Origin of the sequence: Bacillus sp. MZGC1 (genome assembly GCF_002998605.1) — a bacterium.
Classification (GTDB): Bacteria; Bacillota; Bacilli; order Bacillales; family Bacillaceae; genus Bacillus.
Genome location: NZ_PVRE01000001.1, coordinates 173015 through 230685, shown reverse-complemented (window position 1 = coordinate 230685; position 57671 = coordinate 173015). Strand labels below are relative to the sequence as shown.

Below are 57671 nucleotides of genomic sequence, written 5' to 3'. Positions count from 1 at the left end.
TGGTGTTGGAAAGGTAAACCCTTAAAACCACAAAACGTTCGGGCAGAGATCTCTGTCCGAACGTTCTTGTTATTTCGTTTATTTATATTGTAGAAAATGGACGATCCATCTCATACAATTTTTGATAGCGCAGATTTTCTCTCAGTAAATCCTGATGCTCCCCCTGCATCTCAATTTGTCCATCTTCAATAAACATAATGCGGTCACATGCCTCACAGCCAGTGAGATGATGGGTAATCCAAATGACCGTTTTTCCTTTTAACACACGAAAGATGGTTTCAAGCAGCTCACGCTCTGTGCGCGGATCAAGTCCGACGGTGGGCTCATCTAATACAACAATCGGGGTGTTTTGCAGCAAAATCCGGGCTAATGCCATCCGTTGTCTTTCTCCACCTGAGAAACGAACCCCTGTCTCCTGCACACCGGTGTGATAACCTTCTGGCAAGGATTCGATGGTATCGTGCAGCTGCACTTGCCTCGCTGCTTCTTTTACTTGCTCTTCTGTCGCATCTGGAGAGCCTAAGCGAATATTGTTTAAAACAGAGGTATCGAATAAATACGGCTGTTGATTGAGCACTGACACATAGGTGGACACGGTTTCTCGAATGCTTTCTACCGGTTTCCCCTGGATACTGACAGCTCCTTGATTTGGCACGACAGCTCCTTCTAACAATTTCAAAATAGTCGATTTTCCTGCACCACTTTTTCCTAAGAGAGCAAGTGATTCACCTTGCTTCAGTGAAAATGAGAGATGCTTTAGCACGTGTTGGTGCGAATCATACCCAAAGGACACTTGATCAAAACAGACAGCTTGATCGTGAGAAATGGTTGACTGATCCACTGTCTTGCGCTCAGATTCTCCTTCATACGAAAGCTTTTCATAATGATTTAATCTGCTGACAGCATGCTGATAGACGGGAATATCACCTGCTGCATCTGAGAGTGGAAGAAAGGCTTCTGTTAACGGAAATAGCACAAGCACAAAGGCTGCAATCAGTGTGTGTGACATCGTGCCTGACTGAACGACCGAACCGCTCCAATACACGACAAGCACGACAGCTCCTCCAATCATAAGCTGGGCAAAAAACTGGCGCAGACGGATAAACCGGTGCTTGGCTGCTTCAAGCGCTAACAGTTTCGCTTCTTTCTGTTCATATTCATCAACAAAATCTTTCTGCCTGCCGCTAAACAGCCAGTCACTAACGCCCATGACTGCATCTGTTAAATGGCTGTACAGTTCATTTCTGCCTTTTTTCATTTGAATTTGTCTCGCCCGGTTCACTAGCACTGTGACGTATGGGAAAACAAATACGAGAAGTGCCATATAAAGCAGCATCAGTCCAGCAAAAGGCCACGAGAATAGACCAAGTGCCCCAATGGATGCGGCATATAAAAGCAGCGCCCCGATGGATGGAAAGATGGTTTTTAAATAGGCGTCCTGCAGTCTCTCGACATCATCTGACAGGAGCCCAAGCATTTCACCTGTACCCAGCTTTGTCTGTTTCGCACTTCGTTCAGCCATGTCATACAGACGGACACGCATTTTTTCAATCATGGTCAAAATGAGCTGGTGGCTCGCCAGTCTTTCTGCATAGCGGGCAGCTGAGCGTGAAATACCAAAGGTCCGTACAGCTACAATTGGGACGTAGACCATGAGTATATTCTCAGGTCTTGTGGCAGCTTTTGAAATGAGAAATCCTGACGTAAACATCAGCATAGAAGCAGAGAATACTGCAATTGCCCCTAGAAACAAAACCAGCGCAAACAGCTTTTGATTCTCCTTGATATAAGGTATAAACCAGCCTTTACTGACCATGTGTGACCGCCCCCATTTGCTCCTGTACCAATTGATAATACACGCCTTTTCTTTGCATCAATGATTCATGTGTACCCATTTCTGCAATTGTTCCATGATCCATGACAATGATCTCATCCATGTCTGGCATCCAATGAAGCCTATGTGTCGCTAAGAACACAAGTTTATCTTCAAACAGCGGAAGCATTGTTTTCTTCAATTCATACTCTGTCTCAATATCGAGATGCGCCGTTGGTTCATCTAACAGCATAATTGACCGCTGGCCCAGCACCGTTCGCGCAAGCGCAATTCTTTGCGCCTGTCCGCCGCTTAGTCCTCTTCCCTGTTCTCCAATGACCTCATCGAGACCATTTGGCAGCTGCGCTACGAGCTGAGATAAGCCAGCTTCACAGACAGCTCTTTCCACTTCTTCATCTGTGGCATGCGATTCATAAAAACGAATGTTTTCTCTCAATGTCATGTGAAATAAATAAGGGTGCTGCGGCATATAGACGACTTCCTTTTGCCATTCCTTCATCTGTAAATGAACAAGCGGCTGGCCGTTTAACGTGATTTGACCTGAGGTCGGTTCAACAAAGCCGCCGAGCACATCGGTTAACGTCGATTTCCCTGAACCACTGGCACCAATGATTCCGATTTTTTTCTTCCCTTTGACAGTGAGGTCTACATCCTGAATCGAATAAGGGGCATGTTCATCATGCTGGACACTAACATCTTGCAGCGTGAGCACAACTTGTTCACCCCACTTGTCTAGCTGCACGGATTGTGTCTCCTGCGCGCGGAAGCCCTTTTCTTCTAAAATGACCTGCATCGCCTCATTCGCTTCTTTTCCATTTAGCGTCGCATGATAATCATTTCCCACTTCACGTACTGGCAGGAAATATTCCGGTGCCAGCATGAGCGCGGTCAGAGCCGGCAATAACAGAAGCTCTCCTTCAATTAATCGCAAGCCAAGAAAGACAGCGACAGTTGCAATCGACAGCATGGAAAAGAAATCAAGCGCAAATGATGAAAGAAATGCAACCTTCAGCGTGCTCATGGTCACCTTTCGATATCGCTTTGACACTTCCCCGATATTGCGGGAATGTTTTTTGCTAATGCCTAAGTAACGAAGCGTTTCAAGGCCGCGGAGAGAATCAGTAAAATGATTGGATAATTTCTCATACGATCTCCATTGTTTGGCCGCTTTACGCTGAGCGACAAGGCCTAGCAAAATCATAAAGATAATTAAAATCGGCAGCGTCACGATTAAAATGACGGCAGATGTTTCGTCTAATGTCCAAACATAGATGAGAACCATAGCCGGTATCACTGCCATGTTCACCATTTTCGGTAAAAATAGCTGTAAATACTGACGATATTGAGCAATCCCCTCCATCGCTAATGTGACAAGCTTTCCTGTACCTTTTTTCTTTGTAAAAGCTGGACCTAAACGAAAGAGTTGGTCTAACAGCTGTTTTCTGACGTCTGCTCCAATTCGGGAAGAGTAGGTAAACATGACCTTCTCCCGAATCAAGGTGAGACCGTGCCGCACCAGAAAGGCAGCAAGAAACAGCAGGACATAAGGCGTTGCCTGCGAAAGGCTTTTCCCGTCAAACAGCGTAGTAATGGCATGTGCCAGCCACTGTGCTTGGAAAATAATACTTGCTCCTTGGATGAGTGACACAATACCCAAGAGGGCAAGAAGCCCCCTCATTCCTTTTAATTGAAGCAAACGTTTATCCATTAGTAGGTCATTGGCTCCTTACCGCTTACACGTTTACGGAAGACGTAATAGCTCCAAATTTGATACCCAAGCACAAAGGGCAGCAAAGAAATGGCAACAATCGTCATCACCGTCAGTGAATATGATCCGGATGCAGCGTTTTGAATGGTAAGATCAAACGCATGGTTGATTGAACTAATCATGACGCGCGGGAACAATGCAGTGAAAAGCATCGTCACTGTCACCATGATGCCTGCACCTGTGAATAAGAATGTCCAGCCATCACGTTCTTTTCTCATAAAGAATAGAGCCGCGACGTAACAAACCACAATCAGGACAGTTAACGGAATGGTGATGATCGGGCGTACCGTATAAATGTCTGTTTCCATGATAGATACACCGACAAATAGGACAAGAACTGGCAGCGCAATAAGCAGGACACGCTTGCCAAGCTTTCTTGCACGATCTCTTAAATCACCCTCTGTACGTAGTGTGACGAAAATCAATCCGTGCAGAAGGCAAAGAACCGTCACAGCTAACCCGCCAATCACTGAATAAAGGTTCACAAAATCCGTAAAACCAGCATACATATTCATGTCTTGATCAATTGGCATCCCGCGTAAAATACTCGTGAATAGCACACCGAGTAAAAACGGCGGCAGCAGACTGCCAAAGAAGATGACCCAGTCCCATGCTTTGATCCAAGAGGCTTTCTCCACCTTCCCTCGGAATTCAAAGGCGACTCCGCGCCCAATGAGCGCTAAGAGGAGAACCGCAAATGGTATATAGTATCCACTGAACATCGTGGCATACCAGTGAGGGAATGCAGCGAAAATAGCGCCCCCAGCTGTAATCAGCCAGACCTCATTCGCATCCCAGAAAGGACCAATCGTATTAATTAAAATGCGGCGTTCGTGCGCATCCTTTCCAAGCAGCTGCATGGACATCCCAACACCAAAATCAAATCCCTCTAAGAAGAAAAATCCAACAAACAATACTGCGACAAGAATAAACCAAATCTCGTTAAGATATGCCATGATATGCGCCTCCATCAAATGGATCTGTAGACAGGTCCGTTTCATCCTTTTGATCTGTATCCTCTTCCGAATGTGCACCTTTTTTAATTTCTCGAATGAATAGGTAGGCAAGCAAGATGGCAAGAATCAGATAAATCGTCGTAAAGCTAATGACTGAGAATAACAGCATGCCATACGATACGTTTGGCGAAATCGATTGAGCCGTCGTCATCATACCAAAGACAGTCCACGGCTGACGCCCAATTTCAGTCATGATCCAGCCAGCTGAGTTCGCAATAAACGGGAACGCAATCATCCCTACCATGAAGCGTAAAAACCATTTGTTCGTTTCGAGTTTCTTTCTAAAGCTCAAGTACAAGCCAATCATACTGGCAAAAATCATCAGCATTCCGGCACCAACCATGATTCTAAAGCTCCAGAAGGTTGTTTTCACTGGCGGAATGTAGTCTCCAGGGCCAAACTTTGCTTCATATTCTTTTTGAAGTGTCAGCATGCCTGGCACATCTCCACTGAACTTCTGATAAGCCAAGTAACTTAAAGCAAACGGAATATTGATCTCCGCAGAGTTTTCTTTTTTATCTGTGTCAATATTGGCAAATAGTGTCCAAGCCGCTGGATCTCCACTATCCTTCCAAAGGGCTTCACTTGCTGCCATCTTCATCGGCTGTGATTTCATTAAGTGCTTCGCTTGATCATGTCCAGAGAACGCCACACCTAAGCCAGAAATTAAAGCGAGGACCATGGCAATCTGAAATGATTTTTTGAAAAAGGCGATTTCTTGTTTTTTGATCATTTTATAGGCACTAACTCCTGCAATAAAGAATGCACCTGTAGCCAGCGCACCAAACAGAACGTGCGGGAATTCAACCCAAAGCTGCGGGTTCGTTACAAGAGCGCCAAAATCATTCATTTCTGCGCGGCCATTTTTAATGACAAATCCAACTGGCTCTTGCATAAATGAGTTGGCGAGTAGAATCCAAAACGCCGAAAAGATCGTACCAAGAGAAACAAGCCAAATACACAATAAATGAATCTTCTTCGGCAGACGATCCCAGCCGAATATCCAAAGTCCAATAAATGTAGATTCAAGGAAAAAGGCGAGCAGTGCTTCAATGGCAAGCGGTGCACCAAACACATCACCGACAAACCTTGAATAATCTGACCAGTTCATCCCAAACTGGAATTCCTGCAAAATCCCTGTCACCACACCTACTGCAAAATTGAGTAAGAATAGATGACCCCAAAACTTCGCCATTTTTTTATAAATCTCTTTTTTCTTGACGACATAAAGGGTCTGCATCAAGGCGACGATAAACACCAAACCTATTGACATAGGAACAAAAATAAAATGAAATAATGTCGTTGAAGCAAATTGAAATCTTGCTAAAAACAGCTCACTCACAGCCTTACATCCTCCCTTACTTTCACATGCCGAATGATTCGAAACAACTATGCTCACCACTTCACAAAATATTCACTATTTGTTCAATGATTCACAAATAATAGCCTGTTTGAAATGGTTTACTCGGTGAAATTTTACTCTTGCTTTTCATTCGGTTAGTTATTTATACCTGTACTTTACACCCATGCGCTTCAAAAATAAAGTAAATTTTACCTAAAAATTGGATGGTATTGTGTCAGTTGTTTGAATACTTTGTCAAAGATATGTGACAGAAAGTAAAAAACGCAAAAAAATAGCGCTGCACATGAACCGCAGCGCTATGTTTCTTTTTTAGGCTTTTTTCTGTAAAGCTGGTCTAGTGACTTGCACTTCGTAGTACGTAATTTTGTTTTTTAATAGTCCTTCAGGTTTCGCTTTCCCATGAGCGTGCGCATCACCAAACGCCTGAGATTTTGTCCAGTTCACAAAGTCTTCTTTTCGATTCCAGCGGGTATGAATGGTCACTTCATCGTAATCGGTTGTCTGCTGCGTGACCCATACTTCCATGCCTAAAAATCCTTCCATGAATTCTACTTGTCCCTGCTTGTTAAAACGCTTGACGAGGTGGTCAGCACTGCCTTTTTCTACTCTTACCTGGTTGTTGACAATGATCATTTTCTGTTCATCTCCCTTTGGTTGTTGGATCGAAGCGATTGGGATAATGAGCGGATGCTCACCGTCTAAGTGAACCTCAGCCTGAATCCCAAAGACTTCTTTGAAAAAGTTTTCTGTTAATACTTCGTTTGGTGTCCCTATTTGATAAACCTGACCATCCTTCATCGCAATGAGGCGGTCACAATATTTTGCTGCCTGCTGCAGGTCGTGAAGAACCATTAAAATGGTGATTCCATGCGTCTTATTCAGCTGTTTGAGCAGCTCTAGTAAATCAAGCTGATGTGCAATATCTAGGTAAGTCGTCGGCTCATCCAGAATCAAAGTCTCTGTCTTCTGAGCGAGCGCCATCGCAATATACGCCTTTTGTCTTTCTCCGCCTGACAATGTATGCAGCATTCTGTTTTCATTGATGCGGCTATTGGTCACATCAAGCGCCCACTCAATCGCTTCTTGATCTGTCTTCGAGCTCTTTTTCCAGATCGAACGATGCGGACTGCGTCCAAGTGCGACCAGCTCCCGTACGGTCATAGATGGAATGGCTGTTCTCGTCTGCATGAGAACGGCGATTTCCTTTGCAATCTCCTGAGCTGTCATCTCTTTTTGCGGTATATCGTGAATGTATATCATGCCGCTTTCGATCGATGTAAGACGTGCGGCTGCTTTAATAAAAGTCGACTTCCCTGATCCATTTGGTCCAATAATTCCTGTCACACTTCCTTTAGGAACAGCTGCTGAAATAGACGACAGCCGAAAGCCTCCTTGACTGAGACTCACGTCATCCATAGCTATCACATTCAACTTAACCCCTCCCTTTCTTTTTTAATAAATAGAGGAAGAAAGGTGCACCGATGCAGGCAAGCAGGATACCGACAGGCAGTTCAACCGGTGTAAACCATACCCGTGCCGCTGTATCTGCAAAAACCACAAGTACGCCTCCGCCCAGCATTGAGATAGGCAGCAGGTACCGGTAGTCATCTCCAATTAAAAGACGGATAAAATGAGGAACGACCAGCCCGACAAATCCAATTAAGCCGCTCACACTTACAGCTGCACCAGCTAAAAGCGCCGCCAGCGCAATTAAGAAAAACCGGGTGCGCTCTACTCTAAGGCCGAGTAACTGCGCCGATTCATCACCAAGCAAAAGAAGGTTTGCCGGCTTGATGGCAAAAAAACAAAGGCACAACCCAGCAAGCGCATATGGCGACACGAAGCTTAGATGATGCCAGCTCCGTCCATTTAATCCTCCGGATAAAAAAGGCAGAACAGCCTGCACACGCTCACTATAAAGCACCATAAACCCATTCATAACCGCCCCAAGGAGGGCATTGACTGCCACTCCCGCCAAAATCAATTTCAGCGGGGAAACCCCTTGATCAAATGACAGCATATACACCACGAGTGCCGCTAATAAAGCGCCAAGGAAAGCAGCAGCTGGCAGCAAATACGTAAATTGCGGAAACACAATCATGCTGAGCACAGCAGCCAATCCGCCGCCAGCAGTCACACCGATGATGCCAGGGTCAGCGAGTGGATTTCGGACGACTCCTTGTAAAATCGCCCCTGATGCTGCGAGACAGGCTCCGACAATAAAACCGATCAAAACACGCGGCAGACGTAAATCCATCACAATTTTCTCATGGACAGGCTGGCCTGATCCCGTCAAAGCGGCGAGTAGGTCTTGCAGCGATAATTGAACGGAACCTAATGCAAGCCCTAAGCATGCGCCTACAACTAACGAGATGAATAGTCCGGGTATCAGCCATTTTCGTCTCGACTGTCTTTTTTGAAAATCTAACTCTGCATTCATTTTCATGATGACAATCGCTTCAATCTTTTCTCTAGCTCATCAATCGCTCTCATCACTTCCGCGCCTGGGTTCGTCCCAAATAGATCACTAGGCAGAATCTCGACGTGTCCATTTTTCACAGCTGACACATCGTGCCAAGCGGCATTCTGTTTCATTTCACTCATAAAGCCCGCTTTCACATCTTCAGGATTGCTGTGAGTCATAAGCAGAATAAGATCAGGATCGGCTTCGATGACCTTTTCTGCATTGATTTGAGCGTATTGAGGGAATTTCTCGAGTGCCGGTTCATTTTCAGCGATGTTCGTCCCTCCTGCGATGTGCAGTAAATCTCCGCTTAAGGATTGAGGAAGTGCCGCCATATATGTGCCAGGTGCCCCGTATACAACGAGTGTCTTCACTTTTTTCTGAGGCTGCTTGACCTGCTTTTTCCTCTGATCGATTTGCTCATTGAGGGCTTTGGCCTTTTGCTGCTTTCCGAGCAAATCCCCGAATAACGTTATTTGACGCTGAATATCCTTCACTGAATTGGCACTTGTCAAAAGAAGCTGTGAACCAATTCCTTCTATTGTAGAGATGTCCTTGCTGTTTAATTGTTCATTCCCAAGCACAACATCGGGCTTTAAGCTTGTGATGAGCTCTACATCAAATTGATGCGTTGTGCCAATTGTTTGGACGGACTTTGCCTGTTGTAAGCTGTCTGGTAATTCGGCGGCCGGACGGCCAACTACCTCACCGCCTAATGCATACAGGATGCTCATGTCTCCAGTCGATAATGCGACGATACGCTGAGGGGATTCTTCAAATGACAGCGTTCTGCCAGTAAAATCCTTTATCTTCAGCGCACCTTGCCCGCTTCCTTTCTCTACAGGTGCTGCCTGACTGCATCCGCCGAGGAGAAGCATCAAGACGAGTCCAGCTAAGATCACATGTGAAAATTTCAACCGTCTGTCTCTCCTTTTCTAGTAAACTTTCTGTAGCTTTGCCTGTACGACGAGACGCCCATTTTTAGGTGCAAGCACATGATCACAGGTCGATAGAGTGAGGATGAGGTCATCTGTGGACACGTCTGTCTTCGTTTGATAGATTGATTTTTTCCGCACAGCTTGCAAGTAGTGCGCATATTCGCCAAGATCTTGAAAATCGGTTTGAATATAATCGAAATCCACCGTTGTTTCATACACGGCAAAAATCTCCGCCTCATAGCTTTGATACAGCGTATCGTACTGAAATGTCCGGTGCTCATGGAAAAAATCCTTTTTTAAATAGTTTGTGAGTCCAGCGAACATGGATCCGTCTCTCATCCGATGCCCGTACACCACAGTATTCGGGCTCTCGTGCAAGACGTCATTGCGATAATCCATAAAGATACTGCCTGCCCGGGTGTCGTTTTTTAAGTAATTACGGGTTAAGTAGAATGCATTATCACGAGATTGAACGATTGGGTACTGAATCATCGTGTCCTTCATATTGATCCAGCCGACAATGTCGTTGTTCACCTTCCGCAGCTCATCAAATGACGTACGGGTGGTTCCCGGTTCCCGGCTTTCAGTCATTCCTTGCTCTTGACCATACATCGTCTGAGCCTTTGCAAGCACCTGACGATTTTGATAATAGCCGAACAGTTCTAAGCCAATGGCTGTACCGCTATAAATGAATACTCCTAAACAGACGATCGTCAGCATACGCTGCCAGACCCGTTTTCCTCTTTTCACACTGTCTCACCTGCTTTTATATGCCAACAGGCACGATGTACATTCCTGTTTCTGCATCCTGTCTAATCGTGACGGACACATCATAAATGTGCCGCACATTCTCTTCTGTTAACACATCGTTTGGCTGTCCTTCACTGATAATTCGTCCATCCTTCATCGCAATGATGACGTCACTGTAGCGGACAGCCTGATTCATGTCGTGCAGCACCATGACAATCGTGAGTCCATGCACGACATTGAGCTCACGGATCAGCTCAAGAATGTCAAATTGATAGTAGATATCCAAATAGGTTGTCGGTTCATCTAAGAAAAGGATCGGTGTTTTTTGCGCAAGTGCCATCGCAATCCATACACGCTGACGCTCACCACCTGACAGTGAGGCGAGCGGCACCTTTCGTTTTTCCGTTAGTTTTGTACTGGACAGTGCCCACTCTATCGCTCTCTCATCCTCTTCCTTGTCACCCCCGCGCATCGTCTGGTACGGCGTTCTACCGAATGCCACGACCCGTTCGATCGTTAAATCAAGCGGCGCTTCATTTTGCTGATGGACGACAGCCAGCTTTTTTGCCAGCTCCTTTGGCTTAAATGCATTCAGCGCTTGTCCGTCTAAGTGAATTTGCCCTTTGTTTGGACAATGATTATTCGCCATCAAGGAAAGCAGTGTGGATTTCCCCGAGCCATTTGGACCGATAATGGTTGTGATTTTCCCCTTTTCAATCTGTGTTGTGACCGATTGAACGATGTCCTTCTGCTGGTCATATGAGAATGACACCTCACGAATGTCCATGGAGACGGTCCCCCCTTCTTAATAAAAAGATCAGAAACGGCCCGCCAATCACGGCCATGATCGTAGAAGCAGGAATCTCATTTGGCGCGACAAGCGTCCTGCCGAGCGTATCAGCCGTCAAAATCAGCAAAGCCCCGCTTAACGCAGAAAATGGAATGAGTACCCGATGATCCGAGCCAACAAGCCTTCTTGAAATGTGCGGAATGAGCAAACCGACAAAGGCAATCACGCCCGCTACCGCAGCTGTCACCGCCGCGAGTAATACCGCTGTGATGGAAATCAAAAGGCGCATTCTGGTCACACGCAACCCTAAATTTTTCGCTGTCTTGTCCTGAAGAGCCAAGAGGTTACACCATCTGCTGAAGAAAAGTGCTACGACAAGACCGGCGACGCCATAGACTCCGATTAAACGGACATCTCCCCACGTTTTCATCGTGAGATTTGACTGTCCTGACTGATTGATCGTGATATTGAAATAGCTGCAAATGGTCACAAATGCTTCAGCCATTCCAGTAAACATGGCATTGATGGCGATCCCAACCAAAATCATACGGATTGGGCTTAAACCGCCCTTCCAAGACAGAACGTACACGAGGAAACATGCAATGGCTCCGCCAAACACCGAAAATAAAGGAGAGTAGAAATAAAATTGAGGAAGCGCTGTAATCGCCATTAAAGAAAAGAAGCTGGCTCCTGATGAAATTCCAATGACGCCGGCATCAGCTAATGGATTTCTCATGACCGACTGCAGCAGTACACCGGAGACAGATAAGGCGGCCCCTGTAAACATTGCGATGAGCATGCGGGGAATTCTCAAATCTTTAATGATGTCTACCTGTGCATGTTGACCGGTGATGAGCCCTTCCAATAATTCAATCGGGGTGACATGAATACTCCCAGTAATGGCGGAATAAATAAACACGCACACCAGTAAGAGACTAACTATCAGAAATAAAATCCCTGTTTTTTTCATCTTGAACGTCCTTTTATCATTAAGATTCGCCGCTTATGACGGGTAGAGCATACGCGTTAGTTCATCTAATGCTTCTGCTGCCTTTAAATTGCCCGTTGTCCCGAATAAGCTTTCTTCGAGGTCATACACCCGGTCTTGCTTGACCGCATGAAAATGCTTCCAGATGTCATTTGTTTTAAATTCTTGATCAAACATGCGGACAACTTCATCTGGCATCCCATGTGCGGCCCGGAGTATGATATCTGGATTGGCTTTTTGTAAATACTCCGTATTAGATGCCAAATACTCCATTTTCTCACCTTTGACAATGTTCTTTCCGCCTGCGATACGTACAAGATCACCAATATATGAATTCTCTGTTGCCACCAAATAACTGCCCGGTACACCAAGCAAAATCAGAACGGACGGCTTGCGCTTTCCCTTCGTCTTCTCTTGTATGTCTTTCTTTTTTTGTTCAAAGTCAGACACGATGCGCTCGGCTTGTTTCTTTCTGTCATACTGAGCTCCGAGCTTCGTGATCGCCTTCTCCATGCTGCCAAGGCTCTCGAGATTTAAGTATGTGGCAGGAACACCTGCTTGCTGAAAGGGTGTCTCTAAATCATATTGAAGGGTTGTGACAGACAGGACATCTGTTGGTTGAAGTGATTGGATGATTTCCATGTCCGGGCTCATTGGATTACCGACTTCCGGCAGTCCTTTATAACGAGCTGGCAAGGATTTTTGACTTGTTGGCACCCCGACAAGATCCACCTCTAAAGCATCCATAATCTCCACAGCAGCTACAGTCGTTGCCACAATGCGCGCACTTGATTCTGCGCTTTTTTTGCCTTTCGCTGAACTTTCGGCTGACTGTGAGCAGCCCGATAAGATCACGCACACACTAAGAGCAGCGATCAGGGTACATAACATTCGATGCTTCAAAAACAGAAGCCTCCTTTCGAAAAAAGAGAGTGGATGCGCCGAGAGAAATTGCGCATCTCACTTAAACTAATCCATCTACCTTGTTCTTGTTTGATACTTTCTTACGAGTACGAATAACGACCCGCCGAATAAAAGAATATACACCCAAAGAAGAGAGGTATCTCCTGTTTTCGGATTCAACTGTCCAGTCTCAGACTTGGTTTGGTCATCTGATGGAGTAAATGTCATCTGCTCTGCGCCTGTTTCCTCTGGCGCTAGATTTTCAAGCTGATTTGTTTGAGAATCGCGATCATTTGGATTTTTGACAAAGCCGATACTCTCATCGTTTCCGATTACCGTAGCAATGCCGCTTCCTTCACCAAGAGTGATTCCTTTTGTGTCATAGACAAGTTTGACATCGTACTGCTCATGATAATTCGCAGCCGGAATATCAATTTTTACGCGTGCTGCTTGAGCTGTGCTTAAACTTTTGGCTTCATATTGAATCACTCGTGTGTCTGCTTTTTGATCTGTTTTTGCGACAAGAGTCTCTTCATATTTCCCGCCTGTCCCTACTTGGAAGGATGTGATGGCTGAGCTGTTCTTCACTGTATATGAAACGAAATGGCGGCCATTTTTCACGACCAATGTCGCAGGGCTCACGACGTAATCGTTCATACGAGAAGGCTCATCCTTGTCTGCTTTCTTCATTGAGAAAGGCAGCTTGTATACACCATCTTTAAGCTTAGCCGTCTCTTGAGCAGCTCCGCCGTTATTTGTTTCTGGTGATGGTGTGTTTGGTTTTGGTGTTTCTGGTGCAGCCGGTGTTTCTTCCTCTACCTGCCCGTTCTTAAGTGGAGCGATACTCTTTGCATCGAATTGAAAACGAATATCGTAGGTTTGGTCATAGTTAGCAGCTGCTACCACGATGTGTACTTTTCCTTTGACCGCTTTTTTCAGATCAGCGACATCAAATGACACCACTCTTGTGTTCTTTGCTTTATCTGTGCTGACAGTCTTCACTTCTTGATAAGATCCGTTTTTCTCTGTTTTCAAGGAAGCGACAGACGTATGATCCTTCACCGTAAAGGAAATGGTTTGTTTTCCATTTTTGATGGTTAAGGATGCAGGATGTGAGAAGTATTGGTTCATCCGAGATGCCTCGTTCTCATCCCCTTTTAGTACACTGTAATTGATGCGGTACTCGCCATCTTTTAAGTGATTTTGCGCAGAATCATCTGGTTTTGATCCATTGTTATTGCCAGGTGTTGCCTGATGATCATCTGGTTTTGTCCCATTTTGATCATCCGGCTTTGTTTCATTATCGTCTGGCTTTGTGCCATTTTGGTCATCCGGTTTTGTTTCGTTATCGTCTGGCTTTGTGCCATTTTGGTCATCCGGTTTTGTTTCGTTATCGTCTGGCTTTGCAGGTGTAACGAGTGTTAGGCTGCTTTGATCGAATGCAAGCTGTACGTCATACGCTTCGTCATAAATAAAGCCGCCTAAATCCCAGTAAATTTTCACCCAGCCGTTTAATTTGGCTGATAAGTCGGCTACATCAAATTTGATCACACGTGTATTGGCTGTTTCATCCTCACTGACGGTTTCAGTGGTGACAAGAGCACCATTTTGTTCAACCTTGAAATCTGTAATCTCTTTGCTTTGCTTCAGCGTGACATAGGCTGTTGTCTTGCCATTTTCCACAATCAGCTTAGCTGGCTTTTCTGTATAGGTATCCATCATGGACGCCTCTGTGCTGCCATTCTTTAAAATGGTGAATCCGGCCGTGTATTCACCATCAACAAATGATGCCGCTTGAGCCGTTCCTTGAGGAATCTGAAACGCAGTCAATAAACTGAATAAAACGAGCAGAATAGCTGCCTTTAGATGAAAAAGACGTTTCAAATGGTGACACTTCCTTCCTTAATGCTTGATGATCCACTTTCTTGCTAAAAACCCGCCTGAGCATAGAGCAAGCACAAGGAGCCACCCTGTCTGGTTTGTATCACCAGTTTGAGGATTCTCTTCTTGTTTTGTCGTGGATGAATCAGATGTTTTCGTTGATTCTTTTGATGGCTGCTGATCTTCTGCTGCACCCGCTGATTTGTTTGTGCTGTTAGACGAAAGCGATTTCATGCTGCTCTCATCGAATTTCAGCTGAATGGTATAATCATGATCATAATCAGCAGATTTAACAGTGACATGAATTTTTGACTTGATTGGCTTAGACAAGCTCTGAGCTTGGAACTGAACAAGCCTTGTGTTGGCTTTTTTATTAGTTGAGAGAACCGTTGTATCGACATAGCCGCCATTTCCCGGCACTTTAAATTCCGTCACCCAGCTGCTATTTTTAATGGTCATTTGTACAGTCAGCTTCCCTTTTTTTGCAATCACTTTTGCTGGCTTCAGCCAGTAATCATTTGCCATGGAAACCGCATTTCCTTCAGCCTTCAGCACAGTATAGTTGACGGAGTATGTACCATCCTTTAACGTGGCAGCCTGTGCGTTTGAAAAAGGCAGCATAAGTGCCAATAATAAAGCGGTCATGAAGACTGATAGCCTCATCATTTTTTTCATCAAGCGAATTTCCTCCCTTTCTATTGAACAGATGCTGCATCAAACTTGAGACGGATGTCGTAATTGCCTGTATATCCGATGACCGGTACAGTCACGCTCACTTTTGCTGGTACGACTTCTGTCAGGCTGTTCATGTTGAATTCAACCGTTCTCTTATTTGCAGCTGTATTTGTACTGATCACCTTCGCATCTTTGTAGACACCTTGATCAAGTGTTTTAAAGCTTGTGATCCAAGAGCTATTCGTTAACGTGACTTGTGCTTTGATTTTTCCATTCTTCACGACAAGCTTGGCTGGTTTTTCAAAATACGTATTCGCTGTTGAAGTCGAATCGCTATCTGCCTTCCATACCACATATTGTGCTGAATATTGACCATCTGCTAAGCCTGCTGCTGAGGCTGAGCTAACCGGAGCTAGAGCAAATAATAGAACAAAACTAAAGAACAATAATACGTGTGATGTTGAACGAATGACTTTCATGTGAACCCTCCTAAATGATATTGATAATTATTCTCAATAGATAATAAAAAAAATAACCTTCATAAGCGCTGGATCACACTTATAGATGATTATGATAATCATTATCAATTGAGTTGAAAAAATAAATCTTTGCTTCCTAAAAGCCAAAGATGTCTGTTTCTAAATGATGGTTTGAAACGTGTTTTAGGTAATCTGTCCCATTCATGATACCATGGCATAACCTCCATTCCATTACAGGGAAAAGACCCCTCTTCTCCTTGATATTATATGATGAATGAATTTATTGTCAACATCATTTTTCATACTATTGACTTAGATTTCTGGAAAATCGCACAAAAAAATTTCGATCAGACAGACTGATCGAAATCGTTTAGGAAGAGACTTGTTCCCCTTTTTTGCTGTTATTACGTTCTAAAGACCAAGCATACATTTCACGAATAATCGGCTCAATTTTCTTCCCTTGCGCTGTTAATTCGTATTCAATCCGTACTGGAATGTCAGGGTATACATTTTTCTCAACGAGTCCTTCAGCCTCTAAATCCTTCAGCCTTTCTGATAATAATCGTCCGCTGATGTCCATTTCATTTTCAAGCTGACAGAAACGCTTAGGGCCTGTCAGAAGCTGATTGATGATGAGAATGACCCACTTCTTGCCTAGAATCTCCATGGCATCTGTGATTGGACAGCCATCTACTTGAGCCATACCTTACTCCCTCCCGCTTTTCTCTCTTTTTTTTCATTATAGCACAATTAATTACTTGAAATAAGTCACTAACTATTATATAGTTTAGTTACTTTAAGTAACAAGGTATTCATTTTTATAGATTTTCAAAAACATTTGAACATGCCGATGCATATATCATGAAGGAGCTGACCGAGCTTGAAGACAATTGAGGAGCTAAGATTGGGTGTAACAGAGTTACATGTGTCCAGCTTTGAGCGTTCTTTACCTTTTTATACAGACATTTTAGGATTTACAATAGTAGAACAGACGGATTCCACCATCACTCTTGGAAGCAATGCAAAGGAACCCATTCTTTTGTTAAAAGAGGATGCACAGCTCATGGAGAAGCCTGATCATGAGCCAGGACTTTATCATTTTGCTGTTTTATTACCTACCAGAAAAAACCTGGGCACATGGCTGGCACATGTGATCAAAAAAGGCTATCCTTTAATTGGAGCAAGCGATCACTTTTTCAGTGAAGCCATTTATTTAAGTGACCCTGACGGCATTGGCGTAGAAATATATGCTGATCGCCCTGAGGACGTTTGGGTAGGTGAGCATGGAGAACTGAAAGGTGGCGGCAATGCACCTCTTGATGGAGATGGTCTCCTGCAAGAAGCCGTTGATACAACTTGGGAAGGACTTCCCGCTGGTACAGTGATGGGACACTTACATTTCCATCTTAACCCAGAAGAAGCTGATTCCTTTTATGTCAATACGCTCGGTTTTCACATCAGAATGGCTCCACCAGCAAGCCTGTTTATCGCCGCTGGTGTGTACCACCATCACCTTGCCTTTAATGCATGGGGACGGGGACGAAAAGGAGCCATTGATCCACGTTTTTCAGGAATTAGAAGCTATACACTGGTATTCCCACAAGAAGCAGACAGACAGTCCGTCGTCGAGCGTATGACAAAAGCAGGCACTCAAGTGAAAACAACAGGGAAAAGTAACGAATTTGTTGATCCATTTGGCGTTCTCGTTCGTTTACAGATTGAAGAAACAGACAAAAAAGAAGGTGCAGAATATGGACAAACACACAGATCTTAAAACAGCCATTTTAAAAGATAAAATCAAACGAGTACAGCAAGAAGACGGGTATATATATATCACTGGACCCATTAAATTGCCAGTGAATTTAGACGGCAGAACCGTGATGTTCAACTGGTATTCATGGTTAAAAGACGATGGAAAAGAGCCATTGTCAGATGAAGCTTTAATTGAAAGCCTCTCGTCCCGCCAGCTTGCCGATCAACAGCAGTCAAGCGTTCTAGTGTATGGGGAGTTCGAGCACGCTGACGAAGCCCTTATCCGCATGCATTCCATTTGCCACACTGGTGATATTTTCGGAAGCAAGCGCTGCGACTGCGGGTTCCAATTGAAGCAGTCCATGCGGATGATTGAAGACAATGGTGCAGGTGCACTGTTCTATTTAGCCAATCATGAAGGCCGCGGTATTGGACTTTTCAGTAAAGCCATGGCTTATATTCTTCAAGAAAACGGCTACGATACAGTAGAAGCGAACGAAGCACTCGGCTTTGAAGATGACACGCGTCAATATGAAGAAGCCATCGCCGTTCTTCAAACACTTCGTACAAAGCCGGTCAGACTCATTACCAATAATCCGAAAAAGACAGATGCCATCAGCCATGCAGGTCTATCTCTTTCTGGACGCATTCCGCTTTGGGGTGATGTCTCGGAGTTTAACGAAAAATACTTGCAGACAAAAATCAACCGCTCAGGTCACATGAAGGCGGAGCAAGAGGTGCGTACGATTGCCACATCATGAGCGATATATGAATCTAGCCCTTGAAAATGCACGGGCAATGAAAGGTCAGACCTCTCCAAACCCGCTCGTCGGGGCGGTGATTGTGCGAGAGAATGAAATTGTTGGTGTCGGTGCTCACATGAAAGCCGGTGAACCGCATGCTGAAATTCATGCACTTAAAATGGCTGGAGACAAGGCAAAAGGAGCCACCATTTATGTGACCCTCGAGCCTTGTTCTCACCATGGCCGTACAGGTCCTTGTGCGGAGGCACTTGTGAAAGCAGGCGTCGAAACCGTTGTTGTGGCGGCTCTTGACCCGAACCCACTTGTCGCTGGCCGCGGCATCGCCATTTTACAAGATGCTGGCATCCAAGTGATTACAGGCGTACTTGAACAGGAATCCATTCTCATGAATGAAGTGTTTAATCATTTTATTACGAAAAAAACACCTTTCGTGACGCTCAAGGCAGGTATTACCTTAGACGGAAAAATTGCGTCTGCTACGTCTGACAGCAAATGGATTACATCTGAGACATCCCGTTATGATGCTCATCATATCCGCAGTATCAATGATGCGATTTTGGTCGGTGCTCAAACGGTTATTCATGACGACCCTTCACTAACTGCACGGATTCCAAATGGGAATCATCCGATTCGAATTGTTTTAGACTCTAAGCTCTCAACACCGCTGACAGCAAAGATCGTCACTGATCAGACGGCACCTACATGGATCTTTACAACAAAGCAAGCCGATGAGGAAAAACGAGCCGCTTTAGAAGCAGCCGGCGTCAGCGTCTTTGTAACAGATAGCGAGACGCGGGTGCCCCTGCAAGAAGTACTTCAAATGCTGGGAGAAAGAAATGTCTCCTCCCTCATGATTGAAGGCGGCGGCCAGATCAATGCCTCATTTTTAGAACAGCAGCTTGTAGATAAATTGGTCATCTATATGGCACCTAAACTCATTGGCGGTCGGCTGTCCCCTTCCTTTTTTGGAGGCGAAGGCATACGCCTCATGAGTGATGCCATCGAATTGGATCAACTCTCAGTAGAACCACTAGGGAAAGATATCAAAATAACGGGCTATCCTGTTTATCAATAAACAAGCTTGTAGACCCCATCTACAGGCTTTTTTTCAAATATGTTTTGAGGTGAATGTGATGTCGATAAAAGGAATCAATCATTTGTTATTTTCTGTTTCTGATTTAGAAACCTCTATTGATTTTTACACAAACGTATTTGACGCCACTTTATTAGTAAAAGGAAAAAAGACAGCTTACTTTGATTTGAACGGGCTATGGCTTGCCCTGAATGTGGAAAAAGACATTCCTCGTCAAGACATTCAGCACTCTTACACGCACATCGCTTTTTCAATTGATGAAGAGGATGTAGATCACATGTACAACAAGCTAAAACATTTGAACGTCAACATCTTGCCAGGCCGTCCGAGAGATGAAAAAGATCATCAGTCGATCTACTTTACGGACCCTGATGGACATAAATTTGAGTTTCATACCGGGACCATGAAAGATCGAATCGATTATTACAAGCAAGAAAAAGCTCATATGGAATTTTTTGATGAATGATAAAAAAACAGAACTTCCATCTTCATGAAAGTTCTGTTTCGCCTTTGAACCACCCAAATGTCGATTCACCAATCATCACCGTGAAACTTGTCGTAAAATGTTTCATGTGAAACATTTATCGTTCATTCCCTTCTACTAGCCTCCCAAAGCTTTCGGGTGAAAGTCCCGGTGACACGCGAACACGGTGCAAGGACATCATGCCCTGTTCCTTCTTCGCATGTCCTGGTTCAGTGGTGACAGCCATTTGATAACCGGCTTGCTTCGCCAGCTTTAGCGTGTCTTCGTTATAGCGCCCAACAGGATAACTGACCATTCTCGTATGCTGAGAAAATCGTTGATCAAAGAATGCCTTTGATCCTTTTAATTCCTCTTTCTGCTGCTCCTTTGATAAACGATTGAGCTCTAAATGATGAATTGTATGACTCTCAATCGAAAGCCCATTTGCTATCATTTCATCCATCTGTTCATCCGTTAAGTGGTTCGGGCGGCCAATGGATTGCGCAATCATGAAAATCGTTGCCTTCATTCTATACTGCTTTAAAATCGGGAATGCCTTTGTATAGTTATCGGTATATCCATCATCGAATGTAATGAGGACACACTTTTCACTTGGCTTCGTATTTGTTGTGAAGACGCGATACGCTTCTTCTGGCGACAGCGTGACATAGTCGTTGTCCTTCAGCCATTTCATATGAGCCGCAAACTCGCTCTTTGGTACACGCAGCGAGTTACCGCTGGAGATGCTGTGATACATCAAAATCGGAAGCTCTACCGGCTCCTTTTGCACAATCCAGCTTTGTGTATCAATCACTTCCGCTTCTGTCTGCTGAATCTCTTCTGTTTCTTTTAATCGTAATGGACCCTTTTCCTCTTTGACTACTTGCTGGTTTCCTATCGTTTGCTCCTTCGTTCCCATACAGCCCGAAATGAGCAGCACCAAAAGACCAACCGCAATCAACATACATGTTTTTTTCATTCACCAATCCTGCTTTCTCTCTATCTACCGAATGATTATAACAGAAATTGGTTAATAGCTGATATCTATTTTGACAGGGCGTTCATTTTTTTACACATTTCGATCATTTCGATGGCGAGCAGATGAATGGTCTCTGTTGTGAGCATTTGATCTTCTGCGTGTATCAGCAGTAAAGAAAAGGGAAGCTGCTCACCTGCCGCCTCTTTTTGGATCAGCGACAAGTGCAGGTTGTGGATGCTTCGAAACGCTTCCTCCCCTTTTTCAATCAACTGCTGTGCTTTTTCAAAATCATCTGCTCTTGCTAGACGAATCGCTTCGACATAATGACTTCTTGCCTCGCCTGCATGAGCAATGATTTGAAAGGCTGCTCCCTGCATTTCCTCTAATACCGTCATCTGCTTCTCCTCCAATTACTTAAGATTCATTTGCTAGTTTCAGAGCATGCTCTAGTATTTTTTCCCCGTTCGCTGTTCCGTATAATCTCACATTGATGACATCGACAGGTATTTGATAAGGTGCCGCTGTTTTTTCTGCTGCCTTTTTCATAAAGCTTACTTGCGGTCCAAGTAAAATCACCTGCACATCTTCTCCATGCTCTTCTAATTCATCCGCAATGGCCCCTTCAGGTATGGCGTAGATATCATAATCCAGCTCTTTAGCTTCTGCAGCAGCCTTCATTTTGGACACTACAATGGACGTCGACATTCCTGCGGCACAAGCGAGAATGATTCGTTTCATATTCCATCACTCCTATCGATAGATGACTTCTGTTTCAACCTTCAGTTCCCTTGTTTTGATTAATGTCTGGTACCAATACGCTGATGATTTCAACTGGCGATTCCGTTCATTTTCCAGCTGGATTTCGACTAATCCGTAGCGGTTTTTAAAGGCATTCATCGGTGAGACATTATCCGTAAAAGCCCACAGCATATAGCCCGTGCAATTTGATCCTTCTGCTTTCGCTTGAAGTGCCCGCTTCAAATGCTGGCTGATAAATGAAATGCGATACTGATCATCAATGATACCGTCTTCATTTTTAAACCGTTCTTCCTTTTCTACACCCATCCCGTTTTCGGCTACAAACCACTCGATATTTCCGTATTCTTCTTTTATTCTCATCCCCATATCATAGACAATATTTGGGTAGATTTCCCAGCCTCTGAATGGATTCATTTTTCTCCCTGGCAGCTCAAACATATCGTAATAATAAGACGGATGAAATGGCGTCCCTTCGTTCCACGCCTTACTCGGTGCCTTGACACGATGCGGATAGTATAAGTTGAGCCCGACGACATCGACCGTATGATTCTTGATGACCTGAAGCTCTTCCTCTGTCGAATCAAAAAGAATATCATGCTTTTTCAACACATCGAGCAATTCCTCTGGATACTCCCCTTTGATGGAGGGATCTAAGAACATTCGATTGAAAAACAAATCATACATCCGTGCCGCTTCTTGATCATGCGGGGCAGAGGATCTTGCATACGTCACTTCTGGATTGAGAATCACCCCGATTTTTGCACCTGTCGATTCCTTCAATCCCATCTCCCGAAACAGCTTCACCACTTTTGCTGTTGCCAGCGCTTTATGATAGTTCCACTGCATCCATTTTTTCGTATTTTGCTCAAAGGGATAACGGATGGCATCTAGATAAACACGTGTTTGGACAACAATTGGTTCATTAAAGCTAAACCAATGTTTGACCCTGTCCCCGTAGCGCTCAAACACTTTTTCCGCATAGAGAACAAACAGCTCGACGACATGCTTTGATGACCATCCGCCATACTTCTCAAGCAAAACGGCAGGAAGCTCATAATGCTCTAAGCAAAACATTGGCTCTACACCTGCTGCAATTAATCCATTGATCAAGTCATCAATGTAACGGGCATAGGTCTCATCCACAATCCCCTTCTCGTAATCTATGAGAAACCTCGACCAATTGATCGATGTCCTATAGTGAGTCAGTCCGATTTCTTTCATGAGGGCTACATCTTCTGGATAGCGCTCGTAAGAGTTCGTCGCACCAGCCGGGCCATATCCTTCGTGCCATACGTGATACCCGTTCTTATACCATAAATCGATGTACGAGTCCTGATGCGCTTGCTTTCCCTTCCATCCCTCCGTTTGCCAAGCAGAGGCCGCAGCACCTAGGATAAAATCTCTTGGAATCTCGATTCTGTTCATGTCGCCATCTTCCCTTTCCTCGTTTGAACGTGAAGTCCTTCCCAAATTCCTTGCAAATACATAGCCCCAAGCGCCCGATCATATAAACCGTAGCCAGGTCTGCCTGTCTCGCCAAAGATCATACGTCCATGATCCGGGCGGACATAGCCAGCAAATCCCTCTTCAAACAAAGCCTTCACAATAGCTCCCATATCGAGACTTCCTGCTGACGAAAGGTGCGCTGACTCTTCAAAATCACCATTTTCATACACGATGACATTTCGCAAATGGGCAAAGTGGATGCGCCCTTTTTCCGCATATTTACGCGCAAGTGACGTAACATCGTTCTTCGCATCACAGCCGAGTGAACCAGAGCAAAAGGTGAGGCCATGTTGAGAACGTCCATCGATCTCAAGAATACGATCCAACTGTTTTTCATTACTGACAATACGAGGCAGTCCGAATATATCCCAAGGAGGGTCATCTGGATGGAGTGCCATGTTGATCTTTTCTTCCGCTGCCACCGGAATGATATGTTGTAGAAAATAAGACAGGTTCTCGAATAGCCTTTCTGCCCCAAGCTCCCTGTAATCAGTCATCAATTGTTTCATTTCCTCCTGTGTATAAGAGATATCCCATCCTGGCAGCGAAAATGGATCTGTCTCTATATCCATGTGTTCTAGTTGATGCTGAAAATAGGCAAGGGTCGTGGATTGATCAGCTAATGGAAGGTCTAGCTGCGTTCGTGTCCAATCGAGGACAGGCATGAAGTTATAACAAATGACCTTCACACCGTGCTTCGCTAATCGTCGGATATTTTCTTGATAATGCTTGATATAGACGTCTCTGCTCGGCTTTCCAAGTTTAATATCTTCATGGACAGGAAGACTTTCCACGACCTCAAAGGAAAGTTCATGTCTCTCAATCTGTGCTTTTACATGAGCAATCCTTTCCTCAGGCCACAGGTCACCAGCTGGGACATCATAGACGGCACTCACAATGCCTTTCATGCCTGGAATTTGACGTATATGTGCGAGTGAAACAGGATCGTCCTCTCCGTACCACCTAAATTGCATGTTCATTCATGCCCCTCCTTTTATTCTGAATCTGGTGCCGCTTCTGGTTTGCGGTTAGACAAGAGAACAAATGGCAAATAGATGAAGACTGCTACTACAATACAGATGAGCTGTGTAATGACAGCTCCCATGCTGCCAGCGGTTGACAGCCATGCATTCACAATCGGCGGTGTCGTCCACGGCACCATCACGACTGCTTTTCCAGCAAATCCTGTAGCCGTCGCAATATAACCAATCGTCCCTGTCACAAGCGGTGTGACGATAAATGGGATTGCCATCACAGGGTTTAACATAACGGGTAATCCAAAAATAACGGGTTCATTGATGTTGAAGAGGCCCGGCCCAGATGAGAGCTTGGCAATGCTTCGCATCTCTTCCCTTCTTCCAGCAATAAAAATCGCAATCAAAAGCCCAATGGTCACACCTGAACCACCGATACTCATATACACATCCCAAAATGGCATCGTGATGATATTCGGAATCTCTTTTCCCTCTTGAAATGCTGTCATATTCACTGCAATCGACCCTAATAAGAGCGGCTCCCGGATCGGTTTGATCATCTGGTTGCCATGGATGCCGATCACCCAGAAAAATTGCGCCACAAACATCAATGTTAAAATCCCCGGCAGACCCTGTACAACACTTTCTAGCGGGCGCTGCACCACGTTATACACTGCTTCATGCAAATAAATGCCTGTCAAACGGTGAAATGCAAAGCCGAATGAACTAATGATCGTAATCGTAATGATCGAAGGAAAAAGTGACGAAAAAGATGTCGCAACATTCGATGGAACAGAATCTGGCATCTTGATTTGAAGCCATTTCACCTCGGTCAGCTTACAAAAGATTTCCACAGATATGATCGCAATGATCATCCCTAAAAATAAGCTTTTTGGATCAGAAAATTGCCTTGCCAGTACATCTACAACCTCACGCATCGATCCATCAACTTCAAGAAGAAGTGTCGTTGGAATAACAGATATAAATGAAATCAATGCCATCAGCCCTGGGAACAGGGACTTGTGCCCGTTGATTTTCCCAAGCTCTATCCCGATGAGGAACACAGCCCCAATCGTTAAAAAGTTCAGCGTGGCATAATTGATTGCCTTCATAATTGGCTGAAGCTCCGCTAAAAATCTGAATATCTCAAAATGAGCAAGCCCTGTTTCCGGGCTCATGATCATATTTGCCACCAATACAGCAAAAGCCCCTGTAATGATGATTGGCATCAATGTGACAAATGCCTGTTTAATCGCCATAATATACTTCTGATTCGTGATGCGATAAGCCACATTCCCCATGACGTCTGCCGCTTTCTCCTTGAAGCTCATGATCCGTCTCCCCCTTTGCAAAAACTCGTGATCATCCTCCTTTTTGATGTTATTTTAAAAGCGCTTTCATTAACATCTAATCTTTTTCCTCACAGATGCGGAAATGGGTGTCCCGTTTTTTCATTCGGATGCTCCAATATTTGAAGCGCCGCCGTCAGTTCCTCAAATGAAGCGGCCTTGATGAGTTGTTCCACCACTTCCTTCCGCTCTGTCAGCCGCACAAGAAATTGATAAAGCGACTGTAATTCTTTTTGATACGTCTTCTGGATACTCAACAAACAAACGACTTGTACTCGATCTTCACCCCACAGCACCGGTTTTTTCAACGTGCAGATCGCACAAAACGTGTCATCTGTTGCCGGCTTCATCGGATGAGGAATCGCGACCAAATGACCGAACGATGTCGGGGACACTTGCTCTCTTTCCAGCAATAATTGTTCAAACTCGTCCGGGATGCGATGTTGTTCCTTTAGCACGTTCACAAAAAATTGAAGAACCTCTTCTCTTGATTGAAGGTCTTGCTGATAAAATGCCAGCGCCGGACTGACATACCGCAAAACCCCTGTATCCTGTGGATCCTGCACAAAACGTTTCAGCCGTACAATATCATCGTCACTTAAAATCGTATGTACATCAATCACTGGCACCGGCAATGTGTTCTGAAGCGGAATGGTACTAATAATAAAATCAATGCTTCTCAAATCATACGAAGGAAGATCCCCAACACTTGCAGTTCCAGCGATCTCCAGCCTTCCGCTAAAAGCCGCCGTCAGCTTATGAAGAAGGAGCTGACTGCTGGCGACACCCGTTGCACACACAATAAGACATCTCTTTCTCACATGCTGTGATTTTGTCCGCTCGATTGCAGCACCGATATGGAGCGCCAAATACCCAATCTCATCCTCATGGATCTCGACCCCCTCTTTTTCCTTCAGCCATCTCCCCATATAGACACCCGCTTCAAATGCAATGGGATAATGCCTTTTAATGTCCGGTAAATAGGGGTTACGAATGTTCATATCGTACTTAAAACGATGAATGGCGGAACGCAAATGAAGACTTAATCCAACGATCAACTCCTTATCAAATTGAATATCAAGTGACATGTGCTCCTCTACATAAGCAAGTAATTGGTGAGTGAAGCGAAAGTGATCTTCGTCTAGAAGGTGAAATAGCGTATGGCCGTCATCTCCATATGCCATCATCTTGGCTCCCATCAAGTGAATCGCAATGTACGCCATTTCAGATAACGGAAAATCAATAGCTAATACATGCCGAATATCTTCTGCCATTTGTTGAGCCACTTGAAAAACAGGCTGCACTTGAATGTCTTTCAATTCCGCTTCTGGCATCATGACTAGTTTTTTCTCTTCAATTCGTTTGCATGCAATGGCGATGTGGGTGACTAAATTACTTAAACCGATCTCTGACAGATGAAGTCCGCTTGCTTTTGTACGTGAACGCACAATGTCCTGAACCAATTGATACGTTTCTTCAGGTAACAGCGCAGAGTTCGCATGCTCTTGCTGAAACACATGCTCAGCCATACAATATCTTAATTTCATTTCATCCCCTGTCAGCCGCAATCCATATTTAGGGCGATGTGCTACAGAAAGTCCATGTAATGAAAACAAATGTCTGACCGCTTTCAAATCATTCTTCACTGTCGATTCACTCACAAATAGTTCCTCTGCCAACCCATCTAATTTGATATAGTCTTCAGACAGAAGCAGCCTTTTCAATAGATACGCCACACGGTCTTTAGGCTGATTGGGAATGACCTGTTCCTTTTTTTCGTTTCTTTCTCTCAGCGACTTTTTCAAAAATGTACGAAATGCCCCATAATCCTCGACGGTCAATGTATACCCTGCCCCGCGTTTGATATGTAGTGCGGCTCCATGTTCATCTATTATAGATTTAAGCGCTTTCATATCTGTTCGGATGGTTCGTGATGTGACGCCAATCATGCGGGCAATTTCTTCACTTGTCAGTTCCTGCTCCGCTTGCATCAAGCGTTTCAGGAGCTCCTCCTGACGTAAAGATAGCATGGGCTCTCCTCCCTTGGCATTTACTTTTGCCTATCATCATAAACGAAAATAGAACTCTTTGCCCAGTTTTTCTTACAAATCGGGAACCTCAATATGGCTCAATCGTATGATGATGAAACAAGAGGAGGGATACATCATGGATTCTTTTATGTTTGTTGTTATGATCATATTGGCTTCTTTAGGAGCAATCATTGCCCACCTGTTCACATCAAAGGATAAACGTACATCTGCTAAGCGTTCTTCACATCACAGTTCAACGACAAGTACCTATACTGATTCATATACTCATCACGCTTCTGATGCCTCCTGCGGGGGAGATTCAGGCGATAGCGGTGGTGGATGTGACTAAACAAAAAAACAGCCGCTCGCTTATGAGACGACTGTTTTATATTTTATTTTAAAGAGCTTTCCAGCCCCGTTCAATCAAATGTTTAACATCCTTTGCAAAATCCTCGCCCTTTTCCATCACGTCCTGGGCTCTTCCGGCAAAATTACTGGCAACAGCCAGCTCCATTTTTTTTAATTCAAAGTGCAAGATTTTTTGATCAAGCTCGGTTATATATTTTTCATACTCATTGTTCACGATGTCGTGCATTACATGGTAGGCGTCTTTTCGGTGGCGATGAAAGTCGGTTCCTCTCTCACCTTTCCATGACGAATCTAGAGCAGGCTTCTTAATTTCCTTTATGTCTGACTGCGCAAGATCTTGTTCTGTTCGAATATTGCTTTTGGCTGTCTTTAACCGAGAGATCATTTCATCAAATTCTGCACGTCTGTTTTCAATTCCCATATGCAGATGGTGTAGCATCTCGGATAAACTCATGTCATCCACCTCTATCGGACCTCATACGAAAGCACAGCGTCAGAGCCTTGGAAGCTATCGACTCACTTGATTTTTCCAATCCTGACATTTCTATCGTTTCGCTTTCATTAAGTATAGTATAAGGTGAAAAGCCTCAGTCTTAAATAGGGAAAAGGTGTCCTTTTAGTGACGCGTTTGGAAGAAAAACGGAATAATACAAGGTCGTACATCCTGAATTTTATATGATTCCATTGAACTATATTTCTTATCATGCAAATGTAACCCATAAATAAAAGCGATTGTGCTGATTATTTTACAGCAATCGCTTCGTCCTGTTCTTTTAAGGTTTTCACATTCGAGCGCGTGTCCTGGACATTTTTAATTAAGGCTTCTTTAAAGTTTGAGACCATTTCGTTCACCTCTGCCTCACGTGCCGTCCATTTGGTCACAAATTCAAGGCTGTTTTCACCCGCTTTATCTGCTGCTTTTTTCATCATTAAAGCTTCGACTGCTTGGGAGACTTCATCTAGTTGATTCATAACTGTTTGGTAGTTTAACTTAATTTGTCCCATCGTGATATCCTCCAGATTTGTTCAGCATGAAAGCAGCTTTACAAGCTGCTCCATGCTTTTGAGATCAAGCGTTTGGCGTCCTCTACTGCGTCTTCTCCTTTTTCAGCAAGACGTGCGGCGTCTCCAGCTAAAGAACTGGCAAAAGATAACGCAGCCTGTTCAGCTTCTAATGTACTGATTTTGAATTCGATGCGGCTCACGTAGCGTGGGTATTTGTCGTTCACAATCGTTTGCAGCGCATCATGTGCTTCATTCCGCTCTGATTTGAAATCCTTGCTTCGCTCACCATTCCAAGAGGTCCCAAGCTTTGGCTGCTTGATTTGCTTCAGGTCTGTTTCTGCCGCATCTTGTTCACGTTCGACCTTACTTTTCGCCTTTTTCAGTCGAGCGATTTTCTCTTCGATTTCTGCTTTTTTACTTGTAATGCCACCGTTTAGGGCAGACAGCATATCCGATAAGCTCATTATGGGTTCCTCCTCCTGACAAAAAATAAAAACGCTGCTTAGAGTTCCTCTAAACGAGCGTAAGGTGAATAGCACTTTTTCCATTATTGTTATTATAAGGTTCAAAGACTCATGTTTGAATAGGGATTTGTACCCTTTTTATGGGATAAATATGCTTTCGTTCTGCTTCACATTACCTCTTTAGACCTCTTTTATAAAGGGTCTAAACTCCCGATCATCTTCTTTATATCATATGTAGTCTCTCGGTCCTAGGACAAGCAAAAGCCGCCTAATTGAGGCGGCTTTTGTAAACGGCTTATGAAGCCGATTCTTCTGATTCTTGTGGATTCTTAACGTACCAGATGAATTTCCCTGTATATCCATAAATAATAGCAAGACCAATGGCAACAAAGCTCAACCACATAAATGGTAAATAAGAGAATGTGGATACGCCTAGAATTCCCGCCATATAAATCCCGTTATCTGACCAAGGGACCATACCAGACGTCATTGTTCCACCGACCTCAGCGTTTCTAGATAGAACGCGTCTGTCTATTTTCAATTTATCGTAGCTTTTTTCCATAATTTTCGGTGTAAGAATTAATGAAACGTACATTGCACATCCAAAAATATTTGCAAAGAATGCTACAACAAGTGTAGATAGGGTTACATTTCCTGCATTATATAATTTCTTCTCGAAAGTAGCGACAATCACTTTTAGAACGCCTAAATATTCAAGCACGCCACCAAACCCAAGCCCGAGAATAATGACCACTAAAGATCCAAGCATATTCACAATACCACCACGATTTAACAGCGTATTTAAGAAATCTACATCTGAATTAATAGAGAAGCCATTGTATGCTGAACCAATCGCATCTGCCGGATTCATTCCTTGGAAAGCCATCGCCCAAATAGATCCTAAAAGAGCACCAATGGCAATAACAGGCATTGAAGGTTTCTTAAATACGAGCAGTAATACAACCACTACTGCTGGGATGACCATCCAAATGTTAATGGTAAATGTATCATGCAGGGCATTTTTCAAAAATTCTACCTTATTTTGATCAATGTTGCGTCCACCATACATAAAGCCTGTAACCGTAAACATAATGGCCGTAATGACAAAGGCTGGTATGGATAAAACCATCATCGCTCGAACATGTGCCAGCACGTCCACTTTTGAAAGAGAGGAAGCGAGCACTGTACTATCTGATAATGGGGATAATTTATCTCCAAAATAAGCACCAGATAAGACGGCACCTGCCACGATCGGAAGTGGAATACCTAGCCCTTCACCAATTGCGATCATCGCAATCCCTGCCGTTCCAACCGTCCCCCAAGAGGTTCCTGTTGCAATGGACATGAGTGCACAGATGACAAGTGTAGCTAATAAGAAGATATTAGGATGAATAAACTCTAAACCATAATAGATTAACGTAGGTACAACCCCACCTGCAATCCATGTACCAACAAGTGCACCTACTGCAATTAAGATTAAAATGGCTTCTAAACCATTCGATATCCCTTTTGTGATCGCATTTTGAAGATCCTTATAGGAGTGCCCCAATCGAATACCTAATGCGATAACCATAAACCATGAGATAAACAATGCTAGTTGAATATCCAATTTGAAATAAAGAGTAAAAGATAAAACAATTGCTAAAAACAAGCCAAGTACAGACACGACTTCTAACATAGACGGCAGACGTGGTGATTTCATTGTGTTTCCTCCCTTTGTGTACGCGTTAAGCGTTTTCAAAATATTGTGAAAAAAGTGTGTCAATTCGAAAGAAAGTGAATTGCCTGTTTTTCTCTATTTCACAGGCAATTCTACATATTAATAAAATAAAATTTTTGATATAATTATCGCTCTAGGAGCTCTGCACCCGCAATACCAGGCTTTGTCATCTCATATGGATTCAAAATAATATCAAGTTCTTCTTCTGTTAACACATCATTTTGCAAGCAAAGATCTCTGATCGATTGTCCTGTCAAAATGGCTTCCCTTGCGATTCTAGCCGCGGCTTCATAGCCTAAGTGAGGGTTTACCGCAGTAATGACGCCTGCACTTTTTTCCACATATTCTTTCAAACGTTTTTCATTTGCTTCAATGTCCACTAAGCAATGATCTGTGAATGAACGGAATCCGTTATTCATTATACTAATAGATTGAAGTAAGTTAAAGACCAAAACAGGCTCCATCACATTTAACTCAAGCTGACCTGCTTCAGAGGCAAGACAGATGGTGTGGTCATTCCCAATGACCTGGAATGCGATTTGGTTAATGAGCTCTGCCATGACTGGATTGACTTTCCCTGGCATAATGGATGAACCCGGCTGACGAGCTGGCAATGCAATTTCAGCAAGACCTGCACGCGGACCAGAAGCCATTAGGCGAAGGTCATTGGCAATCTTAGACATGTTCATCATGCATACTTTTAATGCGGCGGACACTTCTGTGTAAGCATCTGTATTTTGCGTAGCATCAACGAGATGCTCTGCGCCTACAAGCGGAAGACCAGAAATATCTGCTAGCTTCTTCACCACGATTTCAATATAACGAGGATCTGCGTTTAGGCCTGTCCCAACAGCTGTTGCACCCATATTCACTTCATATAAATGCTGCTTTGATTGGTTGATCCGTTTAATGTCACGGCTGAGCACGCGGCTGTATGCCTCAAATTCCTGTCCTAAACGAATTGGAACAGCATCCTGCAGGTGCGTACGTCCCATTTTGATCACATGATCAAATTCTTTCGCTTTCTTTTGGAATACGTCCTGCATCGTTTGCATTGTCTCAAGCAGAATGTCTAACTGCTTCAATACAGCAATGTGGATCGCTGTTGGAAACGAGTCATTCGTTGATTGTGACATGTTTACATGTGTGTTTGGGCTTAAATGGATGTATTCACCCTTTTGATGTCCCATGATTTCTAATGCTCTGTTTCCAATCACTTCATTGGCATTCATATTCATCGACGTTCCTGCGCCGCCTTGGATTGGGTCTACAATAAAGTACTCATGCAGCTTGCCTTCAATGACCTCATCAGAGGCTTGTACGATGGCATTGCCAATTCCTTCATATAAACGTCCAACTTCCATATTGGCTTGAGCTGCTGCTTTTTTCACGATGGCAAAGGCTCTGATCAGTTCCTCATGCATGCGATATCCTGTAATTGGAAAATTTTCTTTTGCACGAAGGGTTTGAACCCCATAATACACGTCTGCCGGAATTTCTTTTTCACCAAGAAAATCCTTCTCATAGCGATAAGTTGCTTGAACCATCTGATATGACCTGCTTTCTATAGAATAGTTAAATCACTAAATCTTCTGCGATTGGCGTTTCCATAATCTTTTTCACTTCTCTTGGGTCTGTTGTTTTACCTAGTGCCCACATGAGTTTCGGCACGATAGCCTCTGTGTTCATGTTTCGTGAACGTGCCACCAGTTCTTGATTGATTTTGCGTCCTACTTCATACACGCTCATGTCTTCTCCTTCTTCAAGACACTGAGTTGTGATGACAACAGAAATGCCTTCTTCGAGCAATTCGTTGATTTTCTCTAAAAGGTTTCTTCCTTCGAAAGGAATACCGCCGCTGCCGTAGCTTTCGATCACGACTCCTTTGTACACACCTTTGATTGCATCTAAGAACTCAGGCTTTAGACCTGGGTGCAATTTCAAGAGACAAACGTCGGTGTTTAAGGATGCATCTAATTTAAGCGGTTTCATTGACGATCTTTTTACTTTGCTATTGTATTCAATTTGATGGTTTTCAATCGATGCAATATATGGGTAGTTAATACTTTCAAATGCATCGTAGCTTTTCGTTCTTAGTTTGATTGCGCGTGTTCCTTGAATGACTCTGCCATCAAAGACAACATACACGCCGCCTACGCCGTCACATGCAAAGCGAATCGCATCGGTGATGTTTTTCTTCGCATCTGTTTTCTTAAACGTAATCGGGATTTGTGAGCCTGTAATGACAATTGGCTTATCCGGATTTTGCAGCATATAAGAAAGAGCTGCTGATGTATAGGCCATCGTGTCTGTACCATGCGTGACAACAAAACCGTCATATTGATCATAATTTTCATAAATGGCTGTTGCAATATCCACCCAGTATTCAGGCTGCATATTTGTACTATCTATACTCATTAGGGACTTTGTGTCCATTGTATACTCTGCATTAATTTCGTTTAAATAGCTTAAAAGGTCCTCAGCTTTAACACCTGGAGCCAAACCGTTTTCACTCTCTACAGATGCAATCGTCCCACCAGTGGTTAAAAGCAATAATTTCTTCAACAGGTCCACCTCTTTCAATAAAATTACTTCGTTTGTCACACATATTATAAGCTAGCTTGTGCTATTCTATAATATACGCTTTACGCGTACCTTCATTGCCATTATAGTCACATAACGCGAATTAATCAAGAAATTATTACGCATAACGCGTACATTCCATGTCAAAATATGATATACTGTTGTTGTATATAAAGGAGCGTTCATGTAATGATACTCGATCGTTTAACCACCCTTAGAAAAAAGAAAAAATGGTCTCTCCAGCATACGGCAGATCGCCTAGGTATCGCCAAAAGCACCTATGCCGGTTACGAATCTGGGTACCGACGACCTTCGCTTGAAGCAGTGAAGCGGCTGGCTGATTTGTATGATACGTCCATTGATTTTTTACTTGGTAGAACGGACGAGCCAGAGATACAACGCAAAATCTCTGATATCAAAATTGAACTGACGGAAGCAAAAGAAGGAACCATCCTTGTCGACGGCGTTCCCCTAAATGATGAAGAAATCAAACAGCTTGTTGCCTTTATTCGGGCGAAAAACACTCTAAAAGTATAAACACAGAAAAGAGAGGCCCCTATCAATCGGGTGCCTCTCTTTCCTTTTTCCTATCAGCTGCTTATGAATAAGGAGAAGACAGCTGACTTAATTCCTCTAACCGCCGCTTCGCTTCATCTTTATTAAACGAACTATAATAGCGATAATTCTCATCATCTAAGATGCGGTAATGCTGACTAAGCACATTTTGCTGAAGACGAAATGTGCCTTTTTTGATAGACGTCCGCCACCAAACCTTTCCGCCAATCGTACGTTCCACCGATAGATGCAATTCATCATGTGCCACGACTTCCAGAATCTCAAGCGGATCATCCCCAAGTGTCCCTTTTAAAATGTCACTATCCCTGAATAATGCACATACGGCCGCAGTTTGCGTCCAGTTGAGGCGCAGCCTATTTTTTTCAACCTGCTGCAAATGCCGTTTCGATAGACCAAGTACCTCAACCATGCGGTCCTGCGTATAATTCTTTTCTTTTCGAATCCGTGCCATTTGTTCTGTGACGAGGTCGATTACCATCTCTTTATCCATCTCTCATCACCTCTCCGAGTGTTCAGTCTTTACTGACATCATACACGATTTCTTCGAAAAAGTGGCACCTCATCCTTCGGAATCATGGAAAAACATCCTAGTCGATCTGCTCTTCGACCTGACCATGCTGCTGTCTCCAGTTCTCTTGAGCTGACTGATTTAAATATGGGTAGATCTCTTGTTTGACGGCTTGCTCGAATACTTCTTCATCTAAAATACTGTACGCTGGAATCTTGATCAATTTCCCGTCTATTTTCCGAATCAACACATCCATGAAGAGAAAACCCCGTACACTGTACCGATGCCTGCGCATATCGATGGATTGAATGTCTTGAAAAGGGATCGCTTGCCCGCGATGTAAAACCGCGCCATTCTTCCCGCGCTGAATGCGAAAAATCACATTTCCTCTCTTCGTAAAAGCCGGTAAAATCATCAAGAAAGAGATCCAGCCATAAACAATGCCTAGTAGTCCACCTAAAAATAAAAACAATGTATAATTCGATTCAAATGTAAGAGCTTCTGAAAACAACCAAATACCGATGATACCGAAGCCGCCTGTTGCTAAGAATGCCCATACCCTTAAAAAGGTCCTGCTCCTCACTTCTATTACTTCACTTGGATTCAAGCGTCATTCTCCTTTTCTCCATTAGAATATAGAACGTAATCCGTCTCTATGAGCCGTCTCAATGCGAAATTCATTTTCTTTTATTCCCGACACAAGCCACGACTGTTCCTCACCTGGAATGACAAATAACATGGACTCCACATCAGGCGTATTGTTTTTGTCGTAGACGACCTTCATCAGGGAGTCCATCTTTCCTTTTCTCGCCTTTACATCAGAAACAAATGCCTGCACGAGTTCTTCGTTCTCTGCTCGATGAAGGAAGGAAGGCCACTCATTCTTCGCCTCACTTGCTTGCTCTAATAGCATTTCAAATTCCTCTGCTTGCAGGGTGATGACAGGTGCAGGGTGATCACTCATCTGTATGTTGAAAAAGGCAGTCACTTGTTCCTCTGCCTGCTGATCGTCTTTCAGTTTTTGAATCTGATGGACTTGTTGATCATAAAGCGTGTGGTGCGCATATACGCCCGTCTGTGTCGTATGAAAGGAGGTACTGACTTCTTCATCTACATCCCCAAATCGAGACGCTTTGACGGTGTGAGATGCATCATTCATCGCCTGAATGAAATGACGGTATTCCCCTTTATAACGGTATTGTCTGTTTCGAAATTCAAGTACACCTTTTGCGAGCAAAGAGCGGCACGCAATTTCAAATAAAAACCCAAGGCGTTCGTCCTCTACATCAGGATAATAGGCTTCCTTTAAGGACATGCCCTGTTCAAAATAGCCTTCACTGTAAAAACTAAAGATGAGTTCCTCAATACTTAGACTTAGCTGATCCAACTTGATCTCTCCTTATCCAAAAGAAAATGCACCCTTAAAGAAATCGCCTGCACCTTTTATGAGCGAATCAGCGGTTTCTTTTGTTTTTTCTATCCCTTTATGTATCACCTGATTTGCCTGATCAATGGTGTCATTGACTGCTTTCACACCTTGACCCGCCAGCTCGAATGCTTGTTTCCCTTTATCGACGACCGCATGAATAGGGTCCTTTAATTTCACTGCAACCTGTTCAGCAAAGCCTGATGTCAGCTTGGCGACTTTTTCTCCTATAAATCCACCGACTGCTGAACCAATGGCTCCTCCGACAACGGTTCCAATCGGTCCTGCAAAGCTTCCTAGAGCTCCTCCGACAACGGCACCTGCGACAGATCCGCCAGCGATAAAGACCGTATTGTTCACTGCATTTCCAACAGCCTTCGCATTTTCACGCTTGAGGACTTCTGGCTGATCACCGAATTCTGCATAGTTCTCGGCAATTTTCAATCCACAGCCGACCGTTTCCGTTGCACCAGTGACAACCGTTGCAATGATGGCATTTCCTTTCGCGAATCTTGATCCATTTTTCAGAACAGACTTGATAGCAGCCGTGTCCTTCCAATTGATACTTCCTTTTGTAAAATCACGAACGCTATTCGTAAAGGCAACCGTATCGTCAGGATAAAATTTTGTGAATTTCTTATGGACCAAGTCAGCCATCGACCAGTTTGATCGTTTTAATAATTCTTTTTTACTCAGCCAAATCCTTGCTAGCCGGTCAAATCTCGTTCCTTCTACCCGGCTGGTCAGATCAAGCAGCAGCTTTGAATGCTGCGCTGCATACCGGCCATTGTCTTTAATGAAGGTCGTCATCCCAAGCCCATAGTATTTCGCCTGCATCATCACAATTCCAGCTAAGCTCGTGAGTGTACCATATTGATCATAGATGCTGTACATTTTCCGTAAAATATCGTCTGCTTCGACCATTTTATCTTTTGCATGACGAATCGCAATATCATCACTGCTCAATTTACTGATCAATGCTTGTCCTGCTCCCCATGCATCCCCGACACCTGAAAAACAGCTTCTATACCGAGGATCACAGCCTAAAATGAGACCATCCAGTTCACTATGTAAATCGCGGTGCTTCGTTTCAATGACAGACAGTTCGCCTACAACATCATTCGCCAGTCCTGTCAGCTGATCTGGATCAACCACAATGTCACGTGCCATCACATCATCTCCCTTCTCGATTTCTTTCTCTCCGTTCTTCTCTTCTCTTTCGCTCAAGCTCTTCCATTCTGGCAATTTCAGCTTTCCGTTCCTCGATTTTGACCGCTGCGTCGCGCAGTTCCTGACTTGTTTCAAGCAAGTCCTTTTCAAATTGATCATAGCGTGACGTTGTTTCCTCAAAGCTTTGATCAAATTTATTCCTTGCTTCTCCCTGCCAGCCTGATCCTACTGCCTTCAGCCGATTCTCCAGCAGCTGCTTTGACTGCCGAATCTCATCAGCTGCTTCCTGAAACTTTTGAGCGAGTGCCAGCGTTTGACTAGAATCCAACTTTCGCACCCCTTTCTCCCAATTTAACGTACAAATGGATGATTTTATATGTCCTCATTATAAATAAAAAGACACCCAAAAAAATCACCCTAAAGAACCATTCAACACACCACCTAATGAAAGTAGGTCTTTTTACTCTCTAATTGCCAGAGAAAACCTTTCTTGTTATGAAGCGCATTCAAGACGTGATAAAATGGACGTATTCTACAAAAGGAGTGACGTATAGATGAAAAAGGAAATGATTCAGCGTTTCACAAATTATGTGAAGGTAGATACGCAGTCAGATGCAGAAAAGGAAAGCTGCCCATCTACTGAAGGACAGTTGAACCTAGCGAGACAGCTAGTTGAAGAGATGAAGTCCATCGGGATTCAAGAAGTGACAATGGATGAAAACGGCTATGTCATGGGAACGATCCCGTCTAACACTGACAAAGACGTGCCGACCATTGGCTTCCTGGCTCATATCGACACAGCCACTGACTTCACCGGCAAGAATGTGAAACCGCAGCTTCATGAAAACTATCAAGGCGGCGACATCACCTTAAATGAAAATCTACATATCGTTTTATCTCCAGCACAGTTTCCAAATTTACAAAAATATCAAGGACATACGCTGATCACAACAGATGGTACGACCCTGCTTGGTGCAGATAACAAAGCAGGTATCGCAGAAATTATGACCGCTATGCATTACTTGATTGAGCATCCAGAAATCAAGCATGGAAAAATTCGCGTCGCCTTTACACCAGATGAAGAAATTGGCAGAGGGCCGCACAAATTTGATGTTGATGCCTTTGGCGCTTCCTATGCTTATACAATTGACGGAGGACCGCTCGGGGAGCTGCAATATGAAAGCTTCAACGCAGCAGGTGCGAAAGTATCAATTAAAGGAAACAACGTCCACCCAGGGACAGCAAAAGACAAAATGGTCAGCGCTGCGAAGATTGGGATGCTCTTCCACAACAAGCTCCCTTCTGATGAATCTCCGGAATACACAGAAGGCTACGAAGGATTTTTCCATCTCACGAAGTTTGTAGGAGAAGTCGAAGAAGCAGAGCTGCAATATATTATTCGTGATTTTAATAAAGACAAATTTAACGATCGCAAAGCACTGTTTGAAAAAATAGCAAATGACTTAAAAGCCATCTACGGAGAAAACAGCATAAACCTCAGCATTCAAGATCAATATTATAATATGAGAGAAAAAATTGAGCCGGTGAAACATATTGTGGATATTGCCCATGAAGCAATGGAAAACCGCTCAGTGACACCTGTGATCGAACCGATCCGCGGCGGTACAGATGGCTCCCAGCTTTCATATAAAGGTCTTCCAACGCCAAACATCTTTACTGGCGGGGAAAACTTCCACGGTAAATATGAATTTATTTCTGTCGAGAACATGGTGAAAGCAACAGAAGTCATCGTTGAAATCGCACGTTTATTTGAAGAAAAAGCATAGATATGTTTACAACCGTTCCTGTTCGGGAACGGTTTTTTAATAAAAGTTTACAATTTTCTGAAACTTTTATGACACTTTTTCGTACTAATAGAGACAACACCAGAAAAATTCTTCTTGACGAGTGCAATAACTGGAAATATAATGGTTAAAAACAACCAGTATTTTAGACCTAAATTAGCAGATCGACTAAACCTTAAGAACTAAACCGATTCTGCTGCTTATTTTCAGTTATAAACATCACTCACCCTGTCTACACTAAAGAATAGGATGAATTGGAGGAATGTCATATGATGATTTTATTGATTATCGCTTCACTTTGCTGCTACTTACTATTCTCTTTCAAAAAAGATAACCGCACACCAAAACGAAAAAGCGCAGAGCTTTCGGAGTTTGAAATCTTTCGTATGCGCCGCCACTACAACGGAAAACGCCGTCATCCACTAAATGATGCACCTAAACAAGTATAAATCTAAAGAGAGAGCCTCATGAGGGGCTCTTTTTGTTTGAGTAAATAACAAAAAACGACCAGATTCATTGGCCGTTTTTCTTTTTATTTATATACCTTCGCAGGAACTTGAATCATAGGAATTCCTACATAATAAGGTGAAATTTCATATGGCTGGAAGACAACAGCAATTCCCTTTTTCGTGAAGTAATACTGCGTGTTGTAGTTGATTTCAATGTCACTTTTTTTCAGGTTCGCATAGAATTTGCTTTTATGTTTCTTTGTGTAGTTATAAATATAATCTCTTACTTTCGTACGTTTTTTCTTTGTTTTCACAACGTCTGTCAAGAACAGCTGCTTTGTCTTTTTCTTTGTTAACACATAGTTCATGCTGGAAACCATCGTATCCCCATGCATTCCACCATCATTCATGTAGTCATAGTTTAAGATACTGAGCTTCTTCCCATTGTTAAATTTCGTTTTAAACGATCTTTCGTACGTGATCTTCCCAAAGCCTTCCTTTTTCGCTTCGTCCTTTAAGAACAAGTACGTAGAATAGGAGAAGGAAATATCTTCTTTCAAATCACGATTGATGGTTTTCATATGCGCCTTGCTTAGGTTTTTCACCTGTGCATATTTGAACGTTTTTTTCTTTTTATAATAGTGTGTGCTTACTTTTGCTTTTTTTGCTTGTTTGGCATCCGCAGATCCAACTGGCGCAAACAACGAAACAATCAGCGAAAAAATGAGCAGGCTGATCATTAGGCCTTTTTTCATTGTCATAGTAAAAACCCCCATTTTTGTCTATTACCAATTGAGTATACCATGACAAAAGAACCAAAAGAAGCGCTATTTCCATATTATTCTTCCTTTTTCCACATCGGGTTTGTTTACCATTATTTGTTTATGTAGAAAATTAAACAGTAAAAACCATTGACTTTCTCTCGAAAAAGTTGAATAATTATGTTTATTAAGAAAATTGAATCAAAAGGTAACCTTATTAAGAGTGGTGGAGGGACTGGCCCTGTGAAACCCGGCAACCGCTGTTCCTCGGAACAGAATGGTGCTAATTCCTTAAACAAGCAGATGCTTGTTTGAAGATAAGGCAGAGTTCTCTCAGTATATGATGCTCTTCCTTATCCAAGGAAGAGCTTTTTTATTTGATTTTTAACCTGTAGAAAGAAGGGATTCAGCATGACACAAGTACAAACCATTGGAAAGAAAACAACGAAACCGCCATTTCGCGCAGATCAAGTAGGCAGCTTACTTCGTTCAGAACGTATCAAGGAAGCACGCAAGCAAAAGGCAGACGGTACGCTGACAGCAGAGCAGCTCCGACAAATTGAAAATGAAGAAATTACACGCATTGTGGAGAAACAAAAAGAAATTGGATTAGAGGTTGTCACAGATGGAGAATTCAGACGTGCATGGTGGCATTTTGACTTTCTTGAGGGATTAGATGGGGTCGAAGGATTTGAAGCGGATCAAGGTATTCAATTCCACAATACGACAACAAAAGCGCGTGGCATCAAGGTAACGGACAAGATTGACTTTACAGATCATCCAATGCTGGAGGATTACCGTTTCCTTCAAAGCATCGCTGGTGATCATACGGCTAAAATGACGATTCCAAGTCCGAATATGCTCTTTTTCCGTGGAAAACTTGAAGAAGGAGTATACGACAGCCTAGAGGCATTCCACCATGATGTGGCACAGGCGTATAAGAAAGCCATCCGTGCTTTTTATGATGCAGGCTGCCGCTACTTACAGCTCGATGATACAGCATGGGCGGTGTTCTTTTCTGAAAAAGGTCATGAACAAATCGAAGCCTTTGGCCGAGAAGAAGATGAACTGCGTGAGTCATTTGCGAAAACAATCAATGAAGCGGTTGCCGATCGTCCAGAGGATTTGGTGATCACTATGCACATTTGTCGTGGTAACTTTAAATCGACGTGGGCAGCTGAAGGCGGTTATGAAGCAGCGGCAGAAACAATTTTCGCCGGCTTAGATCTGGATGGTCTCTTTTTAGAATTCGACGACGATCGTTCTGGCGGTTTTGAACCCCTACGCTATGTGAAGAACCCAAACCTCCAAATCGTACTAGGGCTTGTCACTTCAAAATATGGTGAGCTTGAGCCGGCTGAACAGATTAAAAAACGGATCGAGGAAGCGGCTCAATATGTCGACATTAACCAGATTTGCTTGAGTCCGCAATGCGGGTTCGCCTCAACGGAGGAAGGCAATCTGTTAACAGAAGAGCAGCAATGGGAAAAGCTGCGTCATGTGATTGAGATTGCAGATCAAGTGTGGACTTCATAGTCCCCTTGACGAAAAAAAGACAAACCGCAGTATGAACGGTTTGTCTTTTTCTTTTATGCATCTAAATGATCACCATTTGTCGCAATCACTTGTTTATACCAATCGAAGCTTTTCTTTTTCTTTCTATCTAATGTACCTTTTCCTTCGTTATCACGGTCAACATATATGAAGCCGTAGCGCTTTTTCATTTCAGCTGTTGATGCGCTGACAAGGTCAATTGGGCCCCAGCTTGTATAACCCATCAAGTCTACTCCATCTGCAATGGCTTCTCTCGCCTCTAGCAAATGACTTCTGAGGTAATCAATTCGGTAATCGTCTTGAATGGATCCGTCTTCTTCTACTTGATCGACAGCTCCCAATCCATTTTCTACAATAAACAATGGTTTTTGGTAGCGGTCATACAGCTGGTTTAGTGTTGTACGAAGTCCTTTTGGATCAATTTGCCAGCCCCAATCACTTGCTTCTAGATAAGGGTTTTTCACGCCTTCAAATAGGTTACCACCAGTAACTTGTCCAAGAACCTCTGGATCTGTACTTGTCACAAAACTCATATAATAGCTGAAGCCAATATAGTCCACTGTATGGTTTCTTAGGATGTCTTCATCACCATCTTGGAACTCAATATGAATTCCATTTTCGCGGAAGTATCGTTTCATGTAACCAGGGTAGTAGCCTCTTGCCTGTACATCTGAGAAGAACAATGTTTTACGATCCTGATCCATTGCAGCAAACATATCTTCTGGTCTTGAGCTGTACGGATAAGTCGTCATCGCTGCAATCATACAGCCGATTTTCGCATCAGGAATGATTTCGTGTCCTGCTTTGACAGCTAAAGCACTTGCAACAAATTGGTGATGCGCTGCTTGATATTGAATGCTTTTCTCGTCATCACCCTCTTCAAATACAAGTCCGCCGCCAGTGAAAGGCGCATGTAACACGACGTTGATTTCATTAAAGGTCATCCAATATTTCACTTTGTCTTTATAGCGAGTAAACAACGTTTTCGCGTATGTTTCATAAAGATCGACAAGCTTACGGTTTCTCCAACCGCCGTAGTTTTTCACAAGTGCAAGCGGCATTTCATAATGAGAAATCGTGACAACTGGTTCAATTCCATGTTTATGCAGTTCATCAAATACTCTGTCATAAAAAGCAAGGCCTGCTTCATTTGGTTCAGCATCGTCGCCATTTGGGAAAATACGCGGCCAAGAAATGGATAGTCTGAAGCATTTGAATCCCATTTCTGCAAAGAGTGCAATATCTTCTTTATAGCGATGGTAGAAGTCAATCGCATCATGATATAAGTTCAAGTCTTTCATTGATTCATCGAATGGATGCATAATCCCGTGTGGTGATACATCAGCTGTCGATAAGCCTTTTCCATCTTTATTATAAGCACCTTCAATTTGGTTGCCCGCAACAGCGCCGCCCCATAAAAAACCTTTAGGAAATGTTTTTTCTAACTTGTTCATGTTGAATGCCCTCCTCATTTTCTTCTACACTGACTGTGAGCAGTGTCTCTTGTACTGAAATCGTGCCTTCTGTTTTCGCATCAACTTGTGCAAAATCGTTTGTGTTGGTCACAATAATTGGTGTGGTGACATCATAGCCTTCTTGCTGAATGCCCTCGATATCAAATTCAACGAGCACATCTCCTGCTTGAACAAGATCACCTGACTCTACATGACTTGTGAAATGTTTTCCGCCGAGCTTCACCGTATCAATTCCAACATGGATGAGAAGCTCTGTGCCTTGGTCACTCTTTAAGCCAATGGCATGTTTCGTTTGAAAAATGGTTTCAACCTTACCGTTGAACGGTGCTACAACACGTCCAACTGTTGGGACAATGGCTGCACCTTTACCCATGATTTCATTAGAGAATGTTGCATCATTGACTTGATTTAGCGGCTTTAGTTGACCTTCAAGCGGGCTTTGTACCACTTCATTTTGAAGCGTTGCTGTATCTTTCTTCTCTTCTGGTTTGTCTGCCTTTGTATCATCTTTCACTGGTACATCTTTGAACCCTAGAACAAGTGTCATGATGGTTGCTACAACAAAACCGATGACCAATCCAATGATAGAGTAGACAAATGTTGGGCCAACGAATGTTGGGATACCTGGAATACCTGCTGATCCCGACACCACATATGATTTTACTTTAAAGATCGACATGAACACGCCGCCTGCTGCTGCACCAATGAGGGCTGCAAAGAACGGTTTTTTCAATCGCATGTTCACACCATACATAGCAGGTTCAGTAATACCCATTAATGCTGTGATACTTGTAGACATCGCCAATGATTTGAAAGTTTTGTTTTTTGATCTCAAGAAGACACCGAATGCTGCGCCTGCTTGGGCCATATTCGCTACAAACATCATTGGAAGAATGAAGTCAAAACCGTTTAACGTAATGTTGTTGATCATGATTGGAAGTAGTGCATAGTGCATACCCGTAATGATCAATGGTGACATGAAGCCGCCGATCAAGAGTCCGGCCAAAATACCTGCATGTTTAAACAATAAATCAATTCCACCTGAAAGACCATTTCCGATAATCCCACCAAGCGGTCCAACAGCGATGAGCATAATTGGTACAACGACAAGAAGTGTGACCGTTGGAACAAGGATGATCTTTAATGATTTCGGACTATATTTTTCTGCAAATCTTTCAACATATGAGCCGAGCCAGATGGTAAGTAGAATTGGAATCACCGATGAAGAGTACACAACAGAAACCACTGGCAAGCCTAGAAATTCTGTATTTCCCGCACCCAGTAAAGCAGTTAACTGCGGGTGCAGTGCTGCTGCTGCAATGGCAGCGGCAATATACTGATTTGTGCCAAGTTTTTTGGCTACGCTTACAGCTAGTAGAATCGGTAAGAAGTAAAAGGCTCCGTCTCCGATGGCTGTTAAAATTGCATACGTGCTGCTTTTATCTGATATCCACTGGAACGTAAGCATGAGTGCCAATATTCCTTTGATCATACCGGCTCCAGCGATGGCTGGAAGAATCGGCGTGAAGACACCAGAGATAAAATCGAAAAGCTTTGATATCACATTTTGTTTTGATGCTTCTTCTGTACCGCCTGACTTTACATCTGTTGACAGTCCTGAGTCAGCAATCATCGCTTGATAGACATTTGAAACATCATTGCCAATAATGACATGATATTGGCCTCCGCTTTGATTCACACCCATGACGCCGTCTGTTGATTGCAGCTTCTCTTTATCCGCTTTGCCTTCATCGTATAAGTTGAAGCGAAGTCTTGTCATACAATGCGTGACGTGCTTGACGTTCTTTTCACCGCCGACAAGCTCTAGAACTTCTTTTGCTGTTTGTTTGTGGTTCATTGTATTACCCTCCAATCGTTGATTAAATCATGATATAGAAAAAACCTAAACATCCATTAATGTCCGAGAAATAGCAATTCAGACATTAATCGATATTTAGGTTTTGCCTGCTTAACCAGTAACAATCCTTCATAGCGATTGATCGTTATTTAATTTTTATAAGTCTTTAGATATAAAAAAACCTAAATCACGCCTTATCAAAGATAGGGACAATGATTTAGGTTTTGCCTGCTTGACCAGTAACAATCCTAAAAGATTGTGGGTTATTTCGTTTATAGTTATAAATTATCATGTTAATTTTATGATGTCAACGCTTTCTTTTTGAATTTATTTTCTTTTTACCACTCTGTCGATATGCAAAGTTAAATATAGCATCTCATCTTCTATGAGACTTCGGTTGTATTCTTTTTGAACATAATCATTAATTTTCTCAGCACATTGAAAAGCCGCGGTGTTTTTCTCTTTTACTACTTCATACAGGAATTCATTTTGATTTTCCATTTGTGTTTCGTTAAACAGACGCTGTCCAAAAAACTTCAAATGCGTGACAAAACGGAAATAATTTAATGATTCCTCGTCTAAATCAATTTGAAAGTGATACTTGACGATATTTAAAATATCTTGAATGAGTTTGGTAATTTGAATCACGTTCGGCATTTCTTCATTGAGCTCTGCATTGACAATATGCATCGCAATAAAACCGGCTTCATCCTCAGGAAGATGAATGTTAAGCTTGTCCTGAATAATCCGGATCGCTTCTACACCACACATGAACTCTTCTTTGTACAACCGTTTGATTTCCCAGAGCAAAGCATTTTTGATGTCCATTCCTTTTTGATGACGTTCAATAGCAAAGGTAATATGATCCGTCAGTGTCACATAGATGCTGTCATTCAAATTTTTATTAAGGGTTGTTCTCGCATGATCAATAATCGCCTCACACACTTGCATATACTCGATCGGAATATCATAAAGCAGGGTTTTGAATTTTTCTGATATATCTTTATTTTGAATGGAAAATACTTTTTCAATACGTTCTTCGTCAATCGGATCTCCACTTTTCTTTTGAAAAGCGATCCCTCTGCCCATAATGACCAGCTCATGCTGCTCGTCATCATACGCACTGACCACATTATTATTGATTACTTTCGAAATGATCAATTGATACCCCCCAGTACATTCCGCTTTTTCGAGCATCTCATTGTAGATTGATATGTCATTTTATTATTATCTTCAAAAAAGAGGACTTTAAGATGATTTTACATTTTTTTTTGATACGGTCAACTAGAAAGAATGACATATTACCTCTCAAAAATGACGAAATAGGGGCAAAAAAGTCTAAAAACATACATAAAAACACTCTAAAAAGAGTGCTTAAAGAGTGTTTTTTACAAAATTAGGAGCAATCCCAATTATAGACGACATTCTCGAAATTTTTTCGTTTGAGGTCTTCTGGTTTGATAAAAAAGTTGGCGATTCCGCAATCTCCCCACAACAGATCTACTTCATCATCTGAGTCGATTTGTAATAACAGAACGGTATGTTCCTGGTCTTCATAGGTACGCGGGTCCTCTTGTGTAAAGCCTGGATATCCGCCCAATTTGTGACCAAAGCCACTCGCTGCATCATGAAATTCATCTAGCAGGGCATCAGCTTCATCTCCATCAATGCCTTTTACATCTTCGAATAGGTCCCAGCTTCGCTTACCTGTGACTTTTTCAAAGCGAAAATCTCCTACACTGACCGTTTCGCTTGCCAGTTCACCTGTAATTGCGCCTTCCTTCGTCACAGGAAAATAAAAGTCGTCTGGAATTTTCACAAAAGAAAAATCAGTCAACAGCTCTTCTTCTGCCAAGAAAGGTTCCTCAATAAATCTGATCCGAAAATCTTTTTGCTCTGTTTTATGGTCAATATTCATCCCATAAAGATCATCATGCACAGAAATAAAGACTTGCAAAAGTCCTGTTTCTGGATAATCCTTCAGCTTCGGCAGCTGTCCAAAATTTATTTGTGCCAAAAGCTTCATAGGGTGTCCTTCACCATCAACTGGATATTCGTCGTTTTTTGGGAAGTAAGGATCGCCTGCAATTTTGCTGTCGTATGGTCCTGTTTTTCCTTGTTTCATCTGTAATTGAATCATTGGTTGTTCAGTTTGATCTAACATTGTACGGTAAGGTGCTATTATTTCTTGCAGCTTCGCTGATTGTGTCACGATGGTCTTCCTCCTTATGAATAGGTCTACTGACCAGACTAGTATCTCTTTTTCTATCATACAGAAGTGTACCCTGCCTGTCAGCGATAAATCGGTCATTATCCGAACAACTTGCCCACCTTAAAACGTAAAAAAACCTCCGATTCATCTGGAGGTTTTGGTCGGTATTTTTTATTTCACTTGATAGTTCACTAAGTCTTCTGCCAGTGATTTCATCGTTTCATTTGTTTCATGAAGACCTTCAATAATTTTTGTGAACGTGCCTACAAGCTCTGCTTGATGCTCAGAGGAAGCGACAATTTGTGCTATTTCTTCTTCCATTCCTTTAATCGATCCCTGCACATCTTTTAGCGCTGTTTCAATATCCGTCGTCGCTTGTTTGGCGTGAGTTGACAGCTTTCTTACTTCCGTTGCGACCACTCCGAAGCCTGCTCCTGCTTCACCTACTCTTGCAGCTTCAATTGATGCGTTGAGTCCAAGTAAGTTCGTTTGATCAGAGATACCTTTTATAAGATTGGACACTTGATTGATTTTAGAGGAATTTTCTACAGTGGTTTTCGTGTTTTGTAGAATTTGTTCACTTGTCGCTTGTAGTTCCTCTGAATGTGCGGCAACTTGCTGTACCATTGCGACTAGTTTTTCGGAAGCTTGGTTGCTCTCCGTCATGATGTGATCTAATCGTTGTTGATTGGTCTGGTCATAGGCCACGCAGAAAGCAGCGACTACTTGACCCGTCTCATCTTTAATTGGAACGGCTACAATATCCATTGGAATCCCGTATACCTCTTTCGGAATTTGGATAAACGATGGCTCTCTCCCATTTTTCAACATAGAAAAGTTTTCGAACCCTGGAGCTACTATGTCCCCAGCTTTAAACCCTAAGTCAATGTTCCCATGTTGCTGATAATAAAGAACCTTCTCTTTCCCTAAAACAGAAAAGGTTAGTTGCTCTCTCATAGCTAGTCCAATGATTGGTAAAGCGTCTATTATGTTATCAATTCTCTGTGACATTCGCTCACGTTCATCCTCTCTTTTTCTCAGTACATCCTCTTTATCGGTTCGTTATAAGGTCTATTACAGCCTGTAATGTGCACTAATATCAATCAAATGACCTAAGACATATAAAAAGCCCACATTCTATCAAGAGAATGTGGGTATTTTTAAAAAAAGGACATGCACATCAAGACACTGATACCGATGAGCAAAAGATACATATAGTCGATCCACGAAGTGCTGATGACATGATAATACGTCCGCTCCCTCGCCCCCGTGAAACCTCGTGCTTCCATCGCAATCGCTAAGCGCTCTGATTTTCGTACGCCCTGCGTAAAAAGAGGAAGTGCATAACGCATAAAGGCTTTCCAGCTGTTTTTTTGCTTATAGCCTCTGATTTTATGTGCTGCCTTCATTTGCTTTAATTCACTTTGAAATAACGGGATAAACCGGAAGCCGGCAAGCATCCCATATGCCCATTTTGGGGACATTCGGCATTGATGTATTAAGCTCATCATAAAGGCCGTCAAATCTGTTGTGGACGTAAAAAGGAGACCGAATGTCACAAAGCCAAGCATTCTGAAAGAAATGGTAAGGCCATTTTTCAAACTCTCCTCTGTGATATGAAACCATGCCCACTTCCAAACAGTATGATCCCCCTTGCCAAAGGCCGCCATCATCCAAAATACGAGAATAAAAAAGAGCAGATAAGGGACAAGTCTTGTGAAAAGATACTTCATATTCCATCCGCCTAAGACAAGTCCAATACCAAGTGCAAACAGCCAGATGATGAAGGTTGTTTTAGGGTCAGATATCGCCATGAGACAACACATCGCGAGCAGATGAGCGAGTAATTTGATGACTGGATTCACAGTGGAAAGAAAGGAGTGATTACTTTGCAATCGTCAGCACGTCCTTTCTTTCAGCCACATAGCGATAATGCAAAGGGGCTCTCAGCTGATAAGCATCGACAAGTTCCTGATTTGAAAATAAATCATAAGGCGTGCCATCATACACATGCTTTCCTTGGTGAAAAAGAAGCACTTGATCGGCACACTTATCGACGAGGTCCATATCATGTGTGACCATCAAAATGGTGGTGCCTTGGCATTGACGCTCTTTCAAACGCCTCATTAATTCCTTCGCCGTTCTTTCATCCTGCCCGAAAGTCGGTTCGTCTAACAATAGTACATCCTGATCAAAAAGGAGCATTGTGGCCACACTCAATCTTCTTTTTTGACCTAAGCTTAAGGTGAAAGGATGCGCTTTTGCATGCTTCTCTAAACCGAACTCTTCCAATAGCTGAACTGTTTTTTCTTGCACAACGGATTCTGGCCAATTTCGCTGTCTTCCACCAAATGCGATTTCATCGAACACTGTATCTTGTATGAATTGAAGCTCCGGATTTTGAAACACAAAGCCTGCTTTTTCATATAGTCGTCGGTCAGACCACTTTTTGAGGGGTGTCTCTTTTAAGAAAATGCTGCCTTTTTTCGTTGGCTCTAAACGGACTAAATGTTTGAGACATGTGCTTTTCCCGCTTCCATTTTCCCCAATTATCGCCACCCAATCCCCTGCTTTGATATCCAGCTGAAGGTCACTCATAATCCTTTTTTTCCCGTAGCTTAATTGAAGATCTTCTGTGCGAATGATGGTCTCTCGCTCAGTCGACGGCACTTTTTTACGCTGCTCTTTTCTTGTTTCAAAGGTTTGCATAAGCGTTTGACTCATTGGATGAAATGGGTCTTGAATAATTGCGGACCATTTCTCGGGAAATAATTTAGGCCGCCAAATCCCTGCCTCTTTCATTTCTTCTTCATATGTCGCGAGCACATCTTTTGGAGGCCCCTCTGCTAAAATGCTGCCTTGATCGTCTAATAAAATCACCCGGTCCATCCATTCGATGACACCATCTAGCACATGCTCTACAAAAATCATGGTTTGTCGCTGCTCACCTGCAAGCTGCTGTAGCAGCTGGAAAACCTCCATTCTGCCTGCTGGGTCAAGCTGTGCGGTCGGTTCATCAAAGAACAGCACATCTGGCTCTAACGCTAGTAAACAAGCAAGTGCCAATCGCTGCTTCATGCCGCCAGATAATGTATGAATGTCTGTATTCGGATCGACATCGAGTTGGACTTTTTGCATGAGCTGCTGAATGATGTCATCCATCTCTTCACGAGGGACGGAACGGTTCTCTAAGCTAAAGGCAATTTCTTCATTGACGCGGTGCATACAAAACTGGGAATCAGGATCTTGAAACATGACGCCTGTATGTCTTTGCAATATCACTTCGCCCTGCATGTCAGCTTCCATATGTTCTGGAATAATCCCAGCCAGAACTGAAATGAGTGTGGATTTACCGCTTCCGCTTGGTCCTAAAATAAGCACCTTTTCTCCTTTTTGAATGGAAAGAGAGATTTGATGCAAAACAGGCTGAGGCTGTTCATAAAAACGGACAGTGAGATTATTGCACGCGAGAAATGAATCCATGCTGTTCACCTTTGTTTCGTTTTTCTTTCATGATGGCATATTGATTCAGTACACCGGTTTTGGATAATGCGTCCACCACAACTTTCGCTAAGCATCCGCCCAGTATCATCCCGCTGATGATTTGAGTCATCAGTGTGATAAGTAAAACTTGAGGCGTGTAATAACCAAAGCCATTTGCAACGAGGCTATATGCCATTGCTCCAACAGCTGCAAAGGCACCTGACAGCATTAGTGTCCACATGCGATAACGTTTATAACCAAAAAGAGCAAAGGCGATTTCTGCCCCAAGCCCTTGGCATACACCAATCAGCAGGGCTGAAAGACCAAAGTGGCTGCCTGTCAGTAATTCCACAGCGGCAGCGGCTGTTTCTGCAATCAGGGCAGCTCCCGGCTTTTGGATGATATACGCGACGATTGGACTGGCAATCACCCAAATGCCAAACATGATGTTGCCTCCTGCTGGGCCAACTAATGCTGTAATTGGTAAGTAAAGTGTGGACCATCCTAAATAGATGACACCGCACGCAACGGATAAAATGACAGCAAGGACGACTTCTTTCATCTTCCATGTCATGATGAATGCACCTGCAATGGAACTGGCCACTCTTCCACCGTAAACGCCATTTCCCAAAACTTGTACTCAAGCTGACAGCTTAAGATAAAGTGCTGTTTCATTTTTTCCTTTTCCTTCTCACTTGCTCCTTCCGCCAGCTGATCGAGCCGCTTGCAAAGCTCCACTGTAATAGAGTCGGTTAACCCTCCATAAAACGTGATCCACTCATAAAACGGATGTGACGGGTCAGGCTGCACGTCTGAGAGCATTCGTTTTCCAATTTCCCAATATGTCCAAGGACATGGAAGCAGGACAGCAATGATTTCCCCAAGCGTGCCTTCCTGGGCGACTTGCAGCATGTGATGAATATAGTGATGAGCACTCGGAGCCAATGAAGCACCTTGTAGCTCATCATACGATACACCTGCCACTCGGCAAAGATTTTGATGAGGGTGCGTCTCACTATCTAGTACAAACGCAATTTGTTGATGGAAAAAGGCAATATCTTCTTTGTCTGTACATCTGCTTAGAGCCGCTGCATAAATTTTAATAAATGCATGTAAGTATTCTGCATCTTGTTTGACGTAATGAATGATCTGTTCCTTTTCCAGCTTTCCTGCTGCCAGCCCTCTGACAAACGGATGCTGATAAATGGCTTCAAATAATGGTTCTGTTTCTTTTCTTAATTGCGCTGAAAATGTCATAAAAAAGCCTCCTCTTCTTCAGTTGAATAAATGAAAAAGCCACCCCAAATGGAGCGGCCTTCTTATCGATTCAATCATGAATAAGACAAGGTCCAGCTCCACTTCCCTCCGCTAGTACGAACTAGATCAGGTTCAAAGGGTCCAAGATTTCCTCTTGTCTCAGTCATACATGACTCCCCTAGTGGACTTATATCATTTAATTATCTTTACTCTACACATGTGGTGATTTGATGTCAACCGCCTTTCTTAATTCAATGTTTTGATCGTTGGCAGCTTCTCGATCCCTGCGGCATAGTAAAAATTAAGGACACTGAAGAAATCAATTGGCTTTCCTGTTTTCAAATCAACAGCTAAAATATGATCACCGTAATTTGTCATATCATCAATATCTAAATACCTTGGCGTTTTCTTGCCAAGTGTATCTACAAAGGTATCGTGGTAATATTGACCGCTTGCATATGAAGATTGATGGTACATAAACAATGTCTCAACATCTAAGTAGACGAGAATGGCCTCTGAGGAGCTTGCATAAGGCGCTGAGTACGACACTGGAGCGGAAATGCTTTTCACTTTTACACTTGAAATTGAGTGGGTTCTTTGTTCGTATTTACCATCATAAGAGAAATAAAATACACGCTCCCATTCATAATCTGCTGTCTTCGATTGCTTGTTGTATACTTTTGCGCCATTTGCAAATACATCCCCATTTGCATACTCAGCTACAAAGTATTGTAAGGTTGACGATAGGGACGCAGCCCCTGTGAAATTGGGCGGGTTTTTTGCATTCACTTGTAACGTGTAAGAGTCTCCGAAATCTCCACCGCTTGTGATACCGAATGCGTAGTCACCTGCTGGTAAGTTGGTCAAACCAAGGAGACTGCCTGCGGGCTGAATCAGGTCTGTTGGGTACGCTTGTCCTGTTTCATAATCAACAACAAATAATTGAACGAAATAATCGGGATTTGAAGAGGTAATCCGGCTGATGAGTGCCTGAGGTGAAGATGTGCTTAAAAACCATAAATCAACTGGGTCGTCCTCTGATAAGACAACAGATTGGTTGATTGCTAGTCCATCAATGGAGCGAATGGCAGATGTACGCATCTTGCCATCTTTAGCGGCTTTTCGTTTGATACTGATTCCATTTTTCTTATCTACTTTAAAAGATTTTTTCAGTTGCTTCTGTTGGATAGCGGTTCCTTCATCCTGCTTCAAAAACGACTCTTGCACTTGCTGAATGGCTTTTTCCGTCAGTGGTGACAATTTCCCATCTGATTTCGGTGCTTCTTCTGCTTTTAATGCTGGTGAAAATAAACCTGTTGTGACAAGTAAAATAGACAATAAAGCTGCAGTGATTTTCACATAAAATGCTCTCACAGGAACATCCCCTTTTTCCTTAATTGGGTTTTTTACCCTGTTAATATTTTACCATTATTCTATTCATTGTTTTGGTCTTTTTTAGGACATCTTTATGACAAAAAAACCAGCCGCATATATTACGACTGGTTGATCATTTTATGAAATGGTTTTAACAAACAGGCGTGCTGTTTCTGCGCTGGAACCTGGGTTTTGTCCAGTAATGATTTGCCCGTCAACTACAGCGAATGGTGCAAAGGCATCTCCTTTTTCAAACGCTGCCCCTTGCTCACGAAGTTTTGTTTCCAATAAAAATGGAACCTTTGATGTCAGCTGAACAGCTTCCTCTTCTTCGTTTGTGAAGCCTGTGATTTTTTTGCCTTCGATAAAAGATTTGCCATTTTGATCCTTCACATCAACGAATGCTGAAACGCCGTGACAAACAGCTCCGACTGCACCATTTTTGTCTGAAATGGCTAAGATTGCATCGGCTACCAGTTGATTAGATGCAAAGTCGATCATTGGGCCGTGTCCTCCCGCAAAGAAGATGCCATCATAATCGGCTGGGTTCACATCTGTAAGCGCCTTTGTGTCTTGAAGTAATTCATATACATCTTCATATTGCGCTGGAACACCTTCTGGAATGGAATTTTTATCAATAGGCACAGTGCCTCCTTGAATAGAGACAATTTGGACATCTAGTTCATTTTCTTTAAAAATATGAAATGGCTCTGCCAATTCTTCTAGCCATAAGCCTGTTGGATGTCCGTTCATTTCCGAACTGCTTGTCGATACTAATAACACTTTCTTACTCATCTTGATCATCCTTTCGATATATCATATGGTTATTTTATATTTTGCACAATTAAATATCAAGCAATTAAACTTCAATGCAGCTCTTTATGGTATACCCGATTGTCTAAAAAATATGGCATGACATCAAATCTAATCAATATGTCACATTCTATTGGTAGGGAATTTCATGTAAAATTGTCATTGAGTGATATCATATGAGGTAAGATGGATAGACCTCTCGGATGTGAGGGGACTTTAAAAGGAGTGGAAAAGAGATGAAAACCTATTCGATTGTGATGATCATCATCACGCTCTGTATCATATTGGCCGTCTTTTTGATGAACCTAACAGGGGTCATGTATGGAAAAATTATTTTGGCTGTTGCCGTTGCTCTTTGTCTGACATCCATTATTCGTCTGATGGGTCTTCGAAAAAGATAAAAGCCGCCCTCACTAGGGCGGCTTTATTTATGGTTAAATTGCCAGGATAAGCGCAATTAATGCAAGCAGCGCTGGTACTCCTTGCTTGATGATGATTGATTTATTAGAGGTCACACCGCCAAATACCGCAGCGATGATCACACAAAGAATGAAAAATAGCTGAATCATATATCCAACAGTATTCGATCCGAGAATGAGCCCCCAAATGAGTCCTGCAGCTAAAAACCCGTTATAAAGCCCCTGATTGGCAAACATCACTTTTACATTTGGATCCTTTTGCAAGTGTTCTGGCAGCTTAAAGGATCTCTTTGCCATCTTTGATTCCATAAAAAACATTTCTAATAACATAATGACAATGTGTTCTAATGCGACAATTCCTACTAATATCATTGCTAAAATATTCAATTTAGTTATTCCTTTCTGATAGACGATCACGAATCTCTATTTTATCCGTGTATAAATCAAAGTCTTGTATTAATTCAAGCGCTTCAGTAAACCGGCTTTGTGGAATGTCTTTCATTTTTCTCACACCGAATTCCTTTTTAATAAAAGCCATGATGGTATTGATATGAAGCTTACCGTGACCATCATACTCCAAATGGCTGCAAAAAGTCTGCATCGTCCCTCTAATCACCTTTAATTGCTTAGCAGTGACACAACTCATTGGTAACGCTCATCCTTTCCTTTGTTTTAACAGCTAAAAAAGAACCATGAATGAAAGAAAAACCTTCCAGTCTCTATTATATAATGGTTTCATTCGGATATCAAAATAAAAAAGAACAGACATTCGACCAAAAAGCCGTCCTTTTCATCAAAAACAGTTTATTACCATATCAAAAAGCCGGATTCAATGGTAAAATCCGGCTTTCTGTTTAGTTACTTTTAGAAATTAATACCTTTCCAACAGAACGATCCTTACTTTGTCCAACGACTTTAAAGGATAGACCATATGTTGGTACATCACGTCCTGCATCTGGGTTATTTGGATTCACATAATTCTTTTTATCACTAAATGTACGAGTCGGGCGAATATAGCGATCTGCCAACGTTAAGCCTGTTGTCGCTGTATAATCAATATTCAGCTTCGTACTTGGATTCAAAGAAAATGCTGCATCATGTACTTGGAAGCCTGTGGCAGCAATGGAGCCGTCACTCCATTGCAATACTTGCTGATCTGCATCTACTACCCCAAGGAAACCGTTCCCTGGGTGATTTCCTACCCAGTTATCACTATAGGATTGATCGACATACCACACGACCAAACCGTTATTATAGCTCATGAGGCTTGCCCCACGTTTGATATGCTTTAAGCCTTTATCAACGTCAGCATAAGAGCGCCACTCTAGCAAATAATATTGGGGTGCATATTGTTTTCCATTAGATTTTGAGAATCCGTTAAAGGTGAACTTAGACGTGCCCTCGGCATCATCTGACCACACTTTCGTCCCATCTGCTGTGATGTTTAAATCATCTACAAATAAGCCTGGCAGTGAATAGCCTGCATCGGTTGTATAGCGGAATTGCAGGTCGATTTTCTTCCCTGCATAAGCAGAAAGATCAAAGGCTGCATCTACCCATCCGTCCGATTTTCCGTCAATTCCATTGCCTTCGTTCGCACCTGCTTCATTTCGATCATTCGTGATGTTACCAGAAATGGTCTTCCACTGATCAGTTCCTTTTTCACGTACTTCTACATACGCATAATCATAATCTTCTTCGATATCGTACCATGCTTTAAATGTAAGCTCTGCTTTGCTCCCCTTCGACAAATCGATACCTGTTGTCGTCATGGTCGCATTCAAATTGTCACCTGTTCCGCTGAAGTACGAATATTGTCCTTGAGCAGGTTTTGTGACCACAATCTCTTTATCTGGTAAATCCACTCGAACCGCATCATGGTTCGTTCCTTTTGTTGCTGCTTCATCAATTAGCACTGTTTTGCTTTTCTTTAATGTTTTACCATCAATGGTTTGTCCAGTAAGCCAGTTACCGCCATGCAAGTTTTGAAGCATTTCTTTCGCATATGGACTAAAGCCTGTTGGTTCCGTTCCAGGGACTTTACCTGCCCAGCTTCCGCTTGACATGATCGACCAGTATGAAACAGGCTCGCCTCCGCCTGTGTACTGTGTATCGTACTCATCAGGAAGACCAAGATCATGTCCGAATTCATGTGTGAACACGCCTGCCGCGCCATCTTCAGGCTCGATAGTGTAATCTAACGCACCTAATTTTCCGCCTTGCCCGACTTCAGATTCAGTGTTTGGAATTTCAAATACATCACCAAGTGACCAGCGGTGCGACCAAATCGCATTAGAGCCAAGTTGTCCGCCGCCAGCTTCTTCACCTACGCCAGCATGAACGACCATCAGATGGTCAATGATGCCGTCTGGTTCGTTATAAACGCCGTCTCCATCTATATCATAGCGGTCCCATTGATCATATTCACCGAGATCAATGTTCGGGTCTTTTGCTGCTGCTTCGAGTGCTTCTTTCACCAATTCACGCGGTTTGCCATCACTGCCTGATTCGTCTGGTACGTTTCCACCGTAATAGGCTGCTTCATGCTTAGCTGTATACCATCCTGCAACTGTTCCACTGATTGTGTAACTACCGCCGGACTGCTTTTCATAATATTGCTTCATGGATACTTTGCGTTTACCATCTGGACCGATGTAGCCATTTTTTCCGAAAAGCATATCTTGATAGTGCTGTTGATTGTACTTGTCATAGTACATATCAGTCTCTTCTTTTTTAATACTATTATGCTTATAATCTTTAAAATCTACTAATAAAACCAATACCTTATCATTGCGAACATCGCCTTTATACTTTTCCCTTTTGACCGGTTTTACATGATTCCCTTCTTTTCCTTTATGCTTCTTTAACTTTT

General features: G+C 42.9%; 59 protein-coding genes and 2 riboswitches (2 of these 61 running past the window's edge). Of the genes, 11 read left to right on the top strand and 48 right to left on the bottom strand.

The annotated features are described in order from the left end of the window. Positions 1–25: the 3' end of a pectate lyase family protein gene (locus C6Y06_RS01095; protein WP_414428756.1), read on the top strand. 986 nt of this gene lie to the left of the window's left edge; the window shows 25 of its 1011 coding nt (coding positions 987–1011); its start codon lies off the left edge, out of view; its stop codon occupies positions 23–25. Between the two features lie 57 nt (positions 26–82). On the opposite strand, the gene cydC is transcribed toward C6Y06_RS01095, so the two are convergent. The 15 genes from cydC to C6Y06_RS01020 all read right to left on the bottom strand — a co-directional run bounded on the left by cydC (position 83) and on the right by C6Y06_RS01020 (position 16552). Further along, on the bottom strand, positions 83–1816 hold the full coding sequence (gene cydC, locus C6Y06_RS01090) for a thiol reductant ABC exporter subunit CydC (protein WP_106036394.1): 1734 nt from the start codon (positions 1814–1816) through the stop codon (positions 83–85). Beyond that, on the bottom strand, positions 1806–3542 hold the full coding sequence (cydD, locus tag C6Y06_RS01085) for a thiol reductant ABC exporter subunit CydD (protein ID WP_106036393.1): 1737 nt from the start codon (positions 3540–3542) through the stop codon (positions 1806–1808). Before cydD ends, cydC begins: the two co-directional genes overlap by 11 nt. Next, a complete protein-coding gene (gene cydB, locus C6Y06_RS01080) occupies positions 3542–4558 on the bottom strand; it encodes a cytochrome d ubiquinol oxidase subunit II (RefSeq protein ID WP_060597575.1) in 1017 nt (338 codons plus the stop codon). Before cydB ends, cydD begins: the two co-directional genes overlap by 1 nt. Further along, positions 4545–5960, bottom strand: a complete 1416-nt coding sequence (locus tag C6Y06_RS01075) for a cytochrome ubiquinol oxidase subunit I (RefSeq protein WP_060597576.1) — start codon at positions 5958–5960, stop codon at positions 4545–4547. Before C6Y06_RS01075 ends, cydB begins: the two co-directional genes overlap by 14 nt. A 330-nt stretch (positions 5961–6290) precedes the next feature. After that, positions 6291–7412: a heme oxygenase gene (gene isdG / locus C6Y06_RS20505; RefSeq protein WP_106036392.1), complete on the bottom strand. Its 1122-nt coding sequence runs from the start codon at positions 7410–7412 to the stop codon at positions 6291–6293. A 1-nt stretch (position 7413) separates the two neighbouring features. Further along, a complete protein-coding gene (locus tag C6Y06_RS01065; protein WP_034660444.1) occupies positions 7414–8427 on the bottom strand; it encodes a FecCD family ABC transporter permease in 1014 nt (337 codons plus the stop codon). Beyond that, positions 8424–9362, bottom strand: a complete 939-nt coding sequence (locus C6Y06_RS01060) for an ABC transporter substrate-binding protein (RefSeq protein WP_034660445.1) — start codon at positions 9360–9362, stop codon at positions 8424–8426. The genes C6Y06_RS01065 and C6Y06_RS01060 overlap by 4 nt, the downstream gene beginning before the upstream one ends. Positions 9363–9380: 18 nt before the next feature. Continuing rightward, complete coding sequence (gene srtB / locus C6Y06_RS01055) at positions 9381–10133, bottom strand: class B sortase (protein ID WP_034660446.1); 753 nt, start codon at positions 10131–10133, stop codon at positions 9381–9383. 16 nt (positions 10134–10149) lie between these two features. Then, positions 10150–10920 carry an ABC transporter ATP-binding protein gene (locus C6Y06_RS01050; RefSeq protein WP_034660447.1) on the bottom strand — a complete coding sequence of 257 codons (771 nt, stop codon included), beginning with the start codon at positions 10918–10920 and terminating at the stop codon, positions 10150–10152. Further along, positions 10907–11893: a FecCD family ABC transporter permease gene (locus C6Y06_RS01045; protein WP_034660449.1), complete on the bottom strand. Its 987-nt coding sequence runs from the start codon at positions 11891–11893 to the stop codon at positions 10907–10909. The genes C6Y06_RS01050 and C6Y06_RS01045 overlap by 14 nt, the downstream gene beginning before the upstream one ends. 33 nt (positions 11894–11926) lie before the next feature. Then, positions 11927–12814: a heme ABC transporter substrate-binding protein IsdE gene (isdE, locus tag C6Y06_RS01040; protein WP_034660451.1), complete on the bottom strand. Its 888-nt coding sequence runs from the start codon at positions 12812–12814 to the stop codon at positions 11927–11929. A 75-nt stretch (positions 12815–12889) separates the two neighbouring features. Next, entirely contained in the window at positions 12890–14698 is a 1809-nt protein-coding gene (locus C6Y06_RS01035; RefSeq protein WP_034660452.1) for an NEAT domain-containing protein, read from the bottom strand. 18 nt (positions 14699–14716) lie between these two features. Continuing rightward, positions 14717–15370, bottom strand: coding sequence for a heme uptake protein IsdC (isdC, locus tag C6Y06_RS01030; protein WP_106036391.1), 654 nt, complete (start codon positions 15368–15370; stop codon positions 14717–14719). A gap of 20 nt (positions 15371–15390) precedes the next feature. Further along, a complete protein-coding gene (locus C6Y06_RS01025; RefSeq protein ID WP_034660453.1) occupies positions 15391–15849 on the bottom strand; it encodes an NEAT domain-containing protein in 459 nt (152 codons plus the stop codon). A 370-nt stretch (positions 15850–16219) separates the two neighbouring features. Next, positions 16220–16552 carry a winged helix-turn-helix transcriptional regulator gene (locus C6Y06_RS01020; RefSeq protein ID WP_106036390.1) on the bottom strand — a complete coding sequence of 111 codons (333 nt, stop codon included), beginning with the start codon at positions 16550–16552 and terminating at the stop codon, positions 16220–16222. A gap of 177 nt (positions 16553–16729) precedes the next feature. On the opposite strand from C6Y06_RS01020, the gene C6Y06_RS01015 reads away from it, so the two are divergent. The 4 genes from C6Y06_RS01015 to fosM are packed head-to-tail and all read left to right on the top strand — an operon-like array spanning position 16730 to position 19924. Further along, positions 16730–17623 carry a VOC family protein gene (locus C6Y06_RS01015; protein WP_106036389.1) on the top strand — a complete coding sequence of 298 codons (894 nt, stop codon included), beginning with the start codon at positions 16730–16732 and terminating at the stop codon, positions 17621–17623. Further along, positions 17601–18362 (top strand): GTP cyclohydrolase II, encoded by a 762-nt coding sequence (locus tag C6Y06_RS01010; RefSeq protein WP_106036388.1) that lies wholly within the window; start codon positions 17601–17603, stop codon positions 18360–18362. Before C6Y06_RS01015 ends, C6Y06_RS01010 begins: the two co-directional genes overlap by 23 nt. Next, positions 18349–19440 carry a bifunctional diaminohydroxyphosphoribosylaminopyrimidine deaminase/5-amino-6-(5-phosphoribosylamino)uracil reductase RibD gene (gene ribD, locus C6Y06_RS01005; protein WP_106036387.1) on the top strand — a complete coding sequence of 364 codons (1092 nt, stop codon included), beginning with the start codon at positions 18349–18351 and terminating at the stop codon, positions 19438–19440. Before C6Y06_RS01010 ends, ribD begins: the two co-directional genes overlap by 14 nt. A 58-nt stretch (positions 19441–19498) precedes the next feature. Beyond that, positions 19499–19924 carry a FosM family fosfomycin resistance protein gene (fosM, locus tag C6Y06_RS01000; protein WP_034660458.1) on the top strand — a complete coding sequence of 142 codons (426 nt, stop codon included), beginning with the start codon at positions 19499–19501 and terminating at the stop codon, positions 19922–19924. Positions 19925–20039: 115 nt separating this feature from the next. Here fosM and C6Y06_RS00995 read toward each other — a convergent pair whose 3' ends face one another. The 7 genes from C6Y06_RS00995 to C6Y06_RS00965 form a co-directional block, all read right to left on the bottom strand. After that, positions 20040–20900 carry a polysaccharide deacetylase family protein gene (locus C6Y06_RS00995; RefSeq protein WP_106036386.1) on the bottom strand — a complete coding sequence of 287 codons (861 nt, stop codon included), beginning with the start codon at positions 20898–20900 and terminating at the stop codon, positions 20040–20042. Between the two features lie 65 nt (positions 20901–20965). After that, the gene (locus tag C6Y06_RS00990; RefSeq protein WP_034660460.1) at positions 20966–21295 is read right to left on the bottom strand and encodes a PTS sugar transporter subunit IIA; all 330 of its coding nucleotides are present in this window, start codon (positions 21293–21295) and stop codon (positions 20966–20968) included. 19 nt (positions 21296–21314) lie between these two features. Beyond that, positions 21315–21638 carry a PTS sugar transporter subunit IIB gene (locus C6Y06_RS00985; RefSeq protein WP_034660461.1) on the bottom strand — a complete coding sequence of 108 codons (324 nt, stop codon included), beginning with the start codon at positions 21636–21638 and terminating at the stop codon, positions 21315–21317. A gap of 12 nt (positions 21639–21650) precedes the next feature. Then, the gene (locus C6Y06_RS00980) at positions 21651–23084 is read right to left on the bottom strand and encodes a glycoside hydrolase family 1 protein (protein WP_106036385.1); all 1434 of its coding nucleotides are present in this window, start codon (positions 23082–23084) and stop codon (positions 21651–21653) included. Next, complete coding sequence (gene uxuA / locus C6Y06_RS00975; protein ID WP_106036384.1) at positions 23081–24145, bottom strand: mannonate dehydratase; 1065 nt, start codon at positions 24143–24145, stop codon at positions 23081–23083. The genes C6Y06_RS00980 and uxuA overlap by 4 nt, the downstream gene beginning before the upstream one ends. Before the next feature lie 14 nt (positions 24146–24159). After that, positions 24160–25470 carry a PTS sugar transporter subunit IIC gene (locus C6Y06_RS00970; RefSeq protein ID WP_034660464.1) on the bottom strand — a complete coding sequence of 437 codons (1311 nt, stop codon included), beginning with the start codon at positions 25468–25470 and terminating at the stop codon, positions 24160–24162. 89 nt (positions 25471–25559) lie between these two features. Next, positions 25560–27518 (bottom strand): BglG family transcription antiterminator, encoded by a 1959-nt coding sequence (locus C6Y06_RS00965; protein WP_034660465.1) that lies wholly within the window; start codon positions 27516–27518, stop codon positions 25560–25562. 136 nt (positions 27519–27654) lie between these two features. Here C6Y06_RS00965 and C6Y06_RS00960 point away from each other — a divergent pair, with 136 nt between their 5' ends. Next, positions 27655–27867: a hypothetical protein gene (locus tag C6Y06_RS00960; protein ID WP_223249929.1), complete on the top strand. Its 213-nt coding sequence runs from the start codon at positions 27655–27657 to the stop codon at positions 27865–27867. A 48-nt stretch (positions 27868–27915) separates the two neighbouring features. On the opposite strand, the gene C6Y06_RS00955 is transcribed toward C6Y06_RS00960, so the two are convergent. The 6 genes from C6Y06_RS00955 to C6Y06_RS00930 form a co-directional block, all read right to left on the bottom strand. Then, a complete protein-coding gene (locus C6Y06_RS00955; RefSeq protein ID WP_034660466.1) occupies positions 27916–28341 on the bottom strand; it encodes a YwqH-like family protein in 426 nt (141 codons plus the stop codon). Between the two features lie 287 nt (positions 28342–28628). Continuing rightward, positions 28629–28892, bottom strand: coding sequence for a YwqI/YxiC family protein (locus tag C6Y06_RS00950; protein ID WP_106036383.1), 264 nt, complete (start codon positions 28890–28892; stop codon positions 28629–28631). A 38-nt stretch (positions 28893–28930) separates the two neighbouring features. Further along, complete coding sequence (locus C6Y06_RS00945; RefSeq protein WP_106036382.1) at positions 28931–29356, bottom strand: YwqH-like family protein; 426 nt, start codon at positions 29354–29356, stop codon at positions 28931–28933. 295 nt (positions 29357–29651) lie between these two features. Next, positions 29652–31058, bottom strand: coding sequence for a Na+/H+ antiporter NhaC (gene nhaC / locus C6Y06_RS00940; protein ID WP_095285615.1), 1407 nt, complete (start codon positions 31056–31058; stop codon positions 29652–29654). Positions 31059–31201: 143 nt separating this feature from the next. Continuing rightward, on the bottom strand, positions 31202–32623 hold the full coding sequence (gene aspA, locus C6Y06_RS00935; protein ID WP_034660470.1) for an aspartate ammonia-lyase: 1422 nt from the start codon (positions 32621–32623) through the stop codon (positions 31202–31204). 28 nt (positions 32624–32651) lie between these two features. Further along, positions 32652–33641, bottom strand: coding sequence for an asparaginase (locus C6Y06_RS00930; protein WP_003215391.1), 990 nt, complete (start codon positions 33639–33641; stop codon positions 32652–32654). A 207-nt stretch (positions 33642–33848) separates the two neighbouring features. Here C6Y06_RS00930 and C6Y06_RS00925 point away from each other — a divergent pair, with 207 nt between their 5' ends. Further along, a complete protein-coding gene (locus C6Y06_RS00925) occupies positions 33849–34196 on the top strand; it encodes a helix-turn-helix domain-containing protein (RefSeq protein ID WP_003214932.1) in 348 nt (115 codons plus the stop codon). Positions 34197–34257: 61 nt separating this feature from the next. Here the strand turns inward: C6Y06_RS00925 and C6Y06_RS00920 are convergent, their stop codons facing one another. The 5 genes from C6Y06_RS00920 to C6Y06_RS00900 form a co-directional block, all read right to left on the bottom strand. Further along, entirely contained in the window at positions 34258–34725 is a 468-nt protein-coding gene (locus C6Y06_RS00920; RefSeq protein ID WP_106036381.1) for a transcriptional regulator, read from the bottom strand. Positions 34726–34822: 97 nt separating this feature from the next. After that, a complete protein-coding gene (locus C6Y06_RS00915; RefSeq protein WP_034660472.1) occupies positions 34823–35350 on the bottom strand; it encodes a YfjD family protein in 528 nt (175 codons plus the stop codon). Positions 35351–35371: 21 nt separating this feature from the next. Beyond that, on the bottom strand, positions 35372–36130 hold the full coding sequence (locus C6Y06_RS00910) for a hypothetical protein (RefSeq protein ID WP_034660473.1): 759 nt from the start codon (positions 36128–36130) through the stop codon (positions 35372–35374). A 12-nt stretch (positions 36131–36142) separates the two neighbouring features. Beyond that, complete coding sequence (locus tag C6Y06_RS00905) at positions 36143–37339, bottom strand: DUF6861 domain-containing protein (protein ID WP_034660741.1); 1197 nt, start codon at positions 37337–37339, stop codon at positions 36143–36145. Positions 37340–37343: 4 nt separating this feature from the next. Beyond that, complete coding sequence (locus C6Y06_RS00900) at positions 37344–37667, bottom strand: WXG100 family type VII secretion target (RefSeq protein WP_034660474.1); 324 nt, start codon at positions 37665–37667, stop codon at positions 37344–37346. Positions 37668–37893: 226 nt separating this feature from the next. Between C6Y06_RS00900 and pepT the strand changes: the two genes are divergently transcribed. Next, positions 37894–39126: a peptidase T gene (pepT, locus tag C6Y06_RS00895; protein WP_060597602.1), complete on the top strand. Its 1233-nt coding sequence runs from the start codon at positions 37894–37896 to the stop codon at positions 39124–39126. A 287-nt stretch (positions 39127–39413) separates the two neighbouring features. After that, on the top strand, positions 39414–39593 hold the full coding sequence (locus C6Y06_RS00890) for a hypothetical protein (protein ID WP_003215411.1): 180 nt from the start codon (positions 39414–39416) through the stop codon (positions 39591–39593). An 83-nt stretch (positions 39594–39676) separates the two neighbouring features. On the opposite strand, the gene C6Y06_RS00885 is transcribed toward C6Y06_RS00890, so the two are convergent. Continuing rightward, positions 39677–40354, bottom strand: a complete 678-nt coding sequence (locus C6Y06_RS00885; RefSeq protein ID WP_066031534.1) for a DUF3298 and DUF4163 domain-containing protein — start codon at positions 40352–40354, stop codon at positions 39677–39679. A 211-nt stretch (positions 40355–40565) separates the two neighbouring features. Beyond that, positions 40566–40678, top strand: a riboswitch (SAM riboswitch). Positions 40679–40765: 87 nt separating this feature from the next. On the opposite strand from C6Y06_RS00885, the gene C6Y06_RS00880 reads away from it, so the two are divergent. After that, a complete protein-coding gene (locus C6Y06_RS00880; protein WP_060597603.1) occupies positions 40766–41890 on the top strand; it encodes a 5-methyltetrahydropteroyltriglutamate--homocysteine S-methyltransferase in 1125 nt (374 codons plus the stop codon). Between the two features lie 53 nt (positions 41891–41943). Here C6Y06_RS00880 and bglH read toward each other — a convergent pair whose 3' ends face one another. The 11 genes from bglH to C6Y06_RS00825 all read right to left on the bottom strand — a co-directional run bounded on the left by bglH (position 41944) and on the right by C6Y06_RS00825 (position 54362). Beyond that, complete coding sequence (bglH, locus tag C6Y06_RS00875; RefSeq protein ID WP_060597604.1) at positions 41944–43362, bottom strand: aryl-phospho-beta-d-glucosidase; 1419 nt, start codon at positions 43360–43362, stop codon at positions 41944–41946. Continuing rightward, positions 43334–45241 (bottom strand): beta-glucoside-specific PTS transporter subunit IIABC, encoded by a 1908-nt coding sequence (locus C6Y06_RS00870; protein WP_066031533.1) that lies wholly within the window; start codon positions 45239–45241, stop codon positions 43334–43336. The genes bglH and C6Y06_RS00870 overlap by 29 nt, the downstream gene beginning before the upstream one ends. A 327-nt stretch (positions 45242–45568) precedes the next feature. Further along, entirely contained in the window at positions 45569–46402 is an 834-nt protein-coding gene (gene licT, locus C6Y06_RS00865; RefSeq protein WP_034660482.1) for a BglG family transcription antiterminator LicT, read from the bottom strand. 235 nt (positions 46403–46637) lie between these two features. Continuing rightward, entirely contained in the window at positions 46638–47453 is an 816-nt protein-coding gene (locus tag C6Y06_RS00860) for a YwqG family protein (RefSeq protein ID WP_095285608.1), read from the bottom strand. Positions 47454–47624: 171 nt separating this feature from the next. Next, positions 47625–48080, bottom strand: coding sequence for a methyl-accepting chemotaxis protein (locus tag C6Y06_RS20535; RefSeq protein WP_258395123.1), 456 nt, complete (start codon positions 48078–48080; stop codon positions 47625–47627). Between the two features lie 533 nt (positions 48081–48613). Further along, positions 48614–49348, bottom strand: coding sequence for an energy-coupling factor transporter transmembrane component T family protein (locus C6Y06_RS00850; RefSeq protein WP_034660485.1), 735 nt, complete (start codon positions 49346–49348; stop codon positions 48614–48616). Then, positions 49338–50936 carry an ABC transporter ATP-binding protein gene (locus C6Y06_RS00845; RefSeq protein ID WP_106036380.1) on the bottom strand — a complete coding sequence of 533 codons (1599 nt, stop codon included), beginning with the start codon at positions 50934–50936 and terminating at the stop codon, positions 49338–49340. The genes C6Y06_RS00850 and C6Y06_RS00845 overlap by 11 nt, the downstream gene beginning before the upstream one ends. Then, complete coding sequence (locus tag C6Y06_RS00840; protein WP_034660488.1) at positions 50911–51510, bottom strand: ECF transporter S component; 600 nt, start codon at positions 51508–51510, stop codon at positions 50911–50913. The genes C6Y06_RS00845 and C6Y06_RS00840 overlap by 26 nt, the downstream gene beginning before the upstream one ends. After that, positions 51507–52193 (bottom strand): thiaminase II, encoded by a 687-nt coding sequence (gene tenA / locus C6Y06_RS00835; RefSeq protein WP_034660490.1) that lies wholly within the window; start codon positions 52191–52193, stop codon positions 51507–51509. Before tenA ends, C6Y06_RS00840 begins: the two co-directional genes overlap by 4 nt. 86 nt (positions 52194–52279) lie before the next feature. Then, positions 52280–52383, bottom strand: a riboswitch (TPP riboswitch). A gap of 56 nt (positions 52384–52439) precedes the next feature. Beyond that, positions 52440–53567: a hypothetical protein gene (locus C6Y06_RS00830; protein ID WP_106036379.1), complete on the bottom strand. Its 1128-nt coding sequence runs from the start codon at positions 53565–53567 to the stop codon at positions 52440–52442. Between the two features lie 138 nt (positions 53568–53705). Beyond that, on the bottom strand, positions 53706–54362 hold the full coding sequence (locus C6Y06_RS00825) for a type 1 glutamine amidotransferase domain-containing protein (protein ID WP_034660493.1): 657 nt from the start codon (positions 54360–54362) through the stop codon (positions 53706–53708). A 254-nt stretch (positions 54363–54616) separates the two neighbouring features. Between C6Y06_RS00825 and C6Y06_RS19965 the strand changes: the two genes are divergently transcribed. Then, positions 54617–54781 (top strand): hypothetical protein, encoded by a 165-nt coding sequence (locus C6Y06_RS19965; RefSeq protein WP_003214630.1) that lies wholly within the window; start codon positions 54617–54619, stop codon positions 54779–54781. 33 nt (positions 54782–54814) lie between these two features. On the opposite strand, the gene C6Y06_RS00820 is transcribed toward C6Y06_RS19965, so the two are convergent. The 3 genes from C6Y06_RS00820 to C6Y06_RS00810 form a co-directional block, all read right to left on the bottom strand. Then, positions 54815–55186 carry a DUF1304 domain-containing protein gene (locus C6Y06_RS00820; protein ID WP_034660494.1) on the bottom strand — a complete coding sequence of 124 codons (372 nt, stop codon included), beginning with the start codon at positions 55184–55186 and terminating at the stop codon, positions 54815–54817. Between the two features lies 1 nt (position 55187). Next, positions 55188–55445, bottom strand: coding sequence for an ORF6C domain-containing protein (locus tag C6Y06_RS00815; RefSeq protein WP_034660495.1), 258 nt, complete (start codon positions 55443–55445; stop codon positions 55188–55190). A 208-nt stretch (positions 55446–55653) separates the two neighbouring features. Continuing rightward, positions 55654–57671: the 3' portion of an immune inhibitor A domain-containing protein gene (locus C6Y06_RS00810; RefSeq protein WP_034660496.1), read on the bottom strand. The gene runs 364 nt beyond the window's last position; the window shows 2018 of its 2382 coding nt (coding positions 365–2382); its start codon lies off the right edge, out of view; its stop codon occupies positions 55654–55656.

Excerpts from the sequence above, each read along its gene's own strand:
- cydC (WP_106036394.1), bottom strand. The coding sequence starts at position 1,816 with ATGGTCAGTAAAGGCTGGTTTATACCTTATATCAAGGAGAATCAAAAG.
- cydD (WP_106036393.1), bottom strand. The coding sequence starts at position 3,542 with ATGGATAAACGTTTGCTTCAATTAAAAGGAATGAGGGGGCTTCTTGCC.
- cydB (WP_060597575.1), bottom strand. The coding sequence starts at position 4,558 with ATGGCATATCTTAACGAGATTTGGTTTATTCTTGTCGCAGTATTGTTT.
- C6Y06_RS01065 (WP_034660444.1), bottom strand. The coding sequence starts at position 8,427 with ATGAAAATGAATGCAGAGTTAGATTTTCAAAAAAGACAGTCGAGACGA.
- C6Y06_RS01050 (WP_034660447.1), bottom strand. The coding sequence starts at position 10,920 with ATGGACATTCGTGAGGTGTCATTCTCATATGACCAGCAGAAGGACATC.
- C6Y06_RS01045 (WP_034660449.1), bottom strand. The coding sequence starts at position 11,893 with ATGAAAAAAACAGGGATTTTATTTCTGATAGTTAGTCTCTTACTGGTG.
- isdC (WP_106036391.1), bottom strand. The coding sequence starts at position 15,370 with ATGAAAAAAATGATGAGGCTATCAGTCTTCATGACCGCTTTATTATTG.
- C6Y06_RS01025 (WP_034660453.1), bottom strand. The coding sequence starts at position 15,849 with ATGAAAGTCATTCGTTCAACATCACACGTATTATTGTTCTTTAGTTTT.
- C6Y06_RS01020 (WP_106036390.1), bottom strand. The coding sequence starts at position 16,552 with ATGGCTCAAGTAGATGGCTGTCCAATCACAGATGCCATGGAGATTCTA.
- C6Y06_RS01010 (WP_106036388.1), top strand. The coding sequence starts at position 17,601 with ATGGACAAACACACAGATCTTAAAACAGCCATTTTAAAAGATAAAATC.
- fosM (WP_034660458.1), top strand. The coding sequence starts at position 19,499 with ATGTCGATAAAAGGAATCAATCATTTGTTATTTTCTGTTTCTGATTTA.
- C6Y06_RS00995 (WP_106036386.1), bottom strand. The coding sequence starts at position 20,900 with ATGAAAAAAACATGTATGTTGATTGCGGTTGGTCTTTTGGTGCTGCTC.
- C6Y06_RS00990 (WP_034660460.1), bottom strand. The coding sequence starts at position 21,295 with ATGACGGTATTAGAGGAAATGCAGGGAGCAGCCTTTCAAATCATTGCT.
- C6Y06_RS00985 (WP_034660461.1), bottom strand. The coding sequence starts at position 21,638 with ATGAAACGAATCATTCTCGCTTGTGCCGCAGGAATGTCGACGTCCATT.
- C6Y06_RS00980 (WP_106036385.1), bottom strand. The coding sequence starts at position 23,084 with ATGAACAGAATCGAGATTCCAAGAGATTTTATCCTAGGTGCTGCGGCC.
- uxuA (WP_106036384.1), bottom strand. The coding sequence starts at position 24,145 with ATGAACATGCAATTTAGGTGGTACGGAGAGGACGATCCTGTTTCACTC.
- C6Y06_RS00970 (WP_034660464.1), bottom strand. The coding sequence starts at position 25,470 with ATGAGCTTCAAGGAGAAAGCGGCAGACGTCATGGGGAATGTGGCTTAT.
- C6Y06_RS00965 (WP_034660465.1), bottom strand. The coding sequence starts at position 27,518 with ATGCTATCTTTACGTCAGGAGGAGCTCCTGAAACGCTTGATGCAAGCG.
- C6Y06_RS00960 (WP_223249929.1), top strand. The coding sequence starts at position 27,655 with ATGGATTCTTTTATGTTTGTTGTTATGATCATATTGGCTTCTTTAGGA.
- C6Y06_RS00955 (WP_034660466.1), bottom strand. The coding sequence starts at position 28,341 with ATGAGTTTATCCGAGATGCTACACCATCTGCATATGGGAATTGAAAAC.
- C6Y06_RS00950 (WP_106036383.1), bottom strand. The coding sequence starts at position 28,892 with ATGGGACAAATTAAGTTAAACTACCAAACAGTTATGAATCAACTAGAT.
- C6Y06_RS00945 (WP_106036382.1), bottom strand. The coding sequence starts at position 29,356 with ATGAGCTTATCGGATATGCTGTCTGCCCTAAACGGTGGCATTACAAGT.
- nhaC (WP_095285615.1), bottom strand. The coding sequence starts at position 31,058 with ATGAAATCACCACGTCTGCCGTCTATGTTAGAAGTCGTGTCTGTACTT.
- aspA (WP_034660470.1), bottom strand. The coding sequence starts at position 32,623 with ATGGTTCAAGCAACTTATCGCTATGAGAAGGATTTTCTTGGTGAAAAA.
- C6Y06_RS00925 (WP_003214932.1), top strand. The coding sequence starts at position 33,849 with ATGATACTCGATCGTTTAACCACCCTTAGAAAAAAGAAAAAATGGTCT.
- C6Y06_RS00920 (WP_106036381.1), bottom strand. The coding sequence starts at position 34,725 with ATGGATAAAGAGATGGTAATCGACCTCGTCACAGAACAAATGGCACGG.
- C6Y06_RS00905 (WP_034660741.1), bottom strand. The coding sequence starts at position 37,339 with ATGGCACGTGACATTGTGGTTGATCCAGATCAGCTGACAGGACTGGCG.
- pepT (WP_060597602.1), top strand. The coding sequence starts at position 37,894 with ATGAAAAAGGAAATGATTCAGCGTTTCACAAATTATGTGAAGGTAGAT.
- C6Y06_RS00890 (WP_003215411.1), top strand. The coding sequence starts at position 39,414 with ATGATGATTTTATTGATTATCGCTTCACTTTGCTGCTACTTACTATTC.
- C6Y06_RS00885 (WP_066031534.1), bottom strand. The coding sequence starts at position 40,354 with ATGACAATGAAAAAAGGCCTAATGATCAGCCTGCTCATTTTTTCGCTG.
- C6Y06_RS00880 (WP_060597603.1), top strand. The coding sequence starts at position 40,766 with ATGACACAAGTACAAACCATTGGAAAGAAAACAACGAAACCGCCATTT.
- bglH (WP_060597604.1), bottom strand. The coding sequence starts at position 43,362 with ATGAACAAGTTAGAAAAAACATTTCCTAAAGGTTTTTTATGGGGCGGC.
- C6Y06_RS00870 (WP_066031533.1), bottom strand. The coding sequence starts at position 45,241 with ATGAACCACAAACAAACAGCAAAAGAAGTTCTAGAGCTTGTCGGCGGT.
- C6Y06_RS20535 (WP_258395123.1), bottom strand. The coding sequence starts at position 48,080 with ATGGTACAGCAAGTTGCCGCACATTCAGAGGAACTACAAGCGACAAGT.
- C6Y06_RS00845 (WP_106036380.1), bottom strand. The coding sequence starts at position 50,936 with ATGGATTCATTTCTCGCGTGCAATAATCTCACTGTCCGTTTTTATGAA.
- C6Y06_RS00840 (WP_034660488.1), bottom strand. The coding sequence starts at position 51,510 with ATGACATGGAAGATGAAAGAAGTCGTCCTTGCTGTCATTTTATCCGTT.
- tenA (WP_034660490.1), bottom strand. The coding sequence starts at position 52,193 with ATGACATTTTCAGCGCAATTAAGAAAAGAAACAGAACCATTATTTGAA.
- C6Y06_RS00825 (WP_034660493.1), bottom strand. The coding sequence starts at position 54,362 with ATGAGTAAGAAAGTGTTATTAGTATCGACAAGCAGTTCGGAAATGAAC.
- C6Y06_RS19965 (WP_003214630.1), top strand. The coding sequence starts at position 54,617 with ATGAAAACCTATTCGATTGTGATGATCATCATCACGCTCTGTATCATA.
- C6Y06_RS00815 (WP_034660495.1), bottom strand. The coding sequence starts at position 55,445 with ATGAGTTGTGTCACTGCTAAGCAATTAAAGGTGATTAGAGGGACGATG.